This window comes from Duganella sp. S19_KUP01_CR8, assembly GCF_036688705.1.
In the GTDB taxonomy this organism is placed as follows: domain Bacteria; phylum Pseudomonadota; class Gammaproteobacteria; order Burkholderiales; family Burkholderiaceae_D; genus Rugamonas.
In genome coordinates, this window is the sequence record NZ_JAQQPR010000027.1 from 57,672 (window position 1) to 105,578 (window position 47,907).

The following is a 47,907-nucleotide window of genomic DNA, read 5'->3' on the forward strand; positions in this document are numbered from 1 at the left end:
AAACTGAGACCAGTCAACCTCAGCATGCGCCTCGTATTGATCGCCCGAACGCTTGCTAATAAGCTCCGTATATGTCGCTAAGCGCGCGGCAGCGAAACGACCAATTCCTTTTTCGCCAAGTACGCGTCGCCCGGAGGGACTAGTGCGCAGAATCTTTTTGCTTGGTGTTGCTGGTTCCATCCAGATCCGACGAATAGTATCGATGTCCATACCTGTACCATCGTCAAAAACCTCGATTGCCCCCCGGCCACGCAGCAGTGGGCCGATGAAACGAATATGGACATGAGTTGCATCAGCATCAAACGAGTTCTTAACTAACTCAATAAGAGCAACGCTATCGCTGCTAATAAGTTCCTCACCCAGCGTTTTCATAATTCGCGCACGTGGCCGGAAGACACTGTCTTTCTTCACACCAGAGCCGTCTAACGTCATTTGAACACTCCTAAATTCTCTCTATCTATCGGTGCTGTAACGAGAAATTTATTTAAATTGCGACAAAAATGCAGCTTGCCCTTGCCAGACATGCGGCTATGTCGACAGGCGCGAAAGAAACCGCGGCATCCCTTAAACGTGGACTTATAGTTATATATTTTTTGACAAATTTGGTCAACATAAATACTTCTTTATCGACTTAGCCACCTCCTTAGGCTCCGTCGGGTGCAAATGCACAGCCCATCAACGCATGAACTAGAAGTGTTCATTGCTAAGAGGCTTTCAACTTGCAACAAAATGCTGCACTCCCAGCCCAAACCTTATTTATATTGGGATACAAGCTAATGCAGCACAAAGTTGTCAGCAGAGCACAACTAAATTTGAGTGACCAAGATTCGCTACCTCGCGCTGACAATACTGGTTTAACATACAGTATAATGTGTGATGATGCGCTGGCTGCGCCATCGTTCCGATGAGTCGGGACAAACGGCCGCCTTACATCCATTTCGCGCTTACCCAAACAAAGAGAAGACATGATTTCCACTCGTGAAGAGCTAGCCTTGCTGACGCAGGCGCTTGAAAGCTATAACCACAAGCAAGTTGCTGAGCATCTGAATGAGGTCTCACCTGGAACTTGGACACGCGAAACCCTGAAGCGCTGGGTGGCGGGAAAGGATGATGTAAGGCTCAGCCAAGCAGAGTTCATCCATCTGCAAGATTTGCTCCCTAAGGCACCTAAAGGCAAAAAGTACGATTTCGATTTTATTGATCTTTTCGCCGGAATCGGGGGCATCCGAAAGGGCTTTGAAGAGGCTGGAGGACGATGTGTTTTCACCAGCGAGTGGAACCCTTACGCGGTTCGCACCTACAAGGCCAATCACTATAGTGACCCACTGAATCACAAGTTCAACTCGGACATTCGTGAAGTCACTTTAAGTGCAAACCCAGACGTCACGGAGGAGGAGGCATATCGATTCATTGATGGGCAGGTCCCCGATCATGATGTGCTGCTAGCAGGATTCCCATGCCAGCCGTTTTCGATCGCAGGTGTCTCGAAAAAAAATTCGCTCGGCCGTAAACATGGTTTTGAGTGCGATACACAGGGCACACTCTTCTTTGATGTGGCACGAATTATCGCAGCCAAACGGCCGGTCGCCTTCGTACTTGAGAACGTAAAAAATCTAAAGAGCCACGACAAAGGAAATACCTTCCGCGTGATCATGAAGGCGCTAGACGAGCTCGGCTACTGGGTTGCGGATGCTGAGAGCACTGGTGCGGAAGACTACAAGATCATCGACGGTAAGCACTTCGTCCCGCAGCATCGAGAGCGTATCGTTCTCGTCGGATTCCGTAAGGACCTCAATGTTCATAATGGGTTCACGCTGAAGGACGTAGCTAAGCTCTACCCAAAGAAGAAGCCAACTTTGGGTGACATACTGGAAAAGCAGGTTGAGCCGAACTACATACTCACGCCGAAACTTTGGCAATACCTGTTCAACTACTCGATCAAGCATAAGGCCAAAGGGAACGGCTTCGGCTATGGGCTCGTGAAGGCACATGAGGTCACACGAACTCTGTCCGCCCGCTACTACAAAGATGGCTCTGAAATTCTGATCGATCGCGGCTTCAACCCTGAACTCGATTTTGAACACAAGAAGAACATTGAGAATCGCCCTCGAAGACTAACTCCTCGTGAATGTGCGCGTCTCATGGGCTACGATGCGCCTGGCGAGTATGGATTCCGCATACCTGTTTCGGACACGCAATCCTATAAGCAGTTCGGTAACTCCGTCGTGGTACCTGTATTCGCTGCCGTCGCAAAGCTCATGAAAGATCGCATCGTCGAAGCAAAACAACGCGCTGCACAACAGCCTCGTGATCGCAACAGGCTAGCAGCGTAAGCAATGAGTGACGTTCACAGCCCGGAGAGCCGCAGTAAGAATATGCGTGCGATCCGGAGCAAGAACACTCACCCCGAACTCACTCTTCGAAAACTCCTCTTCGCACGCGGCTTCCGTTTCCGTCTTCACGTGAAATCGCTCGCCGGCCACCCAGACATCGTCTTACCGAAGTATCGCGTGGCCATCTTTGTTCATGGCTGCTTCTGGCATGGGCACGGCTGCTATTTATTCAAGCTTCCCGTCGCACGGCGAGAGTTCTGGCAAAACAAAATTTCCCAAAACCGGCAGCGCGACCTTCGGGATACGGAGGCGTTGCAGCAATCAGGTTGGCGGGTCCTGACAGTCTGGGAATGCGCCCTAAAGGGCAGGCTAAGGTGGGAGCCCAACGAGCTGGCAGATCGCATTGCGAATTGGATTTTCTGTAACGTAGAACGGGATCAGCAGAGCGAAGTCCAGCATCGATAACCAAGCATAGGCTAGTACCATCCTAGTAAATTATACGTAAGTGATTGATTTTAATCATATTAAAATATTTGTCGATTCTAATTGAAATTATTTTTCAGAAAAATTCTCACGCTCATCATTTCCTTGTGCTAATCTAGTGCCTTGCACAGGAGAAAAAATGAGCTCACCGTCCACTGGCCTACCTTCAGAATTTGAGCATCACATCCATTCGGTACTCGAACTGAAGACTTTGCTATCTTCAATTGGAGCGGATCTGGCACTTTTGAAAGTGCTGCCGAAAAATGCAAACGATAAAAACCAAATCTATATCGCTTCAGATTTCGGCGTGATCTTCGACTTGTTTCGCTTGACGCTGTCCGAACGTGGTGAGAGCACTAGCCTGACGAAAGATCACTCGCTGCCGGGCAAACGCATCTCGGAAGCGGTATTCGATGATTTTGCTTGGCTGCGGAGAGATGGCGCGGAAGTGAAGGCGCGACGCTTGAAGGCGATCATCTACACCCAATACCCAGAGGCTCGCCTGTCCGGCCTTCAGACAATCGAAGGCACCATACCCGCTTCACTGTCGGTCAACTTTACCAAGTCGAACCCAGATGCAAAGCGACTGCTGGTGCTGGCACGACTGCCTCGCGGAAAATGCATCGGTTTCGTGTGCCTGGATATGTCCGCGGACTTTGAAGTTCAACTTAAAGCCCTGCCTGGTTTTGAGCGGGCCCCAGCATGCAAGCGCCTAAGCGTCGAACAAAACCGCAGCGATGAATTGGAGAGGCGCCTTGCTTCCATCGTCGACCAACCAATTCGCGGCTGCCGGTTGGATGCCTTCGGTCAAACGCTCCCGTTCTCCGGAACTCAGGTCTGTGGTTACACATTGGAGCACGCGCTGGGTATTGTCCCCAACTCTAACAAGGACGGAGACCTATTTGGTATTGAGCTAAAGACGCATACTAATCCTAAAGTAACCTTGTTCACGCCGGAGCCTGACGGAGGAGCTTACACCCAGGACTTCGCCGCATTTATGACGACTTACGGCTACAAGGACACCGATGGAGATTACCGGTTGACTGGACTTCACCGCGCAGATGCAGTGTGCTCAAAATCGGGCCTCACCCTGCGCGTTCGGGAAAAACGACTCGATGCTGACGGAGTGGTGCGCTCGTATCCGTATAACCCAGATACACCGCTAACGCCAAAACTCGACAGCGTCGATGTCGCCCTGATCGGGCCGGCAGGAGAGGTAGCGGCCTCCTGGAGCTTAGAGCGTTTGATGAACTGCTGGGGTGCAAAACATAACGAGGTTGTGTACATCCCCGCAATCAAGGACAAGAACCCAAATACCGTTGAGCACGACCAAGGCTTCGAGCATCTGATTACGTTCGGCGCAAAGGTCATGTGGTGCAGAGATACTACTGCAGAGAACCTGCTCAAGGCGATCAAGGCTGGCGTCATCTACCTCGATCCGGCACCGAAACTGCATGCCTCCGATCCAGCAAAAAATAAGCGACGCGCACAGTGGCGCGTGAACGATATCACCAAAGCAGCAGAAGTGTTGTATGCCCGCGTTGAGTTTCGACAGATCACACCAAACGGGGCCGTGATCAAATCAGCAGTGCGGCCACCGCTTGCAAACTCAGCCCTGCCCCAAGGCTTATTGTTCCCCAATTAATCACGGCGCGGCATCAATTCCAATTAAACCTGGCGTAGAAAACTCAAGGAAAATCATGAAACCTGATCACCTGAATTCATCTGCAGAATGGGATGCCCCATTCTTTAAAGTTCTCGCAAAAAACGATACCGGAGCGGGCAAAGGTCACCAAGCCGGTGTCCTGATCCCGAAGGCACTTCGGCCGTATTTTCCTGTACTTAATGGAAGTACGTCTTCATCAAATCCAACAATTGATCAACGGGTCAAAGCTGCACTGTACGATGGGGAACGGTTTCTAAGCGTCGTGGACACTCGCTACCAATACCAGTCATGGCACGACACCCGCTCGCATGAAGCTCGCCTTACCGATCAGCTGGGCCCGATCCATAAGATTGCTCAAGCTGGCGATGTACTTGTTATGCAGAAGAGCAATCGCGATCCCGACCACTTCAAACTAACGCTCGTGAAAAAGACCAGTACCGGCTTCCATACATTGCGGCCAATCATTGGTCGGCGTCGCTGGGGACCGCTCAACATCGAAAGGTAGGTGTACGCCCTCCTACCCGATTGAATCAATCCTCTGCGTATAGAGCCAAGCTTGGAACCGTTCCGACGAGGGCTTCCGCGGTAGCATAAAAAACCTTTCCCAATGCGCGTAAACATGGAGAGATTTCGACAACCGCACCAGTCTTATATGCCCCAGCCGATGCGCAATCAACTCGACCGGCGAAGGCTTCCATCTTGGTCTGGTGTTCGTGCAAATACAATTCGGACATCGAGCCGCCCTCTTGCACGTAGACGTATGATGGTGTTGATTTTTCTTTCAATAGTGCGGCACATTCTTGATCGACGGTGATACGTACTTCCCCACCTGGCAAGCACTCGTATTGGATCGCCCGTTTCGACGTCATGACGTAGAGAGCGACTGCGATCGCGTCATCTTGGTTTAAAAATATCTTTGATACAGGGGTCTTGGTCATCGGTTGTTCCTCATATGAACCGCGAAAGCTGCCCCGCATTAGCTACTTTCCTACCTTGCAGGGCAAAATCAGTTAGACCGCCGTTTAACTAGAAAAATCTTTTGCTTCGCAAAAAAAGACTTAACAAGCGGCTGAAATACCGTCGCTCTTCATCACCGACGCTTACCCGACGCATGGTTCACTTCTGCAGAAAATCAGATTGACGAGATGAGCTTTGCGCCGCAGGCGGCCTTGTCGCCGTTGTAAGCAACGGCTCGCCCCTCATGGTGACGCTCGCTGCCTGCGGTTTGAATGGGGAAAGTTCCCTTGCACTGCGGGCATACAGTCAAATCGCCTTCCACCGCTACGGCTTTCCCCAATACCTTGAAAGTTGGCTGAGCAGAGGTGACCGTACCTCCGTGCGAAGTCTTGTCGCCCAATCGAATTACGCCGCGTCCCTCACTGTTCTTCATAGCAAAGGTCCTTCAACCAATGTAAGGCGCATCGGAACCGCGAAACAAACGTCGATACCGCCAGTGCCCGGTCGGCTCCACAAGTTTCTTGCGGAAGCCGGCAAGCGAGTCATGAACAAAGCCGTCAAAGAATGCTGCCAGCGTGGGGGAGATTCTGGATTGCGCAGCAACACGAGCGCGCAGGTCCATGGCCTCTGGCTCTAAGGCAGGTAAAGCGACTTGGGTGCCATCACGGTCATAAGGCCTCTTCTTCCATTTAGCTGTTTTGGAATAATTGAACATCTGCATTTGCTCGTCGAGCCAGCAAAACTGCTGGTTGCCAGCCAATAAGTAGCTTCGGTCCTCTGGATTGGCTCTCATAGCCTGTCCTGTTTTTTCGTAAACCGACCTCGTCTGCCAACGCCATACGAGATAAGGGAGCATCCAATCGCCCAATGATCTCGGCACCTCGGTTGAGATGTCGATGAATTGGTTGAATGCAACTGACAGCTCATCGTGCACCGCGAAGGTAGCTTTGCCATTGGTTCCTGGCCGATCCTTTGACAATGGAACGTTGGCCGCAACAGCACAGTCATACATATGATTCAACGGAATCTGCGAAAGTTTAAGTGAGTCCGCGATAGACACTCCCAGTTCACCAGGCCTATAGCCGCCGCCAACATCGCTATGAGAACCTGGATAAACATACTCGACGCAATTGGGGGGAAGATCGTGATTAAACAGGACTGTGTCCAGCGGAAAATTTTTTCGTAATTCGTGGATTGCAATCAAATGAACGCAGTTTTCGACCGTTGGCAGAATCCGTAAAACGTCGGGTGTCGCCCAGTTGGAATGTCCACCTGTGGTACGTAGCTGGTCATTCTTGATCCCTTCCCATACACCCACTGATGCAACAGTATCCATCAAACCTAGAAAACGAAATCGAAGAGGAATTCCCGCTAGCCCCGAACTATTCAGAAGATCACTTAGCCAGTGACAAAACACCCTCGCTTCAGTTGCTCCGCGAGAGAAGCCGAATATATCGAGAAGACATTCGCAAACCTTGGGAGTCCGCTGAGTCCGCATTGTTTTTTCGATACTATTTATACATGCGATTAAGTACCGTCCGCTTCGACTTCTTCCGTCACCATCGACCAAGCTAGCAACTAATCCAACTTTCTCAAGTAGCTTCTTGTCAGCCTTTGAAGGACTAGAATTGCATAACGCCTTACGTAGTTCTTTGCTGAACAGTTCGGCATGAAAAAGACTTTTGTGAATTGCGTCAAAAACGCGCAAAAGAGCAAATACAATACGTGAGTCACCGCCGCTAGCGAACGCACCGCCCGTAGTAGTTTCTGTGTCTTCCCCTATCAATGGAAAGGGCGTACCTAGGCCCGGAATATATACTGCATAATTACCTTCTTCATAATTATTTGGATACGCATCGTACAGTCGCGCCACATTGGAGTGCGCTTGCTTTCCCTTATCAAGTTCAAGATTGTTACCCGTTCCATCAAAGAAAATTCCTATCTGCATCGTCATCTCACAAGCAGAAGCGTCGACATATCGAACAGGTTTTGAAGACTTGATGCTTTGAACGGGAGCAGTTCGAGTGACGCCGAATTTATCCGTTGCCTCGTTCATTGCCATTTGTTTCTCCTCCGGTCAGCCTCATCTAGCTCCGCTTGAGTAAACATTTCCTTGATGGGCCAACCGGCGGTTGCCTTTGGGTCGCCCTCGGCCGGACCACGCCGTACAGGATGTGCTGTACTCAAAGTCGAATACATTGTGGACACGACACGAACCCTACCTCTCGGAAAAAAGTGAACGTACAGCTCACCGACGGTTTCGTACTTTTCCACTGGAACTTTTGCGATATACATACCCCTAGTCGTAACGCTTTCAAAGTTTCCAGCCTCTATTTCTTCGCGATTTTCGTGCGACCAATCTGTTACCTCCCACCTAACTTCGACGACAAGACCTGGACGCCACTGCCTGGGGAGCACTACGCAGCAAACCGATCCTCCTCCCCCGCCCTCCCGTCCAACGTTAGTACCACCGTATTTATTCACATAAAATTCTGAGATGTTGAAGTCATGACCGAGATGCTGAACTCCGACAATATCGGTAGGAACAAACTCATCTTCGCGAGAGGAGCGATACTCAGAGTATCCAACGTAGAGCGTGACGCCAGTGACCAGAACCAGCAGGGTGCGAAATACGTACTTTTTCATCTCCCAACCTCCCCTTAAATGAAGACTAGCCATACGGCACAAGTCCAGGCGCGCCGCAAGACGAGATCAGGTTGCTCAAACCCATTCTGATCACCTATTTTGACGAGAGAAGTCAGCACCACAAGCCGCCTTATCACCGTCGTAAGCAACATCTCAGCCCTCGTAGTGCCGCTCGCTATTTGTGAGGAGAGCGGTTTTGAACGGGAGCAGTTCGAGTGAGGCCGAATTTATCCGTTGCCTCAGTCATTGCCATTTGTTTCTCCTCCGGTCAGCTTCATCTAACTCCGCTTGAGTAAACATTTCCTTGATGGGCCAACCGGCAGCTGCCTTTGGGTCACCATCGACCAGGCCATACCGTACTGGATGTGCTGTACTCAAAACCGAATACATTGTGGACACGACACGAACCCTGCCTTTCGGAAAAAAATGAACATACACATCACCTGATCTTTCGTTTTCATATTTCTCCAACGGCACTCTCGCGATATACATCCCCCTCGTCGTGACGCTCTCAAATTTCCCAGCTTCAACTTCTTTGCGGTTTTCTGGTGGCCAGCCATCTACCTTCCATCTGACTTCGACGATAAGACCTGGGCGCCATTTAGAGGGAATTACGATGCAACAAACTTCTCCTCCTCCGCCCCCTTCCCGTCCAACGCCAGTTCCACCGTATTTATTTACATAAAATTCTGATATGAGGTGATCAGGACCGAGATGCTGAACTCCAACAACAACGGCCGGAACAACCTCTTCTTCGGGAAAAAAGGAACGATACGCGGCGTATCCAATGCAGAGCGTTACGCTAATGGCTAGAACAAGCAGGGAGCGAAATACATACTTTTTTTTCATCTCAGCCGCCTCTTAGATGAAGACCGGCCATACGATGCAAGTCCTTGCGCCGCAAGACGGGATCAGGTTGCTCAAGCACCTTCGTCAAACTGGGTTGAAGCAACAGTCTTCCATCGGAATCAAATACGTCACGAGTAAATAACAAAAGTTCCGTATCCTCCGTGTGTCCCGCAGAAAGCCATATCTGGAGTGCCTGCTCAGCGTATTCGTACGATTTCAAAGTTGAGTAATCGTAGGACTGGTCTGGTCGCATCTTGCGCAAATTAGCAAGCAACTGATCCACGCTCATGGCGCTTTTCAAGGATGCAATTTGATCGTCATTCAGCAATAGGGGAGCTGTCAGTGACGCATCCGATTTCAGGATCGGGAGCGATTTCAGTTTCCCATCGCGTCCGTGAATTTTCCAACACTCAAACGGCGCCACGATTGACGACCATTGGTCAGCAGTCAGGCATACGGATAGTGCTGCCAGCACTGCACAGTCTGCAAATCGCAACGTCAGCTCCATATTGTCTTCAGTCTTGACGTATATGAACTGGCGAAGATGCTCCTGAAGCTTGATCAAAGTGAGCTCCGTCTCGATGAACGAGATCCCCAACTGCGGGCGCAGAGCATTGACCAACGTCATCACAGCATCAAGGCGATTACAAATGTAGGCCCGTTCGATATCAATCAAAATTGGGCTGACTGGTATCCCGTCCCGCTCGTATAACGTGGCGAGCCAGCTTAGTTTGCGAGACTTCCTTGTCCACGGCTTATCCTTGGGGTAACCGATCAAGGTCGTATCGATGAGAATATATGTTGAGGCCATAGCTAAGTTCCGGATTTGGCAAATGGGCTGTGGGCGTCGGCTGCGATCAATAGACACGGCACACATATCTTGTGGGGCACCTTATCGCCCAGGAATGAGATGCTTCGGTTTTGCCCAGGAAAAGTTTGATGGTCGGCTGCATACATCTCATGTTTTCCGGATGTGTAGCCCTTGATTCCAGCCGCGCTTAACTCCAGCTCCGTGCCGCCACCATTGAGTCGCACGCCCTTCTTTGCCTTGATGGTGATCCAATCAGTGTTGCTGATAATCTCCACCACTTTCTTGGCCAGCACCTGTAACTGGTCGTCTTGAGCCTGTAGGGCAACCTTGCCACTTGCCGCTGTCACCTTGATATCACCTTCGTTTGCAAAAAAGCTCATGGCCTGCACCGAGCGCATTGATGTCGTCTCACCGGATGCCAGAGATATTGCGGAAGCGCTGACGATATCGACAGTAGTGGCGGCGCCTATTGCGACGTTTTTATTGCTGGTGCAGATCAGGCCCGCCGGGCCGCTAAGTGCAACTATAGGTGCACCGCCATCGTCAAGATTCTTCAGCTTCTCAATCAGGTTTGACAAGTCTTTGCTTTGCGCTTGGTCGCCGGCGTGCTGCTCTGCCTGTTCACTTAACTGGGAGACCAGCTTTTGCAAGCCTTCTGCAATGCTAAGGAGTTCGGATCGTTCAAGGTGCTTTCCTGTCGCCGCATCGCCAGACTCAGCGGTGATGAGAACGCCCTGCATGCCACGCACCGCCACGTTCATATCGCTGCGCAGTTCAGCACCGGATCCGCGTTGATCGGCTTGTCCAGAGGCCCGTGGCTGGGATAGCCAGCCAAGATTCAACTGACTTGCGCCGTGATCGCTCGCCAGCTGTGTACTAATCTGGCCGTTCGTATCGTCAAATCGCAGCTGATTGGCGCCAGCACCTTTCACTTCACGGCTTCGTATGCCAGAAAGGTAGCGGTTGCCTGGTAGATCTCCCCTGTTGCTCAACGCAACTGGCCGCGCTTGCTGGTTGTACAGTTGGCCAACAATAACTGGCTTGTCCGGATCACCGCCGAGGAAGTTGACCAGTACCTCCGTGCCGATGCGTGGTAGTCCAATGGTGCCGCATTGTTGCAGGCTGCCGGGGCCGTCGCCAGCCCAGTTCGAGGCGACTCGTACCCACGCGGAATCAGTCTGTGTATCGGAGGCGCCGGCGTTCGCAGCCTGCTCGTGATCGACCTCCCGCGTGCCAGGGAAGCGGATTTTTACGCGGCCCATCTGGTCGCAGTGGACTTCCTCCCCTTCCGGTCCAACGACGATCGCGCTTTGCATTAGCGCCTGCGGCAGATCCGTGCGCGGATCGTAGGCCGGCACAATGATCACCCCACGCCGCACGGCCGTGAACTGAATATGCATGCGCAGCGGTCCCGATGCCACCTTGTCCGCCACATCCCTCTGCATCTGCAACTCCTGCGCGCCCTGCATCCAGCGGCTGCGGGCGAACAGGCGTTCCACTCGCGTCGCCAAGGCCTTGGGCAGGTTGTTCTGCGCATTCACCTGCAAGGCCGTGACGACAAAATCCCGTTCCTCGGCCGGATGTTCATCCACCTCGGGATGTTCGGCCAGCGTGAAGTACTCCCCCGCGCACAGATCGCGCACGCTGCCTTCGCCGTGGAAGCATTTCGTTTCATAATCGTGCCGCTGCATCCGCAGCCTGCCCAGGCGACACAAGTCCTCGTTGTCATCCCCCGCATGCGGCGCCAGGATTTGATAGTCGTCCAGGCTCGCGGCCAGCTCGTTGCCGCTCACGCCCTGATTCACGCCGCTGTTGGCGTCCATCATCATGAAGTCGCGGCCTTGCGAGTTGCGATAGTCCCAGCTATGCCGCGTCACCGTTCCCGGTTGCAGGCTGCGCACCGCACTCCAGGAGGTGATCGTGTCGCGCTGCTCGGTCGCCGCGTCGCGGTGATAGCGGATGGTGCCGGCGGCGTTCTGGCGCAGGCTGTCGGCGTTGTTGAACAGCACCAGCGTATGCACCGGATACTCGCCCCCCTCCGCGCGCACGAACCAGCCTATGCCGCGCCGCTTCAGCAGGCGCCGGATGAAGGCCGCGTCCGATTCGTTGTGCTGCATGGTGAACTCGCGCTGCGGATATTCGCGCTGGTGGAAGCATTCGTCCACCTCGTGCTTGAAGCAGGTGCCGAGGATGGGACTCTTGTGCCGCCATTCGTTCAAGATGCGCTGGACGATCTCCACCTCGTTCATGTTGCGGAACACGCGCGTGTTGGTGCGCTTTTCCAGTATCGACAGCGCATCGCGCAGCACCAGCTGGTAGCTGGCCAGGCCGCCGTCGCTGTCGCCCGAGCTGGCCTCAGTAACGATGCCGCAGACGCTGCGCAAGTCTCCCGTGTCGGTGACGAATTCCAGCGCGGCCGGCACGGCGATCATTTGCTTCAACGGCAGATACGCGTCGGACGATACACACAGCACGCGATACTCGATGCCGCCGCACAAGGTCTCCGAGCCGAACACCCGCTGCGGCAGCAACATGTCGTCGTTGACGCCTCCCGGCAGATCCAGCCGCAGGCGCAGCGGCCGGTTGCTGGCCACCAGTTCCTTGGCCAGGCCCATGAAGCTGAAGAAATCATTATCGCTTTCCACATTCGCTCCTCAGGTATGCAGCAGGTACATCAGCTCTTCGCGGTTCTGGCTTGGCGACTCGCCAACCAGGCAGGTGTTGACGCCCAGCCTGCATCCGCCATCCAGACTCGGCGCGCACACATCCTCCGCCCGCTGGATCAGATGCACTTCATACGTCATGCCCACCCCACAGTGCAGGCACAGCATCGCTTCCAGCCGCGGCGCGGCGCTATGGCCGGGCAGGAAATCTTCATAGACCGCGCTATCCAGCGGACCGATACGCAGCCGCACGCGCGCATCGCAACCGTAGATGCGCTCGCCCAGCATCACGCCCGCGCCCAGGTCGACATGGGCCTTGCCCAGCTGCGCCTGATGCGCCGCAGGCAGCGCTTGCCACTGCCCCACCAGCTGCTCCACGACAAAGCGCACGTTGAAATACTCCGAGTAGATCCCCGCCATCAGCGGTGCCGACACGCTGCGGCTCCGAATCTGCATCGCGTAGCGCGCCAAAGTCTCGCGATCGACCGATCCATCGGGTGCCGTACCGGACAGTGCAAGCAGCATCGCGAGAAAACCGTCGTCGCCATCCGGCGCCGTCATGCATTCCGGCCGGTGCTTGGCCCACGCCTGGTAAAACATGCACAACGACCGGTGCGACAGCATGTCCAGGAAAGCGCGCGGACCGCCGTCGTTGCTGGTCCTTTCGTGACGGTTGATGCGCTCCGAGTAGTGCAGCGGCAGCGCGCCGTGGCTGCCCAGCAGGCCCATGAAGGCGGGCGTCAGGCGGATCAGGTCGTCGCCGTCGTCGCTGACGTTCTCGATCTGGTTCGGCGGGAACGCCAGCGACAGCCGGTTGCGATAGCGCAGCCGGCGCGGCGGTTGCGCCTGCTCGACCAGGCGCACCGCCTGGAAGAACTCGAAGCCCTGCGGCTCCGCCAGCAGTTCGTCGATCAAGCCAGCGTCAGTGCGCCGTTGCGGGGCAGGCATCGCAGCAACTCCTTTCCGCTCACGTGGGACAGCACGACCAGTTGCGTGAAGCTATTCAAATGCACGTGCAGGCCGAACAGATGATCGAGCACCTGCGCAAAGGCGTGCACGCCGGTGCCGGCATACGCCTCCTCGTCCAGCGACACCCGCACTTCCACGCCGCGCAGATAGGCGGTGCCGCGCGCCTGCCGCACCCACGCGGTGGCCGGCTGCTGCGACAGCGCCATGACGCCGTCGATCTGCCGCTGCGAGACGGCGCTGTCCTGCTGGGCGTACAGGCGCAGCATCGCGGTCAGCGCCGGCAATCCTTCCTGCGTCAGCGAGCGGTGATTCAGGGCCAGTTGCGTGATGAGTCCCCATTGATTGCTACCGCTTGCCTGCCGGTAGGACAGCGTCGGCCGCCGCAACAGGCGGATCGGGAAGCTGCCGGCGGCCGCCTCGGTGCTGAGGTCCCCGCGCGCGCGGCCGTATTGCAAGCCATGCGGCAGATTGCGATTGGTGCAGGTGACGCGCACCGATGCCGTGCCCTCGTCCAACTTCAGCGGCGAGAAATCGCGGTCCACCAGCGCGAGCGTATATTCGTGACCGGCGGCGGCATCGGCCAGTTCCTCGTCGCGATGGGCGAGCCAGTAGTGGCCTTTGCGGCTGTCCTCCTCGCCGTGGCGCAGCGAATAGTAGGGAAAGAACTCGGTGAGCGAACTGCCTTGCGGCGTCTTGCGCAGCAGCTGCACCGTATCGATGCTGTAAATTTCGCAGGCGCTGCCTGGCATCTCGTCCGGCATCAGCGGATAACTGCTGCGACGATGGTCGATGCGGATCGGCGTGGCCGGCTGGGTGAACAGGTTGATCACGGGCGTGCAGCCCAGCACCAGATGGTCTTCCGACAGCGTGCGCAGGATGCGCGCGGCCGGCGCGTCGGGCCGCACTTCGGCCAGGGCGATGCGCAACGTCAGCCGCGAGCAATCGGCCGGGCTGGCGGCCACCAGTGCGGCCAGGTCGATATCGAAGAAGTCGAATTTTTCCGGAAAGGCAAAGTATTCGCTCAACAGCCGGTAGGCGCTGTGCTCCGAGGGCGCGGCTGGCAGCAAGGCGTCCTCGGTGGCGAAACCGGCCGGCGCGACCGGCAGGCGGTCCAGCATGCGCCACTGGCCGTCCGTCTCCACGCAGGCGCAGGCTGCGCGCATGAAGAGCATGTCGCGCAGTGTGGCCCGTAGCGATGCCTCGCCGTCGATGAAGACGCGCAAGGTGGACAGGTCCAACGTCGCCAATCCGCGCGCGGCGGCCGTGCTGTCGATGGTAATGCAGATCGCGGAGCCGGCCTCGCCCGGCAGCGGCAGGGTCGACGGCGCCTGGATGTACGGTTCGAACCAGGCGGCGCTGATGGTCAGCGGCGCCACCGTCACGTCGTAGACGGTGCGGAAGCGGCAAGCGACGGCGCTGCGTCCCAGCGACTTCATTTCCGTGCCGCGCGGCAGCGTGGTGACGCTGCTAATTTCGTTGACCTTGGCGCCGCTGTAGTCGATGCGGGCGATGGAGCAGGAAGGAATCGGCCGCAGGTAGTGCGGATACAGCATGCCCAGCAGCGCTTCGGTGAAGTTGGAATAACCGTCGTCGAGGAGCTTGGCGACACGGGCGTTGAGAAACGCCGTAGCCTGGATCAGCCGTTCGACATGCGGATCGGCGCAAGTCTCGCCGCTCATTTGCAAACTGCCTGCCAGCTTGGGGTAGCGACTTGCAAACTCGGCGCCGGTACGCCGCAGCATGCTCAATTCGCGTTCGAAGTAAGGCAGCAGTTTTTCCATCGTGGCATCCGTCGCAAGATGGGCGGCCCACAAAAATTTATGGACCGCTCAGGTTGCCGATCATGTCACGACAGCAGACTCACCTATTTGATCTTCAGCAACGCAGACTTACTTCGTCACCCGCTCCCATCCAGCGCGCACTGCTTCCTTGAACTTCTCCCAACTCGACAACGCATGCTTGCTTTCCCAATCGCTGCGCAGCTCAGGTTCGACGTGCTCCCACGGCTTGTCCTGGTAACCGGGATTACCCGCCATCGACTGGCCGTAGCGGTACGCCGGATCAAACTCCTGATAGGTGTTGCCGCCGTAGGACATGGTCTTCTCCCAATGCGTGCGGAAGTACACGGCATCGTCGTCGGTTTCGTCGCCGCGCAGGATGTTCAGGCTGTCCTGGTTGGGCCCTGCCGAGTCGCGCGGATAGATGCGCATGCCGCTGCGCTGCACCGTGCTCTGCTCCGAGATCGGCACGTTCACGCCGGTCAGCGACGGCGACACCGTTTCGCCGCGCTGCATCGAACCCGGCGTCAGCAAGCCTTGTTCGGAGCGCGCAAAGTCCACCGCCTCCTCGCGCTGGCGGATGCCGTGCTGCTCCGGCGCGCTTTGCTGCGCGCCCAAGCCGCTCTGCTTGGCGCCGGCCCCGCTGCGCAGCACCTCGCCGCCGGTCCAGCCGCTGGCGCGCCACATGGTCTCCTGTTCGTCGATGTCGATCGGATTGAAATCTTCCACGATGTCGGCCGCTCGGTCGGCCGCTTCGACGCCGACAGTCTGGATGGTCAGCACCACGTGGCCGCGATTCAACGCTTCCGCGTAGATGTGGCGGTCCGCATGCTCGCGCCCCAGCAAGCCGCTGAACATTTGCTTGATGCTGTCGAGGATGGATTCGTTGTCGTTGATGCGCGGCGTGCCGGCCACGCTGCCGGAATCGCTCACGGTGATGCTCTCGGCGGCATAGCCGCTGTGGATCAATTCGTCCTTGGCTAGGTTAGCCTCGGCACGGGTTTCAAATACAGCTGCCAGTGTGTGTGTCATGGTGGGCTCCTGGGTTGAGACGCTATAGATCTGTCACCATTCCAGTCTACGTCCGATGCGGCAGGGGTAGCGCCCGTTTGCCAGCAGGAAATCTCTGCGCACGAACACCGGCGATGTCCGTGCGCTCCCGCTGCTTAAGATCAGCCTTTATTTTCGATAGCCTGGGTCAACTCCCCAGCCTTCATCGCGCTCATCAGCCCCATCAGCGTGCTGAAGGCGTTGCTGTCGCCGCCGCCCATCTGCACTTGCGGCACCAGCGGCACCTTGGCCGTTTCAAACGCTTCGGCCAGGCGCAGCATCACGGTCTGCATCAGCTGCTTGTCCGCGCCCTCGCCCTGCATCGCCTCGGACTTGGCCTGGATGGCCGCAGCCTCCGCCTCGCCCACCGAGCGGATCGCCGATGCGCGGCCCGCGCCTTCCATCTCCTGGCGGAACTTGTCGGCCTGCGCCAGCGCTTCGATTTCCTGGCGGCGTTTCTCGGCGGCCTTGACGTTGGCCGAACCCTGGTTCTCCTTGATCGAAATATCCACCAGCGAGCCGGTCAGCTCCTTCTGCTTGGCGGCGCGCTGTTCGGCTTCGTTCAGCTCACGCTGCTTGTCGGCCGCGATCTGCTTCTGCGCAAACGTCTCGACCTGCTCGCGGGCGATCTGGCGGTCGCGCAGCTGGGCCATGATGTCCTCGATCTTGTTATCGCCAGGCTGCGGTTTCGGCGTGCCGATCAGCACTTCCTGGAATTCCAGCGAATAGGCCTGGAAGCGCTGCTTCATGTCGATCGACGCGTTGTTCTGCAACTCGCTGCGCGACTGGATCAGGTCGATGAAGGTCTTGGTCTGCGATACGTTTTTAAAGTACGACGACACCATCGGATCGAGCGTCTGCTCGACCAGCTGCGCCACGTTGCCGAAGCGCTGCACCACCATCGGCGCCTTGCGGTAGTCGATGTGCACCACCACCGACAGCGGCAGCTGCGGCTCGAACGCGTCCTTGGTGATCAAGGTGATCTCGCGCAGGTTCTTGTCGAAGTTGGAGCCGCTTTCGCCGGACTTCCACATCAGCACGAAGTTGGTGGTCGGTACCAGCTCGATCTTGCCGGCGTAGGTGTTGAAGGCGTACTTGCCCGGCATCAGCGCATCGCGCCACACGCCGCGGCAGCCGGTCTCCACCAGCTCGCCGTGCGAATACTCGGTGCCCGACAAGTCCGTGCCCACCCGGCCCGTGTACGACACCACCACGCCGACAAAGCCGACCGGGATGATGGTCTTCTTGATGAACTCCACCGTCGCAAACAGGCGGTTGATGAAGTAGGTGCCCTCCACCAGCACCCGCTCCTGGCGGCCGCGACGGCCACCGGCGGCGAGGAATTTCTCCGGCTCCTGGAAGGCGTTGTGGGTGTCGCCGACATCGGGCGCCAGCAGCTCGTCCTTCAGCAGGCCGGGACCGTCCTGCACCGTCACCACGGCCAGCTGGTCGGAGTCATGCGAACCGGTCACTTCCTTGATCACCACAGGCTTGAAGCCGCCGCGCTCGTCGAGCACGCCGCGCATCTGCTGGTAGTAGGCTTTTTCCAGCGCGTCGAGCGACATCGAGTAGGTCGTCTCTTCCGTCATCACGACGAACAGCGCGGGGTTGATGATATGTGTACCTTCGCGCAGCACCATGCGCTGCGGGCCTTTCTGGCCGCCGTCGCGCAGGAAGTCGCGGACGTTGCGGAAGTCGACGATGCGCGAGTTGTCGGCCAGCGTCTGGCCGGCAGGCAGGTCCAGGCCGTCGCGGGCGAAGACGTAGGCGATGGTGCCCTGCGTGACCGACACCATCGGATGGATGTGCACGCGATACTGGAACGGCGCGAAGAAATGGAAGCCACCGCGGCGCAAATCAGGCTGCAGGCCGGCCTCGCCATTCAACGCCAGCAGGCCGTTCTGCACAGACCCGGACGAGCTCCATAGTTTTTCAATGACCCCGACTCTATCGTTGGGGATGTACTTGATGATCCCGGAAAACTTGATCAGGGCTGCGATGATTAAAATCAGGACGACAACGGTCACTTCACTGCCAAGCAGGGTAAACATACAAACCTTTCGGTTGTGGAAAAAGCTGTGGATGCAGGTGTAGCGTGTGCGGTCTGACGCAGCTAGCGCGGCGGGCTGGCAATGGTCAGGCAGGCGTGTGGGGGAGTTGTTGCGGTCGCCGCGAGGGCACTAACGAGTGGGGTGAACACGATTTTTATTAGGACATTTCAGTGAGTTCGTGCAGCTCATTCTGGCACAAATCCCTTGAAGGTAAAGGCTGCCTGCCGCGATTAGAGCCGCAGCTCTAATCGCGGCGAAGCGCCTTAACCGGCCGGCGTGTAGCTGAAGCCGGCGCCGATGATCTTGGCGATGGTGGCCTGGTTTTCCACGCTCTCGCTAAAGGCCATCAGCACGTCGACGCGCGATACGCCCTCGTGCAAGCGGTCCATCCAGAAGCTGCTGCCGCCCGCATCCGGCGCGCGGTGCAGCACGTTGTTGTAAAGGTTGGTGATGAAGGCCTGGTCGGTCGGCGCCGCGCCGTACAGGGTCTTGAATTCCGGGCTGTCGATGAAGCCCTGGGCCACCGTCTTCAGACTGACGCCGTGGTCCAGCACATTGATCCAGTAGCCGACGCCGCCGCTGTCCGGCGCGCGGTTGAAGGCGGACTGATACAGCCGGTAGGCCTGGCCGCCGGCGCCGCCGAGATCCAGCGCCACCGCGTGATCCGAGAACATCAGGCGCTCGACGTTGGTCAGCGTGTCGGCATCCTTGCCGGCCCAGTAGTCCCTGACGCTGACGCTGCCGTCGGTGTTGCGGACGATGCTCAGCTGATACTGCTTTTGCGTGTAGTACGCGGTGTCGAGGCCGGCGCCGCCGTTCAGGATAGCGCCGGTGCCCGTGCCCAGCAGGTAGTCGTTGCCGTCGGTGCCCACCGCGACCGGCTTGGTCGTGGTGAAACTGTAGCTGGTCGCGCCCGCGTAGTGGTTGCCGGCCAGGTCGAGGATGCTGCCATCCGGCAGGTTCAGCGTGTAGGTCATGCCCGGCACCAGGTTCTGGTGCGGATTGATCACCAGCGCATGCCCGGACACCGACGCCAACGCCTCGCCGTTGCCGGTCACGACGACACCGGAGGCGTCGGTCAGCGTGATGCCGGTGCCCAGCATGATGGTCTCGTTGAAGTTCAGCACGATGCGTGGCGTCAGCGTCACGTCGGCCGCGCCCGCCGCCACCGTGCTCGACAGCAGCTGCGGCGCCGTCACGTCGCCGCTGGTCAAGGTTTCCTCGACCGTGTAGGTGCCGGTGCCGGTGACGAGGCTGCCGTTGTTGCCGCCGCGGATGTCCAGGTAATAATCGCCGGTGGCGGTGGCGATGTAGGACATGCGCAGTTCGCCGCCGCTGGCGGCGCTGCTGCCGGCATAGGCATACGAGCCGCCGAAGTTGTTCACCAGCGTCATGCCGGCAGTGTTGTTGCCGGTATCCAGGGTGCCGCCGCCGCTGGCCTTGCCGTGCAGGTCGAACACATAGGTCCGTCCCGCATCGAGGTGCACCTTGATCCAGTCATGGTCGTCCGCCACGCTGATGGTGCCGGTTACCGGTGCGCCGGGGCTCAGCGTGCCCAGGGTCGCCGTGGTGGCGGGGAAATCGTCGCGTCCAAGGTCGGTCGCGGTCAGCTTGTAGCCCCCCGCCTGGCCGCTGCTCGGCGAGGTCGCCACGGTCAGGTAATAGTCGTCCGACTGCTGCGGCTCGAACAGCTTGTAGATCTTGTTGCCGGTCGAGTACACGTAGCGCAGCGACACGTAGTTGCCGGAGCTGTTCTTCATCTCCAACGTTGCGTAATTGCTCCAGCTGGTGCCGCCGTCGGTCGGCGTCAGTTCCATCGCATAGGTCTGGCCGGCGATCAGGCGCACCTTGAAGACGTCGCTGTCGCTCGACAGCTCCAGCTTGCCGACCACGGCTGTGCCGGGCGTCATCGCACCGGCATGGGCCGCGTCGTTGCCGTAGTCATCCCTCTGGCCGTATTGCGCCGCCACCACGTAGGTGCCGGTCGACTGCGGCGCCGCCACTTCCAGGTAGTAAGTGCCCTTGACCGTCGGCGTGAACGGCAGCGTCGTGGCGGTGGCGTTGTAGGTGGTGTCGCCCTTTACCAGCACATTGCCGGAGGCGTCGAGCAGGTTGAACGCGGCACCGTTGTAGGGGCTGAGCGTGCCGGCGCCTTCCCGCTGGCCCTTGAGCGTGAACCAGTAGGTCGAACCGGCGTTGAGCGAGACCGCGAACCAGTCGCGGTCGCCGCCGCCGGCCTCCAGCTCGCCGCCCAGCGGGGTGCCCACCACCAGCTTGCCGGCGGTGGCGGTGGTGGCGCCGAAGTCGTCCACCGCCTGGCTCGCGGCGACGGTGTAGCCAGCGCCGCTGTAGCCGGACGCCTGCAGGTAAAAACTGCCGCCCTTGGTCGGCGTGTAGCTGAAAGCAGTGTCGTTGCCATTGCGCGCCGTCGCCACGGTGTTGCCATTGCCGTCCTGCAGCAACAAGGTCTGCGAGTAAGTGGGGATCGGCCCATCGGCAGCCATGCTGAAGGTGTAGGTCACGCCGGCGGCCAGCTCGGTCTTGAACAGGTCGATATCGTTGGGCGCCTGCACCTTGCCGCTCAGCGTAGTTCCCAGTTCCAGCGCGGTGGCGTCGGCACGGGTGCTGCCATAGTCGTCCGACTCGGAAACGCCCAGCTTGATCGTGTACGCCAGGGGGGCGGACAAGGTGTAGGAACTATCCGCGCGCACCGAGTAGGTGCCGCTCTTGTCCGCCTGGAAGCGGATCGCCGTCTCGTTGTTGGCCATCTGACTGCCGTAGGCGATGTACTGGCCACTGCTGTCAAACAGGTAGAAGCTGACGCCACGGCTATCGCCAGCCTGCGTATTCAAGGTGACCGTGTAGATCTGGCCCGCCACCACGCTGAAGGTGTAGGGGTCGGTGTCGCCGTTGAACTCCAGCGTCCCGCTCAGCTGGCCGCCCTCGGTCAGTTTTCCCGGCGCGGCGGCCGTAAAATCATCGCTCAGCAAGCGCATGGTTTGCGTGTAGTTGCCGAGGTAGGAGTTGCCGTTCACGGCCAGGTAATAGTCGCCGCCGGCCTCCGGCCTGAACGGATAGTCGTTGACCGAGCCGTAGTAGCGTCCGCTGCCGTCATAGATGGAGGTCCCGGCCTGTGGCGAGCCCGTTCCGGCGGTGAAGCTGATGATCTGGCCGGCATCGGCATGGAACTTGAACCAGTCGACGTCATTCGGCCGCTCGAACACGCCGGCAACGGTATCGCTGCTGAAGACCCCGGCGGTGCTGGCGTCGGCTGCGAAATCATCCGCCGCCGGCGGCGCCACCTTGATCGTATAGCTGCCGCCGACGTTGTATCCGGCGCCGGCCGACACGTAGTAGTAGCCGGTAGTGGTCGGGGTGAAATTCAATGCCGGCCCGAAGTTGCCGCTGCCGTAAGCGTAGCCCATCCACTGCCCGGTGGCGCCCATCAACGTGAGCGAGACGCCCGCCAGGCTGGCCAGCGTGCCCGCCCCCTGCGGCGCGCCGTCCAGTTGCAGCACATAGCTGGTGCCGGCCGTGAGCGACATGCGGAACCAGTCGTTGTCCGACGAGGTCTCAAATATACCGGTCGTTCCCTTGCCGACGACCAGGCGGCCGGTGGTGTTGATGTCGTTGCTGAAGTCGTCGCTCATGGGAACTGGAGATAGATTAATAGTTCTAACATTTTATCAATATTTCATGTCGGAAAAACTATTCAATTGTCACCCGCAGCCGCGCTGCGCGCAGCGTCTATAATTGATTTTCCCTGCCGAACCGGAAAGAGCCCATGCCGAAGCCCATGCCGTCCCTGCTAGCGCTGACCCTGGCGGCCCTGTCGCTGACGGCGGCGCATGCCGCGCCGGGCGAACTGGTGATGCTGGCGCCACTGGACCAGACCATGCCCATCGTCCGCTTCAGCAATGGCGCGCTGGACGGCGGCATCCTCAAGGACCTGGGCGACGCCCTGGCGCAGCGGCTGGGCCTGCGCGCGGTCTACCTCAGCGTCGACGTGCCCGGCGTCACCCCGGCGCTGACCAGCGGCCGCGCCGACGCCATGTGCTACGTGATGCCGGTCTGGATCGACGGCGACTACGACTGGAGCGCGCCGCTGCTGCCCGACACCGAATTGATTGTGGCGAGTGCCGACGCGCCCCGCCTGCGCTCACTGAACGACCTGCGGGACCGGCCGATCGGCACCGTGGCCGGCTACCGCTATCCGCGCCTCGAGAAGGTGCTGGGCCGGCGCTTCTTCCGCATCGACTCGGCCAACATGGACGTCAACGTGCAGCAGATGGTGGCCGGCAAAGTGCAATACACGCTGGCCGGCGAGAACACGCTGTTCTACCTGCAACGCATCCATCCCACACTGAAACTGCGGCCGGAGCTGGTGTTCGCCACCTTCAAGGCGCAGTGCGCGTTCTCGCGCAAATCGCAAGTCCCATTCACCGACGCCAACCGGGCCATCGACGCCATGCTCAAGGAGGGCGTCATCGACCAGATCCTGGCGCGCTACCGTTAGGAGGCCAATATGAACACCGACGCCTTGGTCGCCGCCCTGCAAGCCCACAACCAGGACCGCGACCCGCAACTGCTGCGCATGAAGTACCGCAAGATGGCGCAAAGCGCCTTCCTGTTCCTGCGCGGCGCCGACCACCTGTTCTACGACGCCCTGCCAGACCAGCCGCTGTTCCGCAACGCGCCGCTGGCCTGGGCCTGCGGCGATCTGCACGTGGAAAACTTCGGCAGCTACAAGGGCGACAACCGCCAGGTCTATTTTGATATAAACGATTTCGACGAAGGCGCGCTGGCGCCGGCCAGCTGGGACCTGGTGCGCCTGCTGGCCAGCATCCAGTGCGGCGCCGACGCGCTGCGGGTGTCGGCGCCGGAGGCAGAAGACCTCAGCGCCCAATGCCTGGACGCCTACCGCGCCGCGCTCGCCGACGGCAAGCCGCGCTGGGTGGAACGCGAAACCAGCGTGGGCCTGATCCAGGACCTGCTGGAGAACCTGAACAACCGCAAGCGCGCCGACTTCCTCGACAAGCGCACCACCCGCAAAGGCCAGCGCCGCCTGCTGAACCTCGACGGCGAGAAGGCCTTGCCGCTGCTGCCCGGCCAGCTCGAACTGCTGACGGAATTCATGCCGCGCTTCGCGCAAGCACAGGACAACCCCGGCTTCTACACCATGCTGGACGCGGCACGCCGCATCGCCGGCACCGGCAGCCTGGGATTGATGCGCTTTGTCGTGCTGGTCGAGGGCAAAGGTTCGCCGGACGGGAACTATCTGCTCGACATCAAGGAAAGCAAGCCATCGGCACTGGCGCCGCGCCTGGCCGCGTGGGAGATCAAACAACCGGCGTGGCCCAACCAGGCCAGCCGCGTGGTGGCGGTGCAGCAGCGCATGCAGGCGGTCGATCACGCCTTCCTGCATGCGATACCGCTGGACGGCAAGTCCTGCGTGCTGCGCGGCCTGCAACCGTCGGAAGACCGCGTGGCGCTGGATGCCTGGGGCAGGAAGCTCAGTCGCCTGCAGGAAGTGATCGCCACCATGGGCCGCAACCTGGCCTGGGACCAGTTGCGCGCGGCAGGCCGCTCCGGCGCCGCCGGTGTAGATGAACTGATCGCCCACGGCCGCGACGACGGCTGGCGCCAGCCCATGCTGGACGCGGCCACCGCGATGACCGAGCTGACACAATCTCAATGGCAGGCCAGCAAGGCATGGCTGGCTAGTGCCTGACTAGTGTTTGACCAAGATGCCCTGCGCCAGCCAATGCTGTAGATAGCCTGCCAGCGCCAGCATCGCTTCCTCGCCGGCCGCCGCGCACACTTCGCCGAAGGTCGCCCCTTCGGCGATGCGGTACAGGGCTTGCGCCTCCGCCGCCGCCAGCGAACGGAAATGCGGCTGCTCGCCCTGGCGCCACACCAGCCAGTGCGTCGCGCCGGCGGATTGCTCCACCTCCGGCGGCTCGGCATCGGCGGCCAGCGCCTGCCACAGGGCGATGGCGTTCCAGTGCATCTCCAGCAGATGCACCGACGTATGCAGGCCGAATTGCAGATCGCCCCATTCCTCGGGCGGTATCGCCGCCACATCGACGGCGGCCAGCGGCGCGACGTCCGGCGCATCGAAGGCCAGGCCCAGCGTCCATTCCAGTGCCGCCAGTTCGGCGATGAAGGGATAGTCCGGCAGCGCCGTCTCCGCATGCGCGGCCAGGCCGGCGCCGAACCAGCGCAGGTTGGCGTGTTGCGACGGATGCGCGGCGAGATAGCTGTTGGCCAGGTCGGCGAACATGTCGTCGCCGACGAAGGTCCAGGTCTTGTCGTAGGCTTCGCACAGCGCCTGCCGCAAGCGGCTGCGATAGGCGCGGTGGTAGATCGCCAGCCGCGATCCGGCACTCAGCCCATATTGTTCGCGCACGGCGGCGTGAATGGCGCCGGGCGCTTCGTCGGCCAGGATGTAGCGCTGGAAGTCCAGCTGCAAGCGTTCGAGCGGGTTCATGCCGCCTCCGCAAAGGCGCGCGCGCGCCGCAGCTCCGCCGACAGCTCGGACAGCGGCGGAATATTATCGTCGCGCTCTATCATCGTCGCCACCTTGCCGAAGCGGCGCAAGGCCTGCGCGTACAAAGCCCACACGGGATCGGCCACCGCCTGGTCGTGGGTGTCGATGATGCAGCCTTCCTGCACGCTGTGGCCGGCCAAATGAATCTGCTGCACGCGATGCGCGGGCAGCGCGTCCAGATAGGTAATCGGATTGAAACCGTGATTGACGCAGCTGACGTAGACGTTGTTCACGTCCAGCAGTATCAGGCTGTCGGACTCCTCGGCCACGGCGGCGACGAAGTCCCATTCCTGGAAAGTGTCCGACTCAAAGGACAGGTAGCTCGACACATTCTCCAGCAACAGCGGGCGTTCCAGGTAATCCTGCACGCGCCGCACATTGCGCACCACGGTGGCCACGGCCTCCTCGGTGTACGGCAGCGGGAACAGGTCGTGCATATTGGCGCCGTGGGTGCCGGTCCAGCACAGGTGGTCCGATACCCACAGCGGCTCGACGCGGCGCATCAGCGCTTTCAGCTCGCGCAGGTATTCGTCGGATGGACCTTGCGGCGTACCGATCGACATCGACACGCCATGCATCACCACCGGATAGTCGCGGCGGATGCGGTCCAGCATCGCCAGCGGTTTTCCGCCGGGGACCATGTAGTTCTCGGACAGGATCTCGAACCAGTCGATGCCCGATTCAGCGGGCGGCGTGGCGATAATGTCGTTGTAATGCGCGGGGCGCAGGCCAAGGCCGAAACCTGGCGAAGGTAATGTCGATGTCATGGTGTGAAGAGTGTGGGAAGCGCCGGCCCTTGCCGGCGCTGCATTGCTTATTACTTGTCCAGGTCGACGATCTTGCCCTTCTTGGCGAAGCAGGCGCCGGCCTTGGTGGCCAGGAAACCGTGGCCCTTGCAGGAGTTCTGGCCCTTGCAGGCGTTTTCCGCGGTGGCGCAATCGCTGGTGCCCTTGCAGCTGTTGATACCGGCGCAGTGCACGGTGTCGTCGGCGCTGATGGTGGTGGTGGCGGCGATGGCCGATGCCGACATGGCCATGGTTGCGACGGTTGCTGCCATTGCTGCGATGCGGGTGATGTGGTTCATGTGATTCTCCAAAAAAGGTAAGTTAGGTTGGTGCTGCATGTCTCTGTCGCAGCCACTTCCCGATTGCTTACACAAATTTGAAAAATATTTTGTATTTTGACGTGGATCAAAGTTTTTACTGCGCTGCATCAATAGACTTCTCTACGTTACTTAACGACGACAGAGAGAGTTGAAATGAACAAGTCCTTAACCGCAGCAGTATTGGCCACCCTGAGCCTGATGGCAGGCAGCAGCGCGATGGCGGAAGAATCCCCGTGGCTGGTGCGCGTGCGCGCCGTGCATCTGGATACAGCCGACAAGTCCGATCCGGTCGGCGGCGTCGGCGCATCCGACCGCCTGACCGTCAGCAGCAAGACCATCCCTGAATTCGACGTCTCCTACTTCTTCACTCCCAACCTGGCGGCGGAACTGGTGCTGACCTACCCGCAAAAGCATGACGTGGCATTGGACGGCCAGAACATCGGCACCTTCAAGCACCTGCCGCCCACGCTGCTGCTGCAATATCACTTCGTGCTCGATGCGCCGTTCAAGCCTTACGTCGGTGCGGGCGTGAACTACACCACCATGTCCAAGGTGGATCTGCTGGGCGGCAAGGGCGGCCTGGAACACGACAGCTTCGGCCTGGCGCTGCAAGCGGGCGTCGATTACGCCATCGATAAAAAATGGTCGCTTAACTTCGACGTGAAGAAAGTGCAGATCCGCAGCGACGTCTCCATCAGCGGCGCAAAGGTCAGCCGCGTGAAGGTCGATCCGCTGATGGTCGGCGTCGGCGTCGGCTACCGCTTTTAATACACAGCGCTGATGCGTTGCGACACCGCGACAGACCACGCAATATGGTGACACGGACGGGGAATCTGGGGACAATCAAGTTCCTGGGCTACCCGTTTTTTGCTTTCTCCGGAAGGAATATCGCCATGTCGTTCGACCACGTAAAAATCGGCACCCGCCTCGGTTTCGGCTTCGCCATCGTCCTGGCGCTGCTGGTCGCCGTCATCGTGCTGGGGCTGAGCTCCATGACCCGCATCGGCAGCCGCACGCACGACATCATCGACGACAAGAACGTCAAGATGGAAGCGGCCAACCGCATGGTGGACAACGTGCGCAACATCACGCTGTCGCTGACGAATATCGTGGTGGTGCCCAGCACGGCGGAGGTGAACGCCGAACTGGAAAAAATCGGCGAGTCGCGCAAGAAGTACGGCGCGGCCAAGAAGATCCTGCTGGAGCATGTCACCGACGACAAGGAAAAAGCCATGCTGGCCACGCTGGACGACCTGCTGAAGGAAGGCGCGGCCAAGAACAACAAGGTGATCGAACTGCGCAAGGAAGGCGAGATCCAGGACGCCACCGCCTACCTCACGCAAACCGCCGCGCCCAGCCTGAAAGGCGTGCTGAAGGCGCTCGACGACATCCTCGTCTACGAAACCGCGCAGGCCAAGCAAGCCGGCGAGGAAGTCGAAGCCGTGCTGCGCAACGCGCAGATGGTGCAGGTCGGCCTGGGCGCGCTGGCGATGGCGCTGGGCTGCGGCGTGGCCTGGTTCATCACGCGCTCGATCACGGTGCCGCTGAACGCCGCGGTCGACGTGGCGGAGACGGTGGCCTCGGGCGACCTGTCGTCCAACATCCGGACCGGCGCCACCGATGAAACGGGGCGCCTGCTCAGCGCCCTCAAGTCGATGAACGACAGCCTGCTCAAGGTGGTCGGCCAGGTGCGGCAAGGTACCGACACCATTGCCACCGCATCGAATGAAATCGCCGCCGGCAACCTGGACCTGTCCTCGCGCACCGAGGAACAAGCCAGCTCGCTGGAGGAAACCGCGTCGTCGATGGAAGAGCTGACTTCCACCGTCAAGCAGAACGCCGACAACGCGCGCCAGGCCAACACGCTGGCGCGCAGCGCGTCGGAAGTGGCGACCAAGGGCGGCGCCATCGTCGCGCAGGTGGTGGACACGATGGGCAGCATCAACAGCTCCTCGCGCAAGATCGTCGACATCATCGCCGTCATCGACGGCATCGCCTTCCAGACCAACATCCTGGCGCTGAACGCCGCCGTCGAAGCGGCGCGCGCCGGCGAGCAAGGGCGCGGCTTTGCGGTGGTGGCGTCCGAGGTACGCAACCTGGCCCAGCGCAGCGCGGCGGCGGCCAAGGAGATCAAGGAACTGATCTCGGCCTCGGTGGCCAACGTCGACGACGGCTCGCGGCTGGTCAGCGAAGCGGGGCAAACGATGGGCGACATCGTCGCCAGCATCCAGCGCGTGACCGACATCATGGGCGAGATCACCTCTGCCAGCCAGGAGCAGACCATGGGCATCGAGCAGATCAACATGGCCATCACGCAGATGGACGAGGTGACGCAGCAGAACGCCGCGCTGGTGGAACAGGCGGCGGCCGCGTCGCAGAGCATGCAGGAGCAGGCGGCGGCGCTGGCCTCGGTGGTGGGCTTCTTCAAAACCGGCTCGGCGCCGGGGACCGCTATAATGGTGCGCACCCACCACTAACGGAAGCCCGGCCCATGCGCAAGATCCTGATCGTCCTGACCGCCCTGATGCTGACCGCATGCGTCGACGACACGGCCTCGTACTACGCGGACGGCAGCACCGGCAACCACGCCTTGACGTTGCACCGCGCGCAGAAGCACTTCTGGAGCAGCGCCAGCAGCGTGGAGCTGATCATGCAGCGGCTGCCGGAATGCTTGCGACGGATCGAGTTGACCGAGATGCCGGCCGATGACGTGGAGATTGAACTGCTGTCCGGCGGCGACAACGTCTGGACGCTGCGCGCCGGCAAGGAGATGTGGCAGGTTGAAACCCAGAGCTGCACCCAGTACCCCGACGTCAAAGGCGACGGCGGCGAATTGATCGGGGTGTTCCGGGTGGACGGCAAGAAGCTGGTGTTCGAAGCCGCCGTGCTTGAACCGGTCGGCTCCGACGCTACCGCACCAGCCAAATAACCCCGCACTGCGAAAGGGGTCAGACCCCGTACGGGGTCTGACCCCAGGCTTGCGGGTTTAGCGCAAGGCCAGGCGGCTTGTCGGGCGCTTGCCGCTGGCGCCCTGGTCGCCGCTCAGCTTGAACCGGCTGACCAGCTCGGCCAGCAAGCCGGCCTGCTCCTGCATGCTGCCGGCGGCGGCCGCGGCCTCTTCCACCAGTGCGGCATTCTGCTGCGTCACCGAATCCATCTCCGTGATCGCCATGTTGACGTGGCCGATGCCCGTGCTCTGCTCGCTCGACGCCTCGGTGATCGCCGACATGATCTGCGTCACCCGCGACACGCTGGCCACCACCTGATCCATCGTCGTGCCGGCCTCCGCCACCAGCACGCTGCCGGCGTTGATGCTTTCCACCGAAGCGTTGATCAGCTCCTTGATCTCCTTGGCCGCGCCGGCCGAGCGCTGCGCCAGGTTGCGCACCTCGGACGCCACCACCGCAAAGCCGCGCCCCTGCTCGCCCGCGCGCGCCGCTTCCACCGCCGCGTTCAAGGCCAGGATGTTGGTCTGGAAGGCGATGCCGTCGATCACGCTGATGATGTCGACGATGCGCGTGGCCGAGGCATTGATGGTGTCCATGGTCTGCACCACCTTCGACACCACATGCCCGCCCTTCTCCGCCACCGACGACGCCGACAGCACCAGCTGGTTGGCCTGCACCGCGTTGTCGGCGTTCTGGTTCACGGTCGAGGTCAGTTCCTCCATCGAGGCGGCCGTCTCTTCCAGCGAGCTGGCCTGCGACTCGGTGCGCGCCGACAAATCCATATTGCCCGAGGCGATCTCGCCCGACGCGGTGGCGATGGTGTCGGCGCTGCGGCGGATCTCGCCGATGGTGTCGGCCAGCCGCGCCTGCATCGACTTCATGCCGTACAAGATGCTGGCGCGGTCCGAGTCATGCGTCTTGATGCTGGCGCTGAGGTCGCCGCCGGCGATCTGCTGGGCGATTTCGCTGACGTATTCGGGATCGCCGCCGATGGTGTGGCGCAGGCTCTTGTTGACCATGCTGACGATGGCCCACAGCACCAGGCACACCAGCGCCAGCACGCCGGCCGACTTGTACAGCGAATGGTAGAAGGCGGTGTCGATATCGTCGATGTAGGCGCCGGTGACCAGGTCCCAGTCCCACTGCGCGAAGTGCACCACGCGGCTCATCTTCGGCACCGGCTCCTTGGTGTTCGGCCGGGTCCAGGAATAGCGCACGAATCCGCCACCCTCCGGCTTGGCGCCGGCGGCGGCGATGTCGCGGTACAGATAGACGCCGTTGGGGTCCTTGAAGTCGACCATGTCCTTGCCGTTGTTTTCAGCCTTGAACGGATTCATCAACGAACGGGTGCCTTGGGTGATGGTGATGTAGCCATCCTTGCCGAAGCGCAGGCCGGCGATCACGGCCATCGCCTGTTTCTGGGCGTCTTCCTTGCTCAGGGCGCCGGAGCTGGCTTTTTCGCCGTACAGCTTGAGGATGCTCATGCCGGCGTCGTCCAGGTTCATCAGGTCGATCTGGCGTTCCTCGATGCGCACGTCGCGCATCTGCATGGTCTGGTAGATGAAGATGGCGGTGATGCACAGCAGGCTGCAAATCAACGGTACCCAGAGCTTCTGTTGGAAGGACAACTTATTCATGGTACAGGGTCTCCGTATTGTCTTATGGAAACCAGAATACTCGAATTGTCTCGGACAAATGTCGCTTATTTACAAATTTTGCATCAAAAAAAACACAACGGGCGCCGCGATCTGCATCGCGGCGTCCGCTGGGAAAACGTGGTCCGAATTACTGGGCGTTGCGGTCTTTGACGGTCTTGGCGGCCAGTTGCGCATCCACCCGGGCGATCTTGCCGCGCGGCGCCACGTAGGCGACGTCGGTGGTGACTTCGTTCTGCTCCAGCGCGCCGGCCTGGATGGCGGCGATGGTTTCAGCCCTCACCTGGGCGCGGGTGAGCGTGCTTGGGGCAAACTTGGCGTTGGCGATGTCCGCGGTGACTTCGTTCTGTTCCACGGGGCCCTGGGCGAAAGCTGCACCAGCAGCAAGCAGGAGGGAAACCGATGCGATGATGGATTTGGCGTTCATTTTGATGCTCCTTGTCAGATTAAGAGTGGCACCCAGTTCTGAGTGCCAACCGGCTTTGTGTCGTCGATGGAGTCATATTAGGATTAATTTTTCAGATATAAAAGCGCAAATATCCGGTCAAACCCATCCGTTTATCCGATTAGTTAGCCGCCGTCATTCCCGCGAAGGCGGGAATCCATGCTGAGTTTGTCGCACACGCGTTCTATGGTTTCCCGCTTTCGCGGGAATGACGGAGCGCGCGTTAGCCTTTTTCGCTGTCCAGCACCGTGATCGAATGCGCGTCATAGCGGTTGCCCGCAGCGGCGCCAACCGGCACCGCCTGCTCCAGCCGCGCCAGGTCGCTGGCCGACAGCTGCACCCGGGTCGACGCCAGCGCCTCCTCCAGCCGCACGCGGGTGCGGGCGCCCACCAGCGGCACGATGTCCTGGCCCTGCGCCGCCACCCAGGCGATCGCCACCTGCGCCACCGACACGCCCAGCTCGTCGGCGATGGCGCGCAGCTTTTCCACCAGCGCCAGGTTGCGGTCCAGGTTCTCGCCCTGGAAGCGCGGGCTGGCCAGGCCGCGGAAATCGGCCTCGCCCTGGCGCTGCTTGCTCCAGTGGCCGCTGATCAGGCCGCGCGACAGCACGCCGTAGGCGGTGACGGCTATGCCCAGCTCGCGGCAGGTTTGCAGGATGCCGTTCTCGATGCCGCGCGAGATCATCGAATACTCGATCTGCAAATCGGCGATCGGATGCACGGCGTGGGCGCGGCGCAAGGTCTCGCTGCCGACCTCGGACAGGCCGATGTGCTTGACGTGGCCGGCCTGGACCAGCTCAGCGATGGCGCCGACGGTGTCCTCGATAGCCACGTTCGGATCTAGGCGGGCGGGACGGTAGATGTCGATGTGTTCGACGCCCAGGCGTTTGAGCGAATACGCGGCGAAGTTCTTCACCGCCGCCGGGCGGGTATCGATGCCGATCCAGTTGCCGGCCGGGTCGCGCATGGCGCCGAACTTGACGCTGATCTGCACCTGGTCGCGGCCGCCGGCGGCCAGCGCCTCGGCCACCAGCAGTTCATTGTGGCCCATGCCGTAGAAATCGCCGGTGTCGAGCAGGGTGACGCCGGCGTCCATGGCGGCGCGGATGGTGGCCAGGCTTTCCTTGCGGTCGGCCGGACCGTACAGGTCGGACATGCCCATCAGGCCCAGGCCCAGTTGAGCGACTTGCGGGCCGGTGCGGCCAAGTTTGCGGGTTTGCATCATGAATCTCCAAGGTGGTTAGCGAGTGGATTCATTATGCTATTATCGATTGCGGCAATAAATACGGTAAATCCTATTACTTTATTCGAACAAAGATAACAATCATGGACCAATTCAAGGCCATGCAGATCTTCAAGGCGGTGGCCGACTGCAAGAGTTTCACCCAGGCCGCCGAGCAGCTGGACCTGCCCAAGCCCACCGTCACCAACGCCGTGCAGGCCATCGAACAGCAGCTGGGCGTGCGCCTGCTCCAGCGCACCACGCGCAAGGTCAGCCTGACGGTCGAGGGCGCGCAGTACCTGGAGCGCTGCACCGCCCTGCTCAACGACCTGGACAACCTCAACGGCCTGTTCGCCGGCGAGGGCCGGCTGCTCAGCGGCGCGGTGCGGGTCGACCTGCCGGAGCGGCTGGCGCATCTGTACGTGATCCCGGCGCTGCCGGCCTTTTTCCAGCGCCACCCGCACATCCAGGTGCGGCTGGGCTCGAACGACCGCTTCGTCGACCTGGTCGGCGAGGGCATCGATTGCGCGGTGCGCGGCGGCACGCTGCGCGATTCCACGCTGGTGGCGCGCCGCATCGACTCGATGGAGCAGATCAACGTCGCCACGCCCGCCTACCTGGCGCGCCACGGCCGGCCGCAGACGCTGGAGGATTTGCGCCAGCACACGGCGGTCAACTTCTTCTCCAGCCAGAGCGGGCGCGACCTCGACTGGGAATATGTCGATGCCGACGGCGTCGAGCGCACCCAGGCGATGCGCAGCCAGGTCTCGGTCAGCGGCACCGAGGCCTATCTGGCCGCCTGCCTGGCCGGACTGGGCCTGATCCAGATGCCGCGCCAAAGCCTGGCGCCGCTGCTGGCCTCGGGCGAACTGGAGGAAATCCTGCCACAATGGCGTCCCGCGCCGCTGCCCTTGAACATCGTTTATGCCCACAACCGCCACCTGTCGCCGAGGGTGCGGGTGTTTGTAGACTGGCTTGCTAGTGTTCTTGAGCAACAAACTGTGTCAGAATGAGGCATTCCTTCTTAACAATCCTTTCCACATGAGATACCTACTGTCGATGGCGCTGCTGGCGTTAGGCGCCGGCCATGCCCACGCCGCCGCGCCCAAGGCCGGAAAACCGGTCGAGGCCGCGATTGCCGGCATCGACGGCGACCGCCTGCTGCAGCACATCACCATGCTGGCCTCCGACGACTTCGAAGGCCGCGCACCCGGCACGCGCGGCGAAACCGTCACCATCGACTACCTGCAGCAGCAGTTCAAGAAGCTGGGCCTGGAGCCGGGCAACCCGGACGGCACCTATCTGCAGGCGGTGCCGCTGGTGGCCATCTCCAGCCATCCGACGCTGAGCTACGTCAAGGACGGCCAGAGCAAGCAGCTGACCTTCGGCGACGACTATGTCGCCTGGACCGCGCGCACCGAGAAAAAAATCGAGGTGGCCAATTCCGAGCTGGTGTTTGTCGGCTACGGCGTGCAGGCGCCGGAATTCCAGTGGGACGACTACAAGGGCGTCGACCTGAAGGGCAAGACCCTGGTCATGCTGATCAACGACCCGCCGCTGCCGGACCCCAAGCATCCCAAGCTGCTGGACCCGGCCATGTTCGGCGGCAACGCGATCACCCGCTACGGCCGCTGGAACTACAAATTCGAGATGGCGGCCAAGATGGGCGCGGCCGCCGCGCTGATCGTGCACGAGACCAAGCAGGCCAGCTATCCCTACGAGGTGGTGCGCAACAGCTGGGGCCGCGAGAATTTCGCCCTCAAGAGCAAGACGCCGGACCCGGCCTTCCCGGCCATTCCCGGATGGCTGCAGAGCGACCGCGCGCGCGAGCTGTTCAAGGCCGGCGGCCAGGATTTCGACGCGCTCAAGCAGCAGGCCTTGTCGCGCAGCTTCAAGCCGGTGCCGCTGGGCGTCAAGCTCAACGTCACGGCGCTGAACGCCTGGCGCGAAGTCGGCTCGCACAACGTGGTGGGCAAGATTCCCGGCTCCGATCCGCTGTTGAAGAATGAAGTGATCGTCTACAGCGCGCACTGGGACCATTTCGGCATCGACGAGAGCCTGCCGGGTCCGCGCACGCAGCAGATCTTCCACGGCGCCATGGACAACGCCACCGGCGTCGCCGCGCTGCTGGAGATCGCCCGCGTCTACAAGGCGCTGCCAGTGGCGCCCAAGCGCACCATCGTGTTCGTGCTGACCACGGCGGAGGAACGCGGCCTGCTGGGTGCGCAATACTACGCGCGCAATCCGCTGTACCCGCTGAACAAGACGCTGCTGAACATCAACGTGGACGGCCTGAACATGTGGGGCCGCACCCGCGATGTCGAGCTGAGCGGCATGGGCAAATCCAACGCCGACGACCTGGTCACCGCCATCGCGCGCAGCCAGGGCCGCACCGTGCGGCCGGACAGCAACGCCGACTACGGCAGCTTCTACCGTGGCGACCAGTTCGAGTTCGCCAGGGGCGGGGTGCCGGTGGTGTATCTGCGCAGCAGTTCCAACTTCGTCGGCAAAGCTGCCGGCTACGGCCGCGAAAAGCTGTTGAACTACAGCGCCCACCAGTACCACACCGTCAACGACACGGTGCAAGCCAAATGGGACACCAGCGGCGCGGTGGAAGACATCGAACTGCTGTTCAAAGCCGGCTACCAGACCGCCCAAGGCAAAGACCGCCCGCAGTGGAAAGACAACGCCGAGTTCAAGCGCTAAAACCAGAACGCAAACCCGGGGTCAGGTCCCCCATTAATGCATGAGTTCGGCTGTATAGCGTCGCTACAGTTTAGCTCGTGAACAAATGGGGGACCTGACCCCGGATTTTTTGGAGCTGGGAGTGGTTGCGCTGTTGGTGGGCGTCGGCGCCGGCGGTGGCGATGTCGGTGCGCAGGCCCTCGCGGGCTTGCTCGATGCGGGCGCTGTCGTCCGGCGCCAGTTCCAACAGGCTGAGCAGGTAGGTGACGCCCCATTGCAGGCGCGTCGCCGGACCGACGGCCGCTTGACTTGCCTTGCCGTACCAGTCCAGCACGGCCGCCATGTCGCCGCGCCGCTTGGCGCTGGAGGCCAGGCTCAACATGAAGTAGTACGGAGCATGTGATCGCGGCAGTTCGGCCAGCAGCACTTGCTCGGCTTGCGCCGGCAGGCCGGCGTCGTTCAGGGCGCTCACCGCAGTGTTGACCAGCGTGTGGCGTTCGTAGCGATCGGTCGATTCGACCAGCGCCGCTTCCACCCGCAACCGCACCTGCTCCTGCAAGCCTTGCGTCGGCGCCAGCAGGCGGCCCAGGCGCATTTGCAGGCGCACCGCCGTCAGGCGGTCCGGCGCGCTGAGCCAGAAATCGTCGGCCCATTGCGCGGCAGTGGCGCCCAGCGCCGCCACCAGTTCTTCGCGCCGCGTGGCGAATTTGATCAGGTTGACGCCGCTGTTGCCGAGGATGTCCATGTTGGACCGCGCCAGCCGCGCATCGGCAAACACCTTCAGCAGCAAGGCGGCGTTGGCCGCCGCGTCGACATCCTTGCCGGCCGTGGCCAGCTGCGCGTGCAGTTGCAGGCGCACGCCGGCGTCGGCATCGTCGCAGGCGTGCACCAGCGCCAGCAGCGTCGGCGCGAGCGCGCGCGTGCCCAGCAAACGGCCTTCGTCGGTATCCCAGGAATAATGGCTCAGCAACGACCACTCGCCGGCGCTGAGCTTGCGCTCTCCGGACAAGGCCGCCGCCAGCGCGGCCGAGGCGGACGATCCGGCCGCATGCACGGCCAGCGCCGCGTCGAACGCGGCCACGAACAATTCGCCGTCCAGCTCGCACGGCAGGCGCGTGATTTCGCTGCCGTCCGGCGCGTACAGCACCAGCGTCGGATAGCTGCGCAAGCCGTACTGCGCGGCCAGCGCCTGCGCGCCCGCGCTGTCGCCGTCGAGGTGGTAGCACACCACCGAGGCCGAGCGCTGGACGAACTCGTCACGCGCAAAAATATCGGATTTGACCCGGTTGCAGGGCGGGCACCAGACCGCGCCCCAGTACAGGAACAGCGGCCGCTGCTGCGCCGCCGCCAGTGCGAATGCGGCGTCGAGGCCGCCGTGCCGCCAGTCGATCGCCGCCATGCCGCTTACGACTCGCGCGCCAGGGCCAGGAATTCGGTGCGCATCGCCAGGTTGGGCTGCAACTCGCCGAGCATGGCCGAGGTGACGGTTTCTTCGCCCGGCGTGCGGATGCCGCGGCTTTCCATGCACAGGTGGCGGCACTTGACGACCACGCCGACCGCCTTCGGTTCCAGCACTTCCATCAGCGCGTTGGCGATCTGCATGGTCATGCGTTCCTGCACTTGCAGGCGCTTGGCGAAGCAGTCCACCAGGCGGGTCAGCTTGGACAGGCCGACGATCTTGCCATTCGGGACGTAGCCGACCGTGGCCTTGCCGAAGAACGGCGCCAGGTGGTGTTCGCAATGGCTGTAGACCGGAATGCCGCGCACCACGATCAGTTCGTTGTACTGCTCGGCGCCGTCTTCGAAGGCTTTCAGCAGCTCGACCGGGTCCTGGCCGTAGCCGGAGGTCCAGTGTTTCCATGCCTTGGTGACGCGCGCCGGCGTTTCCACCAGACCCGGACGGTCGGGATCTTCACCGAAACTGGCGAGCAGACGACGCCAGTCGCCTTCCGAAAATTCTTTTTGAGACATGATGAAACACCTTTTTTTTACGATTGCCGACAGTATATAGAAATCCGCGGCAGCGCACCCGCCCGGCCTCAGCCGCCGGGCCGGTTGGCCTTCAGCAGCTCGGCGGCGATCGATATCGTGGCCGCCATGTCCGGCCACTCGCTGTCGCCCGGCCCGAACCAGCGCGCGTCGGCGATTTCGGTGGGGTCGACGCGGATCTCGCCGTCCAGGTAGTCGGCGGTGTAGGCGATCATCAGCGAATGCGGGAACGGCCACGACTGGCTGCCGAAGTATTGCAGGTTGTGCACCCGCAGCCCGACCTCCTCGTACACCTCGCGATGCACCGCCTCCTCGATCGATTCGCCCGCCTCCAGGAAGCCGGCCAGCGCCGTGTAGCGCTTGTACGGCGCGTTGGCGTGCATGGCCAGCAGCACTTGCCCGCCCTTGCGTATCAACACCATCATCGCCGGCGAGATGCGCGGATAGGCGCTCATGCCGCAGGCCGGACATTTGTAGCAGCGCTCGCCCTCCAGCCGGCCCATCGGCGTGGCGCAAGCGCCACAATAGCGATGGGTGCGCGCCCAGTCGGCCAGTTGGAAAGCCCGGCCGGCCAAGGCCACGAAACCGTCGTCGACGATGCCGAACAGCGAGCGCAAACCGTGATAGCCGTACTCCGGCCCCGGTAGCTCCGGTTGATCGACCCACGCCAGTTGATAGTAGCGGCCTTCCCACTCGCCCAGCGCGTGAAAGCGCTCCGGCGGCAATTTCAGCGCCGCCACGGCCTGCTGGTCGGGCAAACCCAGGATTTCGTTGCGCAAAAGCAACTCCCCGCGATGGAACACGAAAGTGAGCGGATGCTCGTGCTCGGCGGGGCGTATCAGCGGCGTAAATGTGGCGGGCGTCAGCAGCATGGCGGGGAGGCTCAGGTTTTATCGCAAAACATGATCTTACAGTGTTTCCTAAATGATTATTTTAGGCCGTTAGAATTGATGACAATTAGATGACGGAAAACGCGCTAAGTCATTGTTTTCAGACCAAGATTTAAACCATTTTTAGGTCTGTGCTCTCCGCATGGGGTCGATTGGCGGTACTATATATTTCCGTAAGGAGACTATTAAACATGCCATCACTCGTACCTGGTTTAACGACCGACCAAATCGCCAGCCTTCGCACCGATCAGATCGCTTCTCTGACGACGGCGGACATGATCCTGTTCACGACCCTGCAAATGACCGCATGGAATACTGAGCAGATGGGGGCGTTTGGCACCAGCCAGTTACGAGCCTTGTCCACCCAGAACCTGCAAGCGCTCAACACGCTGCAACTGGGCGCCGGCCTCACCACCAAGCAGATCGCGGCGCTGACCACCGGCCAGATCGTCAGCCTGAGCACCAACCAGCTGGTCAACGGCCTCACCACCGACCAGTTCGCCGCACTGCTGACCGCGCAAGTGGCCGCGCTCGGCACGCAGCAGCTGTCCATCGTCGGCACCGGCGACATCGCCGCGCTGCGCAGCGCGCAGCTGGTGGCGCTGTCGACCGCGCAAGTGCGCTCGCTGAGCACCGACCAGATCGTCGCCCTGAGCAGCAACCAGGCCGCCGCGCTGCAAACCCGCCAGGTCGCCGCGCTGAGCAGCAACCAGCTGGCCAGCATCGACACCGACGACATCGCCGCGCTGGGCACGCAGCAGCTGCTGGCGCTCGGCACCAGCCTGCTGGGCGCGCTGACCACGGCGCAGATGGCCGCACTGCGCACCGCGCAAAGCAGCAGCCTGTCGACCCAGCAGATCAGCGCCTTGGGCAGCGACCAGCTGGCCGCGCTGGGCACCGCCGGCTTCGCCGCGCTGAAGACCGCGCAGATCGCCGCCCTGACCACCAAACAATTCGCCGCCCTCAGCACCGACCAGATCGTCGCGCTGACCACCGCGCAAACCGCCGCCCTGACCACGCTGCAACTGGGCCAGATGTCCAGCGCCCAGCTGGCCGCGATGGAAACCCAGGACTTCGCCGCGCTCAAGAGCCAGCAACTGAACGCGCTGAGCACCGCCACCACCGCCGTGCTCAGCACCGACCAGATCGCCGCGCTGACCACCGCCCAGGTCGCGGCGCTGCGCAGCGGCCAGTTGCGCGGCCTCTCCACCGACCAGATCGTCGCGCTGACCACGGCCCAGGTGGCCGCGCTGGGCACGGCGCAAATCATCGTGCTGAGCTCCGACCAGGTGGCCGCGATCGAAACCCGCGACCTGGCCGCGATTAAGACGGCGCAAGTGGCCGCCTTCACCACCGCCCAGATCAACGCGCTGGGCACGGCCCAGCTGGCCGGCCTGACGACCGCGCAAGCGGCCGGCCTGGCCACGCAACAACTGGCGGCGCTGGGCACCACGCTGCTGGCCGCGATGGAAACGCAGGACCTGGCCGCGCTGCGCACCATGCAGATCGCCGCCCTGTCCAGCAACGGCATCGCCGCGCTCGGCACCGACCAGATCGCCGCCCTGAGCTCGCTGCAAATGGGCGCGCTGAAAACCGCGCAACTGGCCGCGCTGGGCACCGACCAGATCGCCGTACTGAACACCGCGCAAGTCGCCGGCCTGGGCTCGCAGCAAGTGGCCGCGCTGTCGACCGCGCAGCTGACCGCGCTGAGCACCGCCAACTTCGCCTCGCTCAAAACCCAGCAGCTGGCCGCCATGGGCACCAGCCTGATCGCCGCGCTCAGCACCGACCAGATCGTCGCGCTGAAGACCGCGCAAGCCAACGCCCTGAGCTCGCTGCAACTGTCGGCGCTGTCCAGCGACCAGTTGGGCGCGATGGAAACCCAGGACCTGGCCGCCTTGCGCAGCCAGCAGCTGGGCGGCCTGAGCACCAGCAACGTCCACAGCCTGAGCACCGACCAGGTCGCCGCGCTGACCACCGCGCAGGTGGCCGCGCTGAGCACGCAGCAAATCAACGCCCTCGACACCGACCAGATCGTCAGCCTGACCACGGCCCAGGCCACCTCGCTGACCACGCGCCAGGTCGCCTCCCTGAGCAGCAACCAGGTGGCCGCCTTGGAAACCCGCGACCTGGCCGCGCTGAAAACGGCGCAGCTGGCCGCGCTGAACACCGCCCAGTTCGGCGCGCTGACCACCGGCCAGGTCGCCGGCCTCAGCTCGCAGCAAGTGGCCTCGCTGGCCACCCAGCAGATCGCCGTGCTGAGCACCGACCAGATCGCCGCGATGGAAACCCAGGACCTGGTGGCGTTGAAATCGCAGCAGGCCGCCGCGCTGAGCACCAATGCCGTGGCCGCCCTGACCACGGCGCAGTTCGCCGCGCTGTCCAGCATCCAGCTGAGCAACCTCACCACCGCCCAGGTCGCCGCGCTGACCACCGACCAGATCGTCGCGCTGACCACGCAGCAGGCCGCCGCGCTGAGCACGCGTGAAATCGCCGCCCTGTCGACCAACCAGCTGAACGCGCTGGAAACGGCCGACTTCGCCGCGCTGAAGACCGCGCAAATCGTCGCCATGACCTCGCTCCAGGTGGCCTCGCTGGGCACCGACCTGATCGTCGCCCTGACCACCGCGCAAGCGGGCGCGCTGACGCCGTCCCAACTGAACGCGCTGAGCTCCGACCAGCTCAACGCGATGGAAACCCAGGACTTCGCCGCGCTGCAGACCAGCCAGCTGCTGGGCCTGGGCACCAAGGCGGTCGCCTCGCTGACCATCGGCCAGGTGGCCGCGCTGAAGACCGCGCAGATCGTCCAGCTGACGTCCGACCAGATCCACGTGCTCAACTCCGCCCAGCTGGGCGCGCTGAACACCGCGCAAGTGAACGCCTTCAGCACCGCCCAGATCGGCTATCTGCTGACCGAGCAGGTGGCCGTGCTGACCACCGCCGACTGGGCCTCGCTGAAATCGAGCCAGCTCAACGCGCTGAGCTCGAACCAGCTGGCCGCCGTCACCACCGACCAGATCGTCGCGCTGACCTCGCTGCAAGCGGGCGCGCTGTCGACCCAGCAAATCGCCCTGCTGTCGAGCGACCAGATCGTCGCGCTGGAAACGGCCGACCTGGCCGCGCTGAAAACCCAGCAGATCGTGGCCCTGGCCACATCCGACGTGGCCGCCATCACCACCGCCCAGCTGCAAGCGATGAAGACCCAGCAGCTGGCCGCGCTGACCAGCAAACAGCTGGCCGCACTGAGCACCGACCAGATCGCCGCGCTGACCACCGCCCAGGCCAGCAACCTGGGCAGCCAGCAAATCGCCGTGCTGTCCAGCGACCAGTTGCAGGCCATCGAGACCGACGACCTGGCCGCGCTGAAGACCGCGCAGCTGGCCGCGCTGGGCACCGCCCAGGTCAACCTGCTGAGCACCGACCAGATCGTCGCCCTGACCACCGCGCAGTTCGCCAGCCTGAGCACGCGCCAGCTGCTGTCGCTGGTCAGCAACCAGATCGTCGCGATTGAAACCCGCGACCTGGCCGCGCTGCGCACCGCGCAAATCGCCGGCCTGAGCAGCGACAACCTGAACGCCTTGAGCAGCGCGCAGCTGCAGGCGCTGACCACGGCCCAGCTGGCCGCGCTGGGCAGCAGCCAGTTGCTGGCGCTCGCCACCGCGCAGATCGCCAGCCTGAGCACGGTACAAGTGAGCAATCTCGTCACCGCCCAGGTCGCCCTGCTGAGCAGCGACCAATTGGTGGCGCTGGGCACGCAGGCGCTGTCGCTGATGAAGACCGCGCAGATCGCCGCCCTCAAGACCGCGCAGATCGCCACGCTGAACAGCGACCAGCTGGTCGCGCTGACCAGCGCCCAGGTCAGCAACCTGAGCACGCAGCAAATCGCCGTCCTCAGCAGCGACCAGGTCAACGCGCTGGAAAGCCAGGACTTCGCCGCGCTCAAGACCGCGCAGTTCGCCGCGCTGGGCACCGACGTCATCGCCAGCCTCAGCACCGCACAAGCCGCCGCGCTGACCACCCAGCAGGTATCCAGCCTGAGCACGCGCCAGCTGGCCGCGCTCGGTACCGCGCAATTGCAGGCGCTGTCCACCAGCGACATCGTCGCACTGCGCAGCGCGCAAATGCCTGGCCTGACCACCGACCAGCTCGACGCGTTGACCAGCGACCAGTTCCGCGCGCTGAGCGTGGCCCAGATGGCCGCCCTGAGCAGCGCCCAGTTCCAGTCGCTGAGCACCGACCAGATCGTCGCGCTGAGCACCCTGCAGGCGGCCAACCTCGGCACCGCCCAGGTGCGCGCGCTGAGCGCCACCCAGCTGGCCGCGCTGGAAACGCAAGACCTGGCCGCCTTCAAGACCCAGCAAGTGGCCGCGCTCAGCACCGACCAGTTCGTCCTGCTCAACAGCGACCAGATCGCCGGCCTGACCGCCGCCCAGGTGGCCGGCCTGACCTCGCTGCAACTGGTGGCGCTGGCCACCGACCAGCTGCGCGCGCTGGAAACCCAGGACCTGGCCGCGCTGCGCACCGCCCAGCTGCAATCGCTGAGCACCGACCAGCTCGACGCCATCAGCACCGACCAGTTGCAGGCCATGACGCCGGCCCAGCTGGCCTCGCTGAGCAGCGCCCAGTTCCAGGGCCTGCAGACCGCACAGATCAGCTCGCTGACCACGCAGCAAGTGGCGGCGCTGGCCACCGGCCAGATCGCCAGCCTGACGGCCGGCCAGCTGGGCGCGCTCAACACCGATGAAATCGTCGCGCTGAAGACCGCGCAGATCAACGCCCTGCGCACCGCCCAGGTGGTTCTGCTGAGCACCGACCAGATCATGGCGATGACCAGCAACCAGGTCGGCTCGATGTCGACCGCCCAGCTGTCCTCGCTGTCCTCGGACCAGGTGGCGGCCCTGAGCACGGCCGACTTCGCCGCGCTGAGCGCCGCCCAGCTGACCGCGCTGGGCATGCTGAGCAACCTGACCACCGACCAGATCCAGGCGCTGACCCCGGCCCAGATCGGCGGCCTGAGCACCGACCAGATCTCGGCGCTGAGCACCAACCAGATCGTCGCCCTGACCACCAAGCAGATCGGCAGCCTGAGCACCGCCGGCGTCGGCGTGCTGAGCAGCGACCAGCTGCGCGCGCTGGAACTGGAAGACCTGGTCGTGATGAAGACCGCGCAACTGGCGGCCTTGAAAACCCTACAGGTCAGCCAGCTGACCACCGACCAGGTGCAGGCGCTGACCACGGCGCAAGCGGCCAGCCTGGCCACCGCCCAGGTCGCTGCGCTGACCACCGACCAGGTCGTCGCGCTGAGCACCGACGACATCCTGGCGCTGAAGACCGCGCAGATCGCCGCCCTGAGCAGCGACCAGATCGCCGCGCTGGTGATAGACCAGGTGCAGAGCCTGGGCGCCACCCAGCTGAACGCGCTGAGCAGCGCGCAAGTCCAGTCGCTGGGCTCGGACCAGATCATAGAACTGACCACCCAGCAATTCCTGGCGCTGGGCACGGCGCAAGTGGCCGCGCTGTCCACGCAACAACTGAGCGTGATCGAGACCGAAGACCTGGCCGCGCTGAAGACCGCGCAGATCGCCGTGCTGAGCACCGACCAGATGCAGGCGCTGGCGATCGACCGCATCGCCGCGCTGACCACCGCGCAGGCGCAGGCGCTGACCACCAACCAGCTGCTGGCGCTGACGTCGGCGCAAGTCCAGGCCCTCAGCACCGACGACCTGGACGCGCTGAAAGCCGCGCAGATCGCCGCCCTCGGCAGCGACCAGCTCAACGCCCTGATCGCCGACCAGCTGCAAAACCTGGGCTCGGCGCAGCTGAACGCGCTGACCACGGCGCAGTTCCGCGCGCTCAGCACCGACCAGATCGTCGCGCTGACCACCCAGCAATACACCCAGCTGGGCACGGCGCAGCTGGCCGCGCTCAGTTCCGACCAGCTGGCCACGATGGAGCTGGAAGACTTGTCCGCCCTGCTGAGCAACCAGATCCTGGCGCTGGGCACCCTGCAGATCTCGCAGCTGGACCTGGCCCATATCAGCGTGCTGACCACCGTACAGGCGGCCGCGCTGAGCAGCAACCAGCTGGTGGCGCTGTCGACCGACCAGTTGCAGTCGCTCGGCACCGACCAGCTGCAAGCGCTGAAGACCGCGCAAGTGCAGGCGCTGACCACCAACCAGCTGATCTCGCTGACGATGGACCAGCTGCAAAACCTGACCACCCTGCAGATGGACGCGCTGACCTCGGCCCAGGCCGCCGCGCTGACCACCGCGCAGATCGCCGCGCTGACCACGCTGCAAGTGGACAACCTGGCGACCCGCCAGCTGAACGCGCTGAGCAGCGACCAGATCGCCGCCATCAGCACCGACAACTTCGCCACGCTGTCGAGCACGCAGATCGGCGCGCTCAACGCCGCCCAGTTCGGCGCCATCACCACCGACCAGATGGTCGGCCTGAGCAGCATGCAAGTGGCGGCGCTGAGCACCGCGCAAGTGGCAGCCTTCAGCAGCGACCAACTGGACGCGCTGGAAACGGCCGACTTCGTCGCGCTCAAATCGGCGCAGATCGCCGCCATCGGCAGCGCCAACATCGCCGCCCTGACCACCGACCTGGTCAGCGTGATGACGACCGCCCAGATCGTCGGCCTGGGCAGCGGCCAGATCGCCGCCCTGAGCACCGACCACATCACCGTGCTGGGCACGGCCCAGGTCGGCACGTTGAGCACGCTGCAAATCACCGCGCTCAGCACCGGCCACATCGCCGCGCTCAGCACCATGGACTTCGTGGCGCTGCGCAGCAACCAGCTGGCCGCGTTCAGCTCGGCGCAGTTCGCCGCGCTGACCAGCGACCAGTTGAACGCGCTGTCGACCAGCGCCTTCACCGGCCTGACCACGCAGATGATCGCCGCGCTGACGCCGGCGCAATTCAGCCAGCTGAGCACGGCGCAGGTCAGCGCGCTGACCTCGCTGCAGTCGCCGGCGCTGAGCACCGGGCAGTTGACCGCGCTGGACACCGACCAGTTCGCCGCGCTGAACACCAGCGCCATCAACCACCTGCTGGCCAGCCAGTTCGGCGCGCTGACCACCGACCAGATCGTCGCCCTGCGCACCGCGCAAGTGCGCGCGCTGAGCAGCGTGCAGCTGACCGCGCTGACCAGCGACCAGGTCGCCGCGCTGGAAACGGCCGACCTGGCCGCGCTGAGCACCGCCCAGTTCACCACGCTGGGCAGCGACCAGCTGCAAGCCCTGCTGACCGACCAGTTCGTCACCTTGGGCACCGCGCAAGTCGCGGCGCTCACCACCGACCAGATCGCCAGCGGCCTGAGCACCGACCAGATCGTTGCGCTGACCACCGCGCAGGCGAGCTCGCTGGCCACGCGCCAGGTGGCCGCGCTCACCACGGCCCAGATCGCCGCGCTGGAAACGGCCGACCTGTCGTCGTTCGCCACGCGCCAGATCGTGGCGCTGGGCAGCGACCAGATCGCCGCGCTGGGCAGCGACCAGCTGAACGCGCTAACCACGGCCGAGCTGACCGCGCTGACCACCAGCCAGATCAACTACGGCCTCGGCACCGCCCAGCTGATCGCGCTCGACAGCGCCCACATCACGGCGCTGGGCACGGCGCAGCTGGCCTACGGCCTGAGCAGCGACAGCATCGCCGCCCTGACCACCGACCAGATCGTCGCGCTGCGCACCGCGCAGACGTCCATCCTCACCAGCAGCCAGGTGCAGGCGCTGACGACCGACCAGATCGTTGCGCTGAGCACCGCGCAGGCCTCCACGCTGAGCACGCGGCAAGTCGCCGCGCTGACCACCGACCAGATCGTCGCGCTGGAAACGGCCGACCTGGCCGCGCTGGCCACGCGCCAGATCGCCGCCCTCGGCTCCGACCAGATCAGCCAGCTGGGCAGCGACCAGCTCAACGCGCTGACCTTGACGCAGCTGGCCGCCTTCAGCACCAGCCAGCTGTCCAACGGCCTGCAGATCAACCAGGTGGCGGCACTGGACACCGACCACATCGCCGCGCTGAGCACCGCGCAGGTGGCCTACGGCCTGACCATCAACAACCTGCTGGCCCTGACCAGCGACCAGGTGCGCGCGCTGAAAACCGCGCAGATCGCGGCGCTGACCACCGCCCAGGCCAGCAGCCTCTCCACCGACCAGATCGTCGCGCTGGCCACGGCCCAGATCACCGGCCTGTCGGTGGCGCAGATGCCGACGCTGAGCGCCGACCAGCTGGCCGCGCTGAGCACCGGCCAGGTGGCCGCGCTCGACACGCAAGACCTGGCCGCGCTGACCGCCAGCCAGTTCATCGGCCTCTCCACCGACCAGACCGTCGCGCTGACGACGGCCCAGGTGCGCGGCTTGAAAACCGCGCAGATCGCCGCCATCGACGTGCCGCAGATTAACGTCCTCAGCACCGACCAGATCGCCGCGCTGAGCACCGCGCAAGCGGCCTCGCTGAGCATCAACGCCATCGTCGCGCTGTCGACCAACCAGATCGGCGCCTTGCAGACGGCCGACGTGGCCGCGCTGGGCACCTTGCAGATCACCAGCCTGGACGTCAGCCAGCTGGCCGGCCTGAACACCGCGCAGATCCAGGCCCTGACCAGCCTGCAGCTGGGCGCGATGACGGCCGACCAGATGTTCGCGCTGAGCACCAGCCAGATCGCCGCGCTGCGCACCGCGCAGATCGGCTACCTGAGCACCACCCAGCTGGCCGCGCTGTCCGACACGCAGATCCAGGCGCTGACCACGGCGCAGGTCGCCAGCATCAAGCTCAGCCAGATCACCGCGCTGACGGTGGACCAGATGGCCGCGTTCAGCACCGACCAGCTGCAGGCGGTGACCACCTCGCAGATCCAGACGCTGACCACGACCCAGCTCAACGCGCTGACCGGCCCGCAGGCGGCGGCGCTGACCACCACCCAGATGGCGGCGCTGAAGAACGCCCAGATCGCCGCGCTGACGGTGGACCAGATCAACGCCTTCACCACCACGCAACTGGGGGCCTGGACCACCAGCCAGCTCGGTTCGCTGACGGCGACCCAGATCGGCTACCTGTCGACCACGCAGATCGCCGGCCTGACCAATCCGCAAGTGGCCGGCCTGAAAACCAGCCAGCTGATCGTCTTCACCACCGACCAGATCGCCGCGTTCACGGCCGGCCAGGTGCCGTCGCTGACCACGGCCGGGCTGGCCGCGCTGAGCGTCACCCAGGCCAACGCCTTCACCGGCGCCCAGGTCTCGGCCATGATCGTCTCGCAGACCATGGCGCTGAACGCCGGCTCGACCAACTACGCCACGCCGCTGGTGCTGGACCTGGACGGCAACGGCGTGCGGACGCTGGGCATCGCGGCCGGGGTGCAGTTCGACATCCGCGCCGAAGGCCAGGCCGTGAGCACCGGCTGGGTCGACGCCCACGACGGCCTGTTGACCCTGGACCGCAACGGCGACGGCGTCATCAACGACGGCGGCGAACTGTTCGGCAGCGCCACCACGCTGGCGAACGGCGCCAAGGCGGCCGACGGCTACGCCGCGCTGAAGTCGCTCGACAGCAACGGCGACGGCCAGATCACCAGCGCCGACAGCGCGTTCGGCGCGCTGCGGGTGTGGGTCGACGGCAACTCCGACGGCGTCAGCCAGGCGGACGAGCTGAAGACGCTGGAGCAGCTGGGCATCGCCGCCATCGGCACCAGCGCCGACCACGCGCTGACGCTACAGAACGGCAACGCCATCGGCCTGACGTCGAGCTACACCAGCACCGACGGCAGCACGCACGCCAGCGCCGACGTCTGGTTCCTGGCGCAGAAGACCGCGGGCACGGTTGCGGCCACGCTGCAACAGCAGGTGAGCGGCCTGAGCAACGCCATGGCAAGCTACGCCAGCGACATCCCTGCGGCGCCCGCGCCACAGGCGGCGCCGGGCCAGCCGGCCGACACGGCAGCGGCCGCTAGCAATGCGCAAGCGATGGCCGACGCCATGCAGCACTACCGCAGCCGCCAGGCGCTGCAAGGCGCCGCCGCCGCGCTGAACACCCAGCACGACGACGCGCTGCGCAACGCCGGCAACTGGTTCAGCGTCCCCAACCGCTAAACCAAACCCGGGGTCAGGTCCCCCATTTGAGCATGAGCCCGGCTAAATAGCCGGGCTCATGCTCAAAT

General features: G+C 62.5%; 34 protein-coding genes (1 of these 34 cut by a window edge). 12 read left to right on the forward strand and 22 right to left on the reverse strand.

The genetic code is table 11. The features are described 5' to 3' along the window. On the reverse strand, positions 1–432 hold the 5' end (the start) of the coding sequence (locus V6M89_RS23625; RefSeq protein ID WP_332855484.1) for a sensor histidine kinase. It extends 1,767 nt beyond the left edge of the window; only the first 432 of its 2,199 coding nucleotides appear in the window; its start codon is at positions 430–432; its stop codon lies off the left edge, out of view. 533 nt (positions 433–965) lie between these two features. On the opposite strand from V6M89_RS23625, the gene dcm reads away from it, so the two are divergent. The 4 genes from dcm to V6M89_RS23645 all read left to right on the forward strand — a co-directional run bounded on the left by dcm (position 966) and on the right by V6M89_RS23645 (position 4,987). Then, positions 966–2,333: a DNA (cytosine-5-)-methyltransferase gene (gene dcm, locus V6M89_RS23630; protein ID WP_332855485.1), complete on the forward strand. Its 1,368-nt coding sequence runs from the start codon at positions 966–968 to the stop codon at positions 2,331–2,333. A gap of 3 nt (positions 2,334–2,336) precedes the next feature. After that, positions 2,337–2,798, forward strand: a complete 462-nt coding sequence (locus tag V6M89_RS23635; protein WP_332855486.1) for a very short patch repair endonuclease — start codon at positions 2,337–2,339, stop codon at positions 2,796–2,798. Positions 2,799–2,955: 157 nt separating this feature from the next. After that, entirely contained in the window at positions 2,956–4,461 is a 1,506-nt protein-coding gene (locus V6M89_RS23640) for an MvaI/BcnI family restriction endonuclease (protein ID WP_332855487.1), read from the forward strand. A 55-nt stretch (positions 4,462–4,516) separates the two neighbouring features. After that, positions 4,517–4,987, forward strand: a complete 471-nt coding sequence (locus tag V6M89_RS23645) for an EcoRII N-terminal effector-binding domain-containing protein (RefSeq protein ID WP_332855488.1) — start codon at positions 4,517–4,519, stop codon at positions 4,985–4,987. 25 nt (positions 4,988–5,012) lie between these two features. On the opposite strand, the gene V6M89_RS23650 is transcribed toward V6M89_RS23645, so the two are convergent. From V6M89_RS23650 to V6M89_RS23705, 12 genes are all read right to left on the reverse strand, one after another. Continuing rightward, positions 5,013–5,420: a hypothetical protein gene (locus V6M89_RS23650; RefSeq protein ID WP_332855489.1), complete on the reverse strand. Its 408-nt coding sequence runs from the start codon at positions 5,418–5,420 to the stop codon at positions 5,013–5,015. 194 nt (positions 5,421–5,614) lie between these two features. Next, positions 5,615–5,872, reverse strand: a complete 258-nt coding sequence (locus tag V6M89_RS23655) for a PAAR domain-containing protein (RefSeq protein WP_332855490.1) — start codon at positions 5,870–5,872, stop codon at positions 5,615–5,617. A 12-nt stretch (positions 5,873–5,884) separates the two neighbouring features. After that, the gene (locus V6M89_RS23660; protein WP_332855491.1) at positions 5,885–7,501 is read right to left on the reverse strand and encodes a T6SS phospholipase effector Tle1-like catalytic domain-containing protein; all 1,617 of its coding nucleotides are present in this window, start codon (positions 7,499–7,501) and stop codon (positions 5,885–5,887) included. Further along, a complete protein-coding gene (locus V6M89_RS23665) occupies positions 7,492–8,085 on the reverse strand; it encodes a DUF3304 domain-containing protein (RefSeq protein WP_332855492.1) in 594 nt (197 codons plus the stop codon). Before V6M89_RS23665 ends, V6M89_RS23660 begins: the two co-directional genes overlap by 10 nt. Positions 8,086–8,328: 243 nt before the next feature. Continuing rightward, positions 8,329–8,934, reverse strand: coding sequence for a DUF3304 domain-containing protein (locus V6M89_RS23670; RefSeq protein ID WP_332855493.1), 606 nt, complete (start codon positions 8,932–8,934; stop codon positions 8,329–8,331). A gap of 1 nt (position 8,935) precedes the next feature. Then, complete coding sequence (locus V6M89_RS23675) at positions 8,936–9,745, reverse strand: DUF4123 domain-containing protein (protein WP_332855494.1); 810 nt, start codon at positions 9,743–9,745, stop codon at positions 8,936–8,938. A 2-nt stretch (positions 9,746–9,747) separates the two neighbouring features. Then, positions 9,748–12,390 carry a type VI secretion system Vgr family protein gene (locus tag V6M89_RS23680; RefSeq protein ID WP_332855495.1) on the reverse strand — a complete coding sequence of 881 codons (2,643 nt, stop codon included), beginning with the start codon at positions 12,388–12,390 and terminating at the stop codon, positions 9,748–9,750. 9 nt (positions 12,391–12,399) lie between these two features. Continuing rightward, positions 12,400–13,356 (reverse strand): type VI secretion system baseplate subunit TssG, encoded by a 957-nt coding sequence (tssG, locus tag V6M89_RS23685; RefSeq protein WP_332855496.1) that lies wholly within the window; start codon positions 13,354–13,356, stop codon positions 12,400–12,402. Beyond that, the gene (gene tssF, locus V6M89_RS23690; protein ID WP_332855497.1) at positions 13,320–15,158 is read right to left on the reverse strand and encodes a type VI secretion system baseplate subunit TssF; all 1,839 of its coding nucleotides are present in this window, start codon (positions 15,156–15,158) and stop codon (positions 13,320–13,322) included. The genes tssG and tssF overlap by 37 nt, the downstream gene beginning before the upstream one ends. 108 nt (positions 15,159–15,266) lie before the next feature. Next, the gene (locus V6M89_RS23695) at positions 15,267–16,187 is read right to left on the reverse strand and encodes a hypothetical protein (RefSeq protein WP_332855498.1); all 921 of its coding nucleotides are present in this window, start codon (positions 16,185–16,187) and stop codon (positions 15,267–15,269) included. Between the two features lie 140 nt (positions 16,188–16,327). Next, positions 16,328–18,256: an SPFH domain-containing protein gene (locus V6M89_RS23700; RefSeq protein ID WP_332855499.1), complete on the reverse strand. Its 1,929-nt coding sequence runs from the start codon at positions 18,254–18,256 to the stop codon at positions 16,328–16,330. A 263-nt stretch (positions 18,257–18,519) separates the two neighbouring features. Next, the gene (locus V6M89_RS23705) at positions 18,520–21,906 is read right to left on the reverse strand and encodes a DUF4214 domain-containing protein (RefSeq protein ID WP_332855500.1); all 3,387 of its coding nucleotides are present in this window, start codon (positions 21,904–21,906) and stop codon (positions 18,520–18,522) included. 134 nt (positions 21,907–22,040) lie between these two features. On the opposite strand from V6M89_RS23705, the gene V6M89_RS23710 reads away from it, so the two are divergent. After that, positions 22,041–22,772, forward strand: coding sequence for a substrate-binding periplasmic protein (locus tag V6M89_RS23710; RefSeq protein WP_332855501.1), 732 nt, complete (start codon positions 22,041–22,043; stop codon positions 22,770–22,772). 9 nt (positions 22,773–22,781) lie between these two features. Continuing rightward, the gene (locus tag V6M89_RS23715) at positions 22,782–23,987 is read left to right on the forward strand and encodes a DUF2252 domain-containing protein (protein WP_332855502.1); all 1,206 of its coding nucleotides are present in this window, start codon (positions 22,782–22,784) and stop codon (positions 23,985–23,987) included. On the opposite strand, the gene V6M89_RS23720 is transcribed toward V6M89_RS23715, so the two are convergent. Genes V6M89_RS23720 through bufA2 form a run of 3 tightly spaced genes read right to left on the reverse strand, consistent with a single transcriptional unit; the run spans position 23,988 to position 25,890 of the window. Further along, a complete protein-coding gene (locus V6M89_RS23720; RefSeq protein ID WP_332855503.1) occupies positions 23,988–24,746 on the reverse strand; it encodes an HvfC/BufC N-terminal domain-containing protein in 759 nt (252 codons plus the stop codon). Further along, complete coding sequence (gene bufB / locus V6M89_RS23725) at positions 24,743–25,573, reverse strand: MNIO family bufferin maturase (RefSeq protein ID WP_332855504.1); 831 nt, start codon at positions 25,571–25,573, stop codon at positions 24,743–24,745. The genes V6M89_RS23720 and bufB overlap by 4 nt, the downstream gene beginning before the upstream one ends. Positions 25,574–25,623: 50 nt before the next feature. Then, complete coding sequence (gene bufA2, locus V6M89_RS23730; protein ID WP_008453189.1) at positions 25,624–25,890, reverse strand: BufA2 family periplasmic bufferin-type metallophore; 267 nt, start codon at positions 25,888–25,890, stop codon at positions 25,624–25,626. Between the two features lie 174 nt (positions 25,891–26,064). On the opposite strand from bufA2, the gene V6M89_RS23735 reads away from it, so the two are divergent. The 3 genes from V6M89_RS23735 to V6M89_RS23745 all read left to right on the forward strand — a co-directional run bounded on the left by V6M89_RS23735 (position 26,065) and on the right by V6M89_RS23745 (position 28,840). Further along, on the forward strand, positions 26,065–26,679 hold the full coding sequence (locus V6M89_RS23735; RefSeq protein ID WP_332855505.1) for an OmpW/AlkL family protein: 615 nt from the start codon (positions 26,065–26,067) through the stop codon (positions 26,677–26,679). 125 nt (positions 26,680–26,804) lie between these two features. Beyond that, on the forward strand, positions 26,805–28,388 hold the full coding sequence (locus V6M89_RS23740; protein WP_332855506.1) for a methyl-accepting chemotaxis protein: 1,584 nt from the start codon (positions 26,805–26,807) through the stop codon (positions 28,386–28,388). A gap of 14 nt (positions 28,389–28,402) precedes the next feature. Next, positions 28,403–28,840, forward strand: a complete 438-nt coding sequence (locus tag V6M89_RS23745) for a hypothetical protein (RefSeq protein WP_332855507.1) — start codon at positions 28,403–28,405, stop codon at positions 28,838–28,840. Positions 28,841–28,897: 57 nt separating this feature from the next. Here the strand turns inward: V6M89_RS23745 and V6M89_RS23750 are convergent, their stop codons facing one another. The 3 genes from V6M89_RS23750 to V6M89_RS23760 form a co-directional block, all read right to left on the reverse strand. Then, positions 28,898–30,496 (reverse strand): methyl-accepting chemotaxis protein, encoded by a 1,599-nt coding sequence (locus V6M89_RS23750; protein WP_332855508.1) that lies wholly within the window; start codon positions 30,494–30,496, stop codon positions 28,898–28,900. A 148-nt stretch (positions 30,497–30,644) separates the two neighbouring features. After that, positions 30,645–30,941, reverse strand: coding sequence for a DUF4148 domain-containing protein (locus V6M89_RS23755; RefSeq protein ID WP_332855509.1), 297 nt, complete (start codon positions 30,939–30,941; stop codon positions 30,645–30,647). Positions 30,942–31,182: 241 nt separating this feature from the next. Continuing rightward, positions 31,183–32,181: an aldo/keto reductase gene (locus V6M89_RS23760; RefSeq protein ID WP_332855517.1), complete on the reverse strand. Its 999-nt coding sequence runs from the start codon at positions 32,179–32,181 to the stop codon at positions 31,183–31,185. A 104-nt stretch (positions 32,182–32,285) separates the two neighbouring features. Between V6M89_RS23760 and V6M89_RS23765 the strand changes: the two genes are divergently transcribed. Together V6M89_RS23765 and V6M89_RS23770 are read left to right on the forward strand one after the other, a co-directional pair. Then, entirely contained in the window at positions 32,286–33,194 is a 909-nt protein-coding gene (locus tag V6M89_RS23765; protein WP_332855510.1) for a LysR family transcriptional regulator, read from the forward strand. 28 nt (positions 33,195–33,222) lie between these two features. Beyond that, a complete protein-coding gene (locus V6M89_RS23770; protein WP_332855511.1) occupies positions 33,223–34,887 on the forward strand; it encodes a M20/M25/M40 family metallo-hydrolase in 1,665 nt (554 codons plus the stop codon). A gap of 70 nt (positions 34,888–34,957) precedes the next feature. On the opposite strand, the gene V6M89_RS23775 is transcribed toward V6M89_RS23770, so the two are convergent. The 3 genes from V6M89_RS23775 to nudC form a co-directional block, all read right to left on the reverse strand. After that, the gene (locus V6M89_RS23775; protein WP_332855512.1) at positions 34,958–36,265 is read right to left on the reverse strand and encodes a thioredoxin family protein; all 1,308 of its coding nucleotides are present in this window, start codon (positions 36,263–36,265) and stop codon (positions 34,958–34,960) included. Between the two features lie 5 nt (positions 36,266–36,270). Then, complete coding sequence (gene folE / locus V6M89_RS23780; protein WP_332855513.1) at positions 36,271–36,837, reverse strand: GTP cyclohydrolase I FolE; 567 nt, start codon at positions 36,835–36,837, stop codon at positions 36,271–36,273. A gap of 68 nt (positions 36,838–36,905) precedes the next feature. After that, positions 36,906–37,727 carry an NAD(+) diphosphatase gene (gene nudC, locus V6M89_RS23785; protein ID WP_332855514.1) on the reverse strand — a complete coding sequence of 274 codons (822 nt, stop codon included), beginning with the start codon at positions 37,725–37,727 and terminating at the stop codon, positions 36,906–36,908. A 209-nt stretch (positions 37,728–37,936) separates the two neighbouring features. On the opposite strand from nudC, the gene V6M89_RS23790 reads away from it, so the two are divergent. After that, a complete protein-coding gene (locus tag V6M89_RS23790) occupies positions 37,937–47,839 on the forward strand; it encodes a beta strand repeat-containing protein (protein WP_332855515.1) in 9,903 nt (3,300 codons plus the stop codon). Positions 47,840–47,907 lie beyond the last annotated feature (68 nt).

Coding starts and splice junctions, on each gene's coding strand:
- dcm (WP_332855485.1), top strand. CDS start 966: ATGATTTCCACTCGTGAAGAGCTAGCCTTGCTGACGCAGGCGCTTGAA.
- V6M89_RS23635 (WP_332855486.1), top strand. CDS start 2,337: ATGAGTGACGTTCACAGCCCGGAGAGCCGCAGTAAGAATATGCGTGCG.
- V6M89_RS23640 (WP_332855487.1), top strand. CDS start 2,956: ATGAGCTCACCGTCCACTGGCCTACCTTCAGAATTTGAGCATCACATC.
- V6M89_RS23645 (WP_332855488.1), top strand. CDS start 4,517: ATGAAACCTGATCACCTGAATTCATCTGCAGAATGGGATGCCCCATTC.
- V6M89_RS23650 (WP_332855489.1), bottom strand. CDS start 5,420: ATGACCAAGACCCCTGTATCAAAGATATTTTTAAACCAAGATGACGCG.
- V6M89_RS23655 (WP_332855490.1), bottom strand. CDS start 5,872: ATGAAGAACAGTGAGGGACGCGGCGTAATTCGATTGGGCGACAAGACT.
- V6M89_RS23660 (WP_332855491.1), bottom strand. CDS start 7,501: ATGGCAATGAACGAGGCAACGGATAAATTCGGCGTCACTCGAACTGCT.
- V6M89_RS23665 (WP_332855492.1), bottom strand. CDS start 8,085: ATGAAAAAGTACGTATTTCGCACCCTGCTGGTTCTGGTCACTGGCGTC.
- V6M89_RS23670 (WP_332855493.1), bottom strand. CDS start 8,934: ATGAAAAAAAAGTATGTATTTCGCTCCCTGCTTGTTCTAGCCATTAGC.
- V6M89_RS23675 (WP_332855494.1), bottom strand. CDS start 9,745: ATGGCCTCAACATATATTCTCATCGATACGACCTTGATCGGTTACCCC.
- tssG (WP_332855496.1), bottom strand. CDS start 13,356: ATGCCTGCCCCGCAACGGCGCACTGACGCTGGCTTGATCGACGAACTG.
- tssF (WP_332855497.1), bottom strand. CDS start 15,158: ATGGAAAAACTGCTGCCTTACTTCGAACGCGAATTGAGCATGCTGCGG.
- V6M89_RS23695 (WP_332855498.1), bottom strand. CDS start 16,187: ATGACACACACACTGGCAGCTGTATTTGAAACCCGTGCCGAGGCTAAC.
- V6M89_RS23700 (WP_332855499.1), bottom strand. CDS start 18,256: ATGTTTACCCTGCTTGGCAGTGAAGTGACCGTTGTCGTCCTGATTTTA.
- V6M89_RS23705 (WP_332855500.1), bottom strand. CDS start 21,906: ATGAGCGACGACTTCAGCAACGACATCAACACCACCGGCCGCCTGGTC.
- V6M89_RS23710 (WP_332855501.1), top strand. CDS start 22,041: ATGCCGAAGCCCATGCCGTCCCTGCTAGCGCTGACCCTGGCGGCCCTG.
- V6M89_RS23715 (WP_332855502.1), top strand. CDS start 22,782: ATGAACACCGACGCCTTGGTCGCCGCCCTGCAAGCCCACAACCAGGAC.
- V6M89_RS23720 (WP_332855503.1), bottom strand. CDS start 24,746: ATGAACCCGCTCGAACGCTTGCAGCTGGACTTCCAGCGCTACATCCTG.
- bufB (WP_332855504.1), bottom strand. CDS start 25,573: ATGACATCGACATTACCTTCGCCAGGTTTCGGCCTTGGCCTGCGCCCC.
- bufA2 (WP_008453189.1), bottom strand. CDS start 25,890: ATGAACCACATCACCCGCATCGCAGCAATGGCAGCAACCGTCGCAACC.
- V6M89_RS23735 (WP_332855505.1), top strand. CDS start 26,065: ATGAACAAGTCCTTAACCGCAGCAGTATTGGCCACCCTGAGCCTGATG.
- V6M89_RS23740 (WP_332855506.1), top strand. CDS start 26,805: ATGTCGTTCGACCACGTAAAAATCGGCACCCGCCTCGGTTTCGGCTTC.
- V6M89_RS23745 (WP_332855507.1), top strand. CDS start 28,403: ATGCGCAAGATCCTGATCGTCCTGACCGCCCTGATGCTGACCGCATGC.
- V6M89_RS23750 (WP_332855508.1), bottom strand. CDS start 30,496: ATGAATAAGTTGTCCTTCCAACAGAAGCTCTGGGTACCGTTGATTTGC.
- V6M89_RS23755 (WP_332855509.1), bottom strand. CDS start 30,941: ATGAACGCCAAATCCATCATCGCATCGGTTTCCCTCCTGCTTGCTGCT.
- V6M89_RS23760 (WP_332855517.1), bottom strand. CDS start 32,181: ATGCAAACCCGCAAACTTGGCCGCACCGGCCCGCAAGTCGCTCAACTG.
- V6M89_RS23765 (WP_332855510.1), top strand. CDS start 32,286: ATGGACCAATTCAAGGCCATGCAGATCTTCAAGGCGGTGGCCGACTGC.
- V6M89_RS23770 (WP_332855511.1), top strand. CDS start 33,223: ATGAGATACCTACTGTCGATGGCGCTGCTGGCGTTAGGCGCCGGCCAT.
- V6M89_RS23775 (WP_332855512.1), bottom strand. CDS start 36,265: ATGGCGGCGATCGACTGGCGGCACGGCGGCCTCGACGCCGCATTCGCA.
- folE (WP_332855513.1), bottom strand. CDS start 36,837: ATGTCTCAAAAAGAATTTTCGGAAGGCGACTGGCGTCGTCTGCTCGCC.
- nudC (WP_332855514.1), bottom strand. CDS start 37,727: ATGCTGCTGACGCCCGCCACATTTACGCCGCTGATACGCCCCGCCGAG.
- V6M89_RS23790 (WP_332855515.1), top strand. CDS start 37,937: ATGCCATCACTCGTACCTGGTTTAACGACCGACCAAATCGCCAGCCTT.